The sequence below is a fragment of the Marinomonas spartinae genome (genome assembly GCF_016461715.1).
Classification (GTDB): Bacteria; Pseudomonadota; Gammaproteobacteria; order Pseudomonadales; family Marinomonadaceae; genus Marinomonas; species Marinomonas spartinae_A.
This window is the reverse complement of record NZ_JAEMUI010000003.1, coordinates 1-57,671: the sequence shown is the minus strand read 5'-3', so window position 1 is coordinate 57,671 and position 57,671 is coordinate 1. Positions and strand designations below refer to the sequence as shown.

Annotated in this window: 48 protein-coding genes (1 of these 48 running past the window's edge); 27 read left to right on the top strand and 21 right to left on the bottom strand. The window is 43.7% G+C overall.

What is annotated here, in order from left to right:
- A protein-coding gene (locus tag JHD45_RS03915; protein ID WP_199474960.1) for a hypothetical protein crosses the window boundary here: on the bottom strand, positions 1-240 show its 5' portion. The gene continues 108 nt to the left of window position 1, outside the view; only the first 240 of its 348 coding nucleotides appear in the window; its start codon is at positions 238-240; the stop codon falls past the left edge of the window.
- A gap of 179 nt (positions 241-419) precedes the next feature.
- The gene (locus JHD45_RS03910) at positions 420-2,897 is read right to left on the bottom strand and encodes a molybdopterin oxidoreductase family protein (protein ID WP_199474958.1); all 2,478 of its coding nucleotides are present in this window, start codon (positions 2,895-2,897) and stop codon (positions 420-422) included.
- Between the two features lie 373 nt (positions 2,898-3,270).
- Between JHD45_RS03910 and cobA the strand changes: the two genes are divergently transcribed.
- From cobA to JHD45_RS03870, 8 genes are all read left to right on the top strand, one after another.
- Complete coding sequence (cobA, locus tag JHD45_RS03905) at positions 3,271-4,080, top strand: uroporphyrinogen-III C-methyltransferase (RefSeq protein WP_199474957.1); 810 nt, start codon at positions 3,271-3,273, stop codon at positions 4,078-4,080.
- A 19-nt stretch (positions 4,081-4,099) separates the two neighbouring features.
- Entirely contained in the window at positions 4,100-6,640 is a 2,541-nt protein-coding gene (gene nirB / locus JHD45_RS03900; protein WP_199474955.1) for a nitrite reductase large subunit NirB, read from the top strand.
- Between the two features lie 40 nt (positions 6,641-6,680).
- Positions 6,681-7,007, top strand: coding sequence for a nitrite reductase small subunit NirD (nirD, locus tag JHD45_RS03895; RefSeq protein ID WP_199474953.1), 327 nt, complete (start codon positions 6,681-6,683; stop codon positions 7,005-7,007).
- Positions 7,008-7,073: 66 nt separating this feature from the next.
- A complete protein-coding gene (locus JHD45_RS03890; RefSeq protein WP_199474951.1) occupies positions 7,074-8,540 on the top strand; it encodes a NarK family nitrate/nitrite MFS transporter in 1,467 nt (488 codons plus the stop codon).
- Positions 8,541-8,695: 155 nt separating this feature from the next.
- Complete coding sequence (locus JHD45_RS22485; RefSeq protein ID WP_199474949.1) at positions 8,696-10,444, top strand: bifunctional protein-serine/threonine kinase/phosphatase; 1,749 nt, start codon at positions 8,696-8,698, stop codon at positions 10,442-10,444.
- Between the two features lie 17 nt (positions 10,445-10,461).
- A complete protein-coding gene (locus tag JHD45_RS03880; RefSeq protein WP_233407585.1) occupies positions 10,462-12,243 on the top strand; it encodes a histidine kinase in 1,782 nt (593 codons plus the stop codon).
- A 36-nt stretch (positions 12,244-12,279) separates the two neighbouring features.
- Positions 12,280-12,927 carry a two-component system response regulator NarL gene (gene narL, locus JHD45_RS03875; protein WP_199474945.1) on the top strand — a complete coding sequence of 216 codons (648 nt, stop codon included), beginning with the start codon at positions 12,280-12,282 and terminating at the stop codon, positions 12,925-12,927.
- A gap of 224 nt (positions 12,928-13,151) precedes the next feature.
- A complete protein-coding gene (locus JHD45_RS03870) occupies positions 13,152-13,892 on the top strand; it encodes a hypothetical protein (protein WP_199474943.1) in 741 nt (246 codons plus the stop codon).
- A 97-nt stretch (positions 13,893-13,989) separates the two neighbouring features.
- Here JHD45_RS03870 and JHD45_RS03865 read toward each other — a convergent pair whose 3' ends face one another.
- On the bottom strand, positions 13,990-14,823 hold the full coding sequence (locus tag JHD45_RS03865; protein ID WP_199474941.1) for a helix-turn-helix domain-containing protein: 834 nt from the start codon (positions 14,821-14,823) through the stop codon (positions 13,990-13,992).
- A gap of 171 nt (positions 14,824-14,994) precedes the next feature.
- On the opposite strand from JHD45_RS03865, the gene JHD45_RS03860 reads away from it, so the two are divergent.
- From JHD45_RS03860 to JHD45_RS03835, 6 genes are all read left to right on the top strand, one after another.
- On the top strand, positions 14,995-16,134 hold the full coding sequence (locus JHD45_RS03860; RefSeq protein ID WP_199474939.1) for a tyramine oxidase subunit B: 1,140 nt from the start codon (positions 14,995-14,997) through the stop codon (positions 16,132-16,134).
- A 103-nt stretch (positions 16,135-16,237) separates the two neighbouring features.
- Entirely contained in the window at positions 16,238-16,657 is a 420-nt protein-coding gene (locus tag JHD45_RS03855; RefSeq protein ID WP_199474937.1) for a RidA family protein, read from the top strand.
- A gap of 60 nt (positions 16,658-16,717) precedes the next feature.
- The gene (locus JHD45_RS03850; RefSeq protein WP_199474936.1) at positions 16,718-18,010 is read left to right on the top strand and encodes an NAD(P)/FAD-dependent oxidoreductase; all 1,293 of its coding nucleotides are present in this window, start codon (positions 16,718-16,720) and stop codon (positions 18,008-18,010) included.
- Between the two features lie 38 nt (positions 18,011-18,048).
- On the top strand, positions 18,049-19,440 hold the full coding sequence (locus JHD45_RS03845) for an APC family permease (RefSeq protein ID WP_199474934.1): 1,392 nt from the start codon (positions 18,049-18,051) through the stop codon (positions 19,438-19,440).
- Between the two features lie 95 nt (positions 19,441-19,535).
- Complete coding sequence (locus JHD45_RS03840; RefSeq protein ID WP_199474932.1) at positions 19,536-20,627, top strand: methyl-accepting chemotaxis protein; 1,092 nt, start codon at positions 19,536-19,538, stop codon at positions 20,625-20,627.
- Between the two features lie 248 nt (positions 20,628-20,875).
- Positions 20,876-22,036 (top strand): esterase-like activity of phytase family protein, encoded by a 1,161-nt coding sequence (locus tag JHD45_RS03835; protein ID WP_199474929.1) that lies wholly within the window; start codon positions 20,876-20,878, stop codon positions 22,034-22,036.
- A 169-nt stretch (positions 22,037-22,205) separates the two neighbouring features.
- Here the strand turns inward: JHD45_RS03835 and JHD45_RS03830 are convergent, their stop codons facing one another.
- A complete protein-coding gene (locus tag JHD45_RS03830; protein WP_199474927.1) occupies positions 22,206-23,108 on the bottom strand; it encodes an aspartyl/asparaginyl beta-hydroxylase domain-containing protein in 903 nt (300 codons plus the stop codon).
- A gap of 455 nt (positions 23,109-23,563) precedes the next feature.
- A complete protein-coding gene (locus tag JHD45_RS03825; protein ID WP_199474919.1) occupies positions 23,564-25,585 on the bottom strand; it encodes an NADPH-dependent 2,4-dienoyl-CoA reductase in 2,022 nt (673 codons plus the stop codon).
- Positions 25,586-25,759: 174 nt separating this feature from the next.
- Between JHD45_RS03825 and JHD45_RS03820 the strand changes: the two genes are divergently transcribed.
- Entirely contained in the window at positions 25,760-26,368 is a 609-nt protein-coding gene (locus JHD45_RS03820; protein WP_199474917.1) for a TetR/AcrR family transcriptional regulator, read from the top strand.
- Positions 26,369-26,475: 107 nt separating this feature from the next.
- Here the strand turns inward: JHD45_RS03820 and JHD45_RS03815 are convergent, their stop codons facing one another.
- The 4 genes from JHD45_RS03815 to JHD45_RS03800 form a co-directional block, all read right to left on the bottom strand.
- Complete coding sequence (locus tag JHD45_RS03815) at positions 26,476-26,970, bottom strand: DUF2165 family protein (protein WP_199474915.1); 495 nt, start codon at positions 26,968-26,970, stop codon at positions 26,476-26,478.
- A 114-nt stretch (positions 26,971-27,084) separates the two neighbouring features.
- Positions 27,085-28,377, bottom strand: a complete 1,293-nt coding sequence (locus tag JHD45_RS03810; RefSeq protein ID WP_199474913.1) for an NAD(P)/FAD-dependent oxidoreductase — start codon at positions 28,375-28,377, stop codon at positions 27,085-27,087.
- A gap of 76 nt (positions 28,378-28,453) precedes the next feature.
- Entirely contained in the window at positions 28,454-28,873 is a 420-nt protein-coding gene (locus JHD45_RS03805; protein ID WP_199474910.1) for a RidA family protein, read from the bottom strand.
- A gap of 145 nt (positions 28,874-29,018) precedes the next feature.
- Entirely contained in the window at positions 29,019-30,158 is a 1,140-nt protein-coding gene (locus JHD45_RS03800; protein ID WP_199474908.1) for a tyramine oxidase subunit B, read from the bottom strand.
- A gap of 327 nt (positions 30,159-30,485) precedes the next feature.
- Here JHD45_RS03800 and JHD45_RS03795 point away from each other — a divergent pair, with 327 nt between their 5' ends.
- On the top strand, positions 30,486-31,319 hold the full coding sequence (locus tag JHD45_RS03795) for a helix-turn-helix domain-containing protein (protein ID WP_199474906.1): 834 nt from the start codon (positions 30,486-30,488) through the stop codon (positions 31,317-31,319).
- A 167-nt stretch (positions 31,320-31,486) separates the two neighbouring features.
- Here the strand turns inward: JHD45_RS03795 and JHD45_RS03790 are convergent, their stop codons facing one another.
- The 3 genes from JHD45_RS03790 to JHD45_RS03780 all read right to left on the bottom strand — a co-directional run bounded on the left by JHD45_RS03790 (position 31,487) and on the right by JHD45_RS03780 (position 35,656).
- Positions 31,487-32,977: a carbon starvation protein A gene (locus JHD45_RS03790; RefSeq protein WP_199474904.1), complete on the bottom strand. Its 1,491-nt coding sequence runs from the start codon at positions 32,975-32,977 to the stop codon at positions 31,487-31,489.
- A gap of 214 nt (positions 32,978-33,191) precedes the next feature.
- Positions 33,192-33,926 (bottom strand): two-component system response regulator BtsR, encoded by a 735-nt coding sequence (btsR, locus tag JHD45_RS03785; protein WP_199474902.1) that lies wholly within the window; start codon positions 33,924-33,926, stop codon positions 33,192-33,194.
- 53 nt (positions 33,927-33,979) lie between these two features.
- Complete coding sequence (locus tag JHD45_RS03780; protein ID WP_199474894.1) at positions 33,980-35,656, bottom strand: sensor histidine kinase; 1,677 nt, start codon at positions 35,654-35,656, stop codon at positions 33,980-33,982.
- 152 nt (positions 35,657-35,808) lie between these two features.
- Between JHD45_RS03780 and JHD45_RS03775 the strand changes: the two genes are divergently transcribed.
- The 7 genes from JHD45_RS03775 (at position 35,809) to JHD45_RS03745 (ending at position 41,338) form a co-directional block, all read left to right on the top strand.
- Positions 35,809-36,273: a GNAT family N-acetyltransferase gene (locus tag JHD45_RS03775; protein WP_199474893.1), complete on the top strand. Its 465-nt coding sequence runs from the start codon at positions 35,809-35,811 to the stop codon at positions 36,271-36,273.
- A gap of 166 nt (positions 36,274-36,439) precedes the next feature.
- Positions 36,440-37,663, top strand: a complete 1,224-nt coding sequence (locus JHD45_RS03770; protein WP_199474891.1) for an MFS transporter — start codon at positions 36,440-36,442, stop codon at positions 37,661-37,663.
- A gap of 157 nt (positions 37,664-37,820) precedes the next feature.
- Entirely contained in the window at positions 37,821-38,801 is a 981-nt protein-coding gene (locus JHD45_RS03765; protein ID WP_199474889.1) for a TRAP transporter substrate-binding protein, read from the top strand.
- A complete protein-coding gene (locus JHD45_RS03760; protein ID WP_199474887.1) occupies positions 38,801-39,322 on the top strand; it encodes a TRAP transporter small permease subunit in 522 nt (173 codons plus the stop codon). The genes JHD45_RS03765 and JHD45_RS03760 overlap by 1 nt, the downstream gene beginning before the upstream one ends.
- Before the next feature lie 9 nt (positions 39,323-39,331).
- Entirely contained in the window at positions 39,332-40,639 is a 1,308-nt protein-coding gene (locus tag JHD45_RS03755; protein ID WP_199474885.1) for a TRAP transporter large permease, read from the top strand.
- A gap of 194 nt (positions 40,640-40,833) precedes the next feature.
- Complete coding sequence (locus JHD45_RS03750; protein WP_199474883.1) at positions 40,834-41,055, top strand: TA system antitoxin ParD family protein; 222 nt, start codon at positions 40,834-40,836, stop codon at positions 41,053-41,055.
- Complete coding sequence (locus JHD45_RS03745) at positions 41,048-41,338, top strand: type II toxin-antitoxin system RelE/ParE family toxin (RefSeq protein ID WP_199474881.1); 291 nt, start codon at positions 41,048-41,050, stop codon at positions 41,336-41,338. The genes JHD45_RS03750 and JHD45_RS03745 overlap by 8 nt, the downstream gene beginning before the upstream one ends.
- A gap of 104 nt (positions 41,339-41,442) precedes the next feature.
- Here the strand turns inward: JHD45_RS03745 and JHD45_RS03740 are convergent, their stop codons facing one another.
- The 6 genes from JHD45_RS03740 to JHD45_RS03715 all read right to left on the bottom strand — a co-directional run bounded on the left by JHD45_RS03740 (position 41,443) and on the right by JHD45_RS03715 (position 47,177).
- The gene (locus JHD45_RS03740; RefSeq protein WP_199474879.1) at positions 41,443-42,354 is read right to left on the bottom strand and encodes a hypothetical protein; all 912 of its coding nucleotides are present in this window, start codon (positions 42,352-42,354) and stop codon (positions 41,443-41,445) included.
- Positions 42,355-42,913: 559 nt separating this feature from the next.
- A complete protein-coding gene (locus JHD45_RS03735; protein ID WP_199474877.1) occupies positions 42,914-43,318 on the bottom strand; it encodes a TIR domain-containing protein in 405 nt (134 codons plus the stop codon).
- 2 nt (positions 43,319-43,320) lie between these two features.
- Positions 43,321-44,559 carry a TRAFs-binding domain-containing protein gene (locus JHD45_RS03730; RefSeq protein WP_199474875.1) on the bottom strand — a complete coding sequence of 413 codons (1,239 nt, stop codon included), beginning with the start codon at positions 44,557-44,559 and terminating at the stop codon, positions 43,321-43,323.
- An 88-nt stretch (positions 44,560-44,647) separates the two neighbouring features.
- Positions 44,648-44,872, bottom strand: a complete 225-nt coding sequence (locus JHD45_RS22155) for a T6SS immunity protein Tdi1 domain-containing protein (protein WP_233407562.1) — start codon at positions 44,870-44,872, stop codon at positions 44,648-44,650.
- Between the two features lie 327 nt (positions 44,873-45,199).
- Entirely contained in the window at positions 45,200-45,697 is a 498-nt protein-coding gene (locus tag JHD45_RS03720) for a hypothetical protein (RefSeq protein WP_199474873.1), read from the bottom strand.
- Positions 45,698-46,271: 574 nt separating this feature from the next.
- The gene (locus tag JHD45_RS03715) at positions 46,272-47,177 is read right to left on the bottom strand and encodes a LysR family transcriptional regulator (protein WP_199474871.1); all 906 of its coding nucleotides are present in this window, start codon (positions 47,175-47,177) and stop codon (positions 46,272-46,274) included.
- A gap of 126 nt (positions 47,178-47,303) precedes the next feature.
- On the opposite strand from JHD45_RS03715, the gene JHD45_RS22480 reads away from it, so the two are divergent.
- The 4 genes from JHD45_RS22480 to JHD45_RS03695 all read left to right on the top strand — a co-directional run bounded on the left by JHD45_RS22480 (position 47,304) and on the right by JHD45_RS03695 (position 50,480).
- On the top strand, positions 47,304-48,290 hold the full coding sequence (locus JHD45_RS22480; RefSeq protein WP_199474869.1) for a 2Fe-2S iron-sulfur cluster-binding protein: 987 nt from the start codon (positions 47,304-47,306) through the stop codon (positions 48,288-48,290).
- An 87-nt stretch (positions 48,291-48,377) separates the two neighbouring features.
- Positions 48,378-49,634 (top strand): aromatic ring-hydroxylating dioxygenase subunit alpha, encoded by a 1,257-nt coding sequence (locus JHD45_RS03705; RefSeq protein WP_199474867.1) that lies wholly within the window; start codon positions 48,378-48,380, stop codon positions 49,632-49,634.
- A gap of 2 nt (positions 49,635-49,636) precedes the next feature.
- On the top strand, positions 49,637-50,107 hold the full coding sequence (locus JHD45_RS03700) for an aromatic-ring-hydroxylating dioxygenase subunit beta (protein WP_199474865.1): 471 nt from the start codon (positions 49,637-49,639) through the stop codon (positions 50,105-50,107).
- A gap of 58 nt (positions 50,108-50,165) precedes the next feature.
- Complete coding sequence (locus JHD45_RS03695; protein ID WP_199474863.1) at positions 50,166-50,480, top strand: non-heme iron oxygenase ferredoxin subunit; 315 nt, start codon at positions 50,166-50,168, stop codon at positions 50,478-50,480.
- A gap of 997 nt (positions 50,481-51,477) precedes the next feature.
- Here the strand turns inward: JHD45_RS03695 and JHD45_RS03690 are convergent.
- The 3 genes from JHD45_RS03690 to JHD45_RS03680 all read right to left on the bottom strand — a co-directional run.
- Positions 51,478-55,554, bottom strand: a complete 4,077-nt coding sequence (locus tag JHD45_RS03690) for a Dyp-type peroxidase (RefSeq protein WP_199474861.1) — start codon at positions 55,552-55,554, stop codon at positions 51,478-51,480.
- Between the two features lie 224 nt (positions 55,555-55,778).
- Positions 55,779-56,354, bottom strand: coding sequence for a hypothetical protein (locus JHD45_RS03685; RefSeq protein ID WP_199474859.1), 576 nt, complete (start codon positions 56,352-56,354; stop codon positions 55,779-55,781).
- 576 nt (positions 56,355-56,930) lie between these two features.
- A partial coding sequence (locus JHD45_RS03680; protein ID WP_233407561.1) for an alpha/beta fold hydrolase occupies positions 56,931-57,671 on the bottom strand: 741 nt, incomplete at its 5' end.

The window sequence follows — 57,671 nt, the reverse complement described above, 5'->3', positions numbered from 1 at the left end:
AATGATAACCAAGGATGTGGATATAACATTAACCACCCAGATGGATTTGTATTCTTCAATGCCAACCATAAAACCCAACAGTAACAAGCTCCCAGCAGCGGCCATTAGCAATATCATGGCAAGCATGAAAAGTAATCTGTGTTGACTATTTTCCGTCTGAAACTTATGGGAAACAGCGAGTTCTGAATAAATCACCAACAACTCACCCAAAAAGAGAAAGGCAAATGAAAAAACGGCCATTTTGAATATTCCCTGTATTCATTAAATACACAAAGCACGAATTAGTACGATAGAGAATGAATGACCAAAGGCGCTTCCAAGTGTTTCTGAAACATTAGATCATGACGAATAGTTGAATCAGTAACTGGGTGATTATCATACCAAATGCTCCTTATTTCAAAGGATGATTTGGCTAATTATTAGGCGAATACCGCTTGAATCATGCCCAACGATTCGTTTAACTCGCTGGCTTCAGGTTGTGTATCGAAGAGCGCACACAGTTCATCTATCCTATTCCTAGAAAGCGCTCCTGTCTTAGTCACGAGTAGCTGATTCATTATGCCGTCTTGGTCAAACCCCATCCGAATGTCTCCGCCCTCATGGCTCAAACGGATAGTTTGTCCATCACAAAAACTCAACGCTTTGATAACCTCCTCTAAAGAAGACTCACTCTCAACGTGATAGAGATAGCCCGAAGTGATTTTTTGTCTGGACCAATACCCAGTCAAAGAAAGTGCGACCGCCTGACGAACCATCAAAAGAGCACTGGTCTGAGCCATAAAAGGCGCAATAGTCACAGGGGTGTATTTAAACTCGGGCTGTCCTGAAACAGAGTCTGTATCGCTTGCGATCAACACACAAGGCTTGCTGTTTGCTGCGGTGACATCATTCCAATGGATTGGCATAAAAATCTCATTGTCACCCATTGACTCACTGAGCACCACACGGGCAAAACAGCTCCCATGTTGATTACTGATACAGGCCAACGCATCAGGATGAAGGGAAAAGGCGACGGCAGTCTTGGCATTAATCAAGACATAAGGCTCAGGGGTGTGCTCAGCCAGTCGAGCAGACAACCCCGTGCGTGTCATGGTATGCCATTGATCTCTCGTGCGGCCACTATTAAGTACCAAAGGAAAGGCTTTCGATAGTGGATTTTTAGGCGCACTGTGCTGCACGGCAAGAAAGTTAGCCCGATGGTTGGCCGTAAAAAAACGTTTATCCTCAAAAAATCGCTGGGTTTGAGGAACGCCTTGGTATTCTGTAACAGGCCATTGCTGTGGTTGAAAAGATTGATACTCTTCATCAGACACATTCGCCAATCCGGTTAGATTTAAGTCACGCTGACCAGAATCATTGTTTAGCCCGGTAAGCTGGGCATATTCACGAAAAATATCGCCTTCATGGCGATAGTCAAAAGCCTCTTTAAATCCCATACGCTGGGCAACTTGGGATAAAATCCACCAATCCGGTTTAGCGAGTCCCGGACTGGCCATAAGACGACGCTGCCTTGATATGCGCCGTTCTGAGTTGGTAACAGTGCCCGATTTCTCACTCCACCCTTGCGCGGGCAATACTATATCGGCACAACGTGTGGTCGCGGTATCTGCTATGCAATCAGACACCACAACCAACGGACAATCCAATAATGCTTGTTTGATTTTCGCACTATCAGGCAAGCTGACGACAGGATTTGTCGCCATAATCCAAATCGCTTTAATTTTGCCGGAGGCTAGCGCATCGAACATATCTACCGCCTTTAGACCCGGCTTGGAGGCAAGACGCTGAGTCTGCCAAAATGTTGCCACGGCCTCCCTATCTTTAGGGTCATCAAACTCCATGTGCGCGGCTAACGTATTCGCCAACGCCCCTACTTCTCGTCCCCCCATTGCATTCGGTTGACCTGTCACGGAAAACGGCCCACAACCAGGCAAACCTATTTTGCCCATAGCGAGATGACAGTTAATGATGCTGTTCACTTTATCAGAGCCTTGAGTGGACTGATTCACCCCTTGGGAATAAATCGTTAATACCTTATCCGTCTTCGCAAACCTCTCATAAAAGCCTGTCAATGTCTGCTCATCCAAGCCAGTAATATAAGGGACATCGCCTTCTTTGAGCGCGGCCTCCAGCGCCTCGGAAAAATGGTTTGTATGATCGGCGATAAAGGACGCATCAAGCTGTTGCGTTTTAGCAAGATAGTGTAATAAACCATTAAACAAGGCCACGTCCGCCCCTGGATTTAATGCCAAATGTGAGTCCGCTATTTCACAGCTTTCATTACGACGAGGATCAATCACCACCACAACTAAATTCGGATTAGCTTGTTTGGCGACACGTAATCGCTGGTATAAAACAGGATGGCACCATGCCAAATTAGAACCAACTAAAATAACCAGCTCAGCAAGTTCAATGTCGTCATAGCACACAGGGACGGTGTCCATGCCAAACGCACGCTTATGGCCAACCACAGACGAGGCCATGCAGAGCCTAGAATTACTATCAATATTGCTGGTACCAATAAAGCCCTTAAGTAATTTATTGGCGACGTAATAATCCTCAGTCAACAGCTGGCCCGAGACATAAAAGGCCACAGAATCTGGACCAAACTCCGCCACAGTCTTGGAAAACTGCTGAGCCACATGATCCAACGCCGTCTCCCAATCCGTTTCCTGCCATTGCTTATCGATCTTCATTTTTGGCATTAACAAACGACCATCCTCGATAACGGTATCCCCCAACGCAATGCCTTTCGTGCATAACTTACCGTGGTTGGATGGATGATCTTTATCTCCTCGGATATCGAGTTTTCCAGTTATCATAGGGCGAGCTTCTATACCACAGCCAACCCCACAGTAAGCACATGTTGATTTAATCCAACCTTCATCGTTAATCATAATCGTTCTCTTATCGTTTCATCCTGATCGATTTAGCAATTTATAGACCAACGTTTTAAATCCGCAGCATCCCGCCATTTTCTCTACGGTTTGAGAAAATATCGTCATTGAAATAGCTCTTTTTTCAGCATTTTATCAACTACTCACTTGTGGGTAATTTGCCCTAGAAAAAGGCTGACACGCACATGATTTACACATTTGCCACGCTGAAAATTTTTTCAAAAAATCCCCAAAAAATACAACGAACATGAAAAAACAATATTTTAATGCATTGATATAAAAGGAAAAAATCAAACACCCCATCTAGAAATTAAAACATGGCATCCATATTGCCCTATCAAGCTTAGCAAAGACCAACCATAGAGGCATAAGAATGATGAGCACATATTCGATGAACGGCACCGTTTCTCTCGTCGGTGCCGGACCTGGCGATCCAGAATTACTGACAGTGAAAGCCGTCAAAGCAATACAAAAAGCCGACATTTTAATTTTTGATAATTTGGTAAGCGACGCCATTCAAACCACCTTTCCTGCGACGGCTTTGCCAATTTTTGTGGGCAAATCCAAAGGCTGTCACAGCATGAGTCAGGATGACATCAATACCCTGATGCTAAAGTACGCCACTCAAGGAAAAAGGGTGTGTCGCGTTAAAGGAGGTGACGCTTTCATTTTTGGTCGGGGCAGCGAAGAAATGCTCTTTCTTACGGAACACGGCATCCAAGTCGACGTGGTTCCAGGTATAACGGCGGCGTCTGGCTGCACCACCTATGCCGACATCCCCCTTACCCATCGCGGCCTATCACAAAGCTGCACTTTCATTACGGCTCACGCCGATAAAGAGTTAAGCATCGATTGGCAAGCTCTGGTTCAGCTTAATCAAACCTTGGTTATATATATGGGGTTGTCCAAAGCACGACAGATTCAAACCCAACTGCTGCAACATGGTATGAATAAACGAATGCCTGTTGCCATCATCGAGAAAGGATGTACCAAAGCGCAACGTAATCTGCTCGGAGAGTTACACGAATTAGCCGACTTGGCAGAACGCCAGCACATAGAGTCCCCTGCGCTTATTGTGATCGGCAAAGTCATTACGATTGCCGAACAAATGGCATCACTAAAAGCCAGCCTTGATCAAAAGCAACATGATTACCCTGCATTATACTTACCTTTAACGGCCTAATTTGGAAAAGGAACTTCTTATGAAAAAGCAAAGAATTTTAGTCGTTGGTAACGGTATGGTAGGCAATAAGTTGATTGATAATCTCATTCAAGCGGACCATCACGCAGTCGATATCATGACATTTAGCGGTGAACCAAGATTAGCTTACGATCGAGTTCACCTTACCTCTTATCTAACGGGCAGTAGCGCACAAGATCTTGCGCTAGTCGATGCTGATTACTACCAACAGCATCAGGTACATTTCAGTCTGAATGATAAAGTAACGCAAATCGACCCACTTGCTCAAACCGTCACAACCGAGTCAGGCAGAGTAGAGTCCTATAACAAACTGGTGCTTGCCACAGGTTCTTATCCTTTTGTTCCTCCTATATCAGGTAATGACCAAGAGCACTGCCATGTATACCGTACCCTTGAAGATCTGGACGCCATCGAACGCTCCAGTCAACAAAGTGGTGTTGGCGTGGTGATTGGTGGTGGCCTACTGGGTTTAGAAGCAGCAAACGCCATCCAAAACCTTGGCCTTGAAACCCATGTGGTGGAATTTGCGCCGCGTCTCATGGCAGTACAGCTGGACCAAGAAGGCGGCGATCTACTCCGTCGTAAAATTGAAGCGATGGGAGTGAAGGTTCATACCCAAAAAGCCACCACCGAAATCGTGGCTGGGGAAACCTTACGTTATCGCATGAACTTTAACGATGGCAGCCATCTTGAAACCGACATGATCGTCTTTTCGGCTGGTATCCGCCCACAAGATGAATTGGCGAGAGCGGCGGGAATCACCGTCGGTGAGCGTGGTGGCATTGAAATAAACCAATATTGCCAAACTAACCATGCCAACATCTACGCTATTGGTGAGTGTGCCTTATGGCAACAGCAAATTTTTGGGCTCGTCGCACCTGGTTATCAAATGGCGAAAGTCGCTGCCCAGCACATTCTCTCTCCCGAACAGGCCACATCGTTTAACGGTGCCGATATGAGCACCAAACTGAAATTACTGGGGGTCGATGTGGCCAGTATTGGGGAGGTTCACGGTAAAACCGAAGGTGCCCTCTCCTACACATACAAAGATGATATTACACAAGTTTATAAGCGCTTAATTGTTTCCTCTGACAAAAAGAAAATCGTTGGAGCCGTATTAGTCGGAGATGCCCAAGCCTATTCCAATTTATTGCAAATTCGCCAAAACGATATGCCTCTGCCAGACAATCCCTCGGTACTGATTCTACCAAACCTAGTCAATGATGATTCTGCGGCCATCGGTGTGGAAGCGTTACCAGATAAAGCTATGATTTGTTCGTGTTTTGATGTGTCTAAAGCGGCGATTAAACAGGCCGTGATCAGTGGCTGTGTCAATATGTCGGATCTAAAAGCAAGCACCAATGCTTCAACGGGATGCGGTGGCTGCAGTGCTTTAGCCAAACAAGTGCTCGATAGCGAGTTAGCAAAACTGGGCGTCGAAGTCAACAATCACCTATGCGAACATTTTGCTTATTCCCGCCAAGAACTCAGTGATCTTATTCGTGTACAAAAAATCAAAACATTTGAGGCATTACTGACTCGCTATGGTAAGGGTCATGGTTGCGAAGTGTGCAAACCAACCGTCGGCTCCATCTTAGCGTCGTTTTGGAATGACTATATTTTGCAGCAAGAACATTTGGAGCTTCAAGACACCAATGACCTTTATCTAGGGAACATGCAAAAAGATGGAACCTACTCCGTAGTGCCCCGCATTCCAGCAGGAGAAATCACCCCTGAACGTTTAATTGTCCTCGGCGAAGTCGCCCGCGATTTTAACTTATACAGCAAAATAACGGGAGGTCAGCGTATCGATTTATTTGGCGCCCAATTAAACGATTTACCTGCCATCTGGCAACGTCTGGTAGATGCTGGGTTTGAAACAGGCCACGCCTATGGCAAATCACTGCGTACCGTCAAATCCTGCGTTGGCAGCGCCTGGTGTCGCTATGGCGTTCAAGACAGCATGGGGTGCGCAATCGATTTAGAAAATCGCTACAAAGGATTGAGATCACCACATAAATTGAAGTTTGCGGTCTCCGGTTGCACCCGCGAATGCGCTGAAGCCCAATCAAAAGACATTGGTGTGATCGCCACGGACAAAGGATGGAATTTATTCATCTGTGGAAACGGAGGCATGCGCCCTCGTCATGCGGATCTTTTTGCGACAGACCTCGATACGACGACCTTAATTCGTTATATCGACCGACTATTGATGTTCTACATTCGCACGGCTGACCGATTACAACGCACCTCTGTCTGGCTAGAAAACCTTGATGGCGGCATCGACTACCTAAAAGACGTCATTATTGACGATAAGTTAGGACTAGGGGCGGAGCTCGAACAAGCAATGGTCGACAGTATTTCTAAATATCAATGTGAATGGAAAACCACACTGGAGTCGCCAGAAAAACGCCAACGTTTTCACCACTTTATTAACAGCTCAGAGCGCGATGATGGCGTGCAATTTATCGAGATTAGACATCAAAAATCCCCCGCTCCAAAAGGCAATACGTTAGAGATAGATAAGCCTGTTACGGCCTAATCATTTTGCTACTTAACCCTATATTAAATGAGGAATGGTCATGAATAACTGGCTAACCATTTGCAACATCACAGACATTGCGCCCAATACTGGCGTTTGCGCGAAAGTGGGAGAGAAACAAGTCGCTATTTTTTTCCACAAAAGAACGGATGCCTTATATGCCATATCTAACTATGACCCCATAGGCAAAGCGAACGTTTTATCCCGAGGCATTATTGGCTCGATTGGTGACCAACTATGTGTCGCCTCACCTCTGTATAAACAGCATTTTGATCTGCAAACAGGTACCTGCCTTGAAGATCCTAGTGTGCACATTGACGTGTACAAGGTCCGACAAAACAGCGGCCTGGTTCAAATACATCAATAATGAAACCAAACAATTCATCAGAACATGTCATCACTTATGATCTTTGATAAAAGATAGGAACACAGCATGGAACACTCTAAATTCTCACTGTTCAGTTTTACCGGAAAAATGAAAATTCTCCATTTAAGTTGGATGGCTTTCTTCATCACCTTTGTGGTGTGGTTCAACTTTGCCCCCATGTTAGAGATGGTCAAAAGCACCCTTGGACTGTCCAATCAAGAAATAAAAACACTGCTCATTCTTAACGTTGCGCTCACCATCCCAGCCCGTGTTTTTATTGGCATGCTAACGGATCGGTTTGGGCCTCGTATAGTCTATTCAGCACTCTTAGCGATCTGCTCAATACCTTGTTTTATGTTTGCGTTTGCCGATACCTTTTTACAAGCTGCCATTGCACGCTTTTTATTAGGCTTTATTGGCGCGGGTTTTGTGATTGGCATTCGACTTGTCTCTGAGTGGTTTCCCCATAACCAACTGGGCACAGCAGAGGGTATTTATGGCGGCTGGGGAAACTTTGGTTCCGCCGCTGCGGCGTTCTCTTTACCCACACTGGCGATTGTCTTTGGCGGTGAGAATGGTTGGCGTTATGCGACGGCACTAACAGGTGTGATGAGTTTACTATTCTCCGTTGTGTTTTATCTAAATGTGACAGACACCCCCAAAGGCTCAACCTATTTTCGGCCTAAACATTTATCGGCCATGGAAGTCACTTCCAAAGGCGACTTCTTCTTTCTGTTGATCATGAAAATCCCCATGTACGCGGTACTGGCCTTATTAGCGTGGAAGCTATCACCAAGTGGTATCAACATGATTGGACAAGATGTTGTTTATGCCATTGATGCTGTACTTATTGCCATCTATCTACTGGAAGTGAAGCAGGTTTGGCAGGTTAATAAAAACATTTTCACCACACCTGTTGAGCCAATCCACCAATATAAATTTAAGCAAGTGGCGGTGCTAAATGGCTTGTATTTTGCCACATTTGGCTCTGAACTCGCTGTGGTCTCCATGTTGCCATTGTTCTTCTCCGATACCTTTACCTTAACCCCAGTTATGGCTGGGATGGTAGCCTCTTCCTATGCCTTTATGAATTTAATGTCTCGTCCTGGTGGTGGTATTCTATCGGACAAATTTGGCCGAAAAACGACCCTAATTGTTCTAACCGCTGGCCTAGCATTAGGGTACTTATTAATGGCTCAAGTCAACAGTTCATGGCCTATCGGCCTCGCCGTTGCGGCGGTTATGGCTTGCTCTTTCTTCGTGCAAGCTGGTGAAGGGGCTGTCTTTGCTACCGTACCACTGATCAAACGTCGTATGACAGGGCAAATAGCGGGGATGACAGGGGCTTATGGTAACGTCGGATCCGTCGTATATTTAACAATACTCTCCTTTGTCAGTTATCAAACCTTCTTCTACGTTATTGCTGCAACCGCCGTCATCGGGTTTCTAACATTGTTTTTTATGGAAGAACCGCAGGGAGAAATTGCCGAAATTAATGCGGATGGGACTGTCACAATGATTAACGTCTCTTAACGATGCGATAGCAAGGTGGTGATAACATGCATAATCACCACCTTTTGCTTTACTTGGTGGTTCTCCATCGCGAACAAATAACCACAGTCACTTACCATCGAATGTTATTCGTTATCCAAATTAAGTAAGAACTAGATGTATTAGGATACCTTACCGTGAGCAATGATAAACAACCACAATGCGTTGACTTTGCTGGGTGCTCTTTACAAGGGATTCGTAGTGAGAACCAAGATGCTTTTATTATCAAACAGCCAACTAACCAGGATGAGTTAGTTTATAAAGGCATCGTGGCATGTATTGCCGATGGCGTCAGTTGCAGCCAACAAGGACAACAAGCCAGCCACACAGCCACGTCACAATTTATTATGGATTATTACGCCACCCCAATCAGCTGGAGCGTGCAAAGTTCGGTGCACAGTTTGTTAAAAAGCCTGAATGCTTGGCTTTTCTCACAGGGCAAAGACCAACTACAACACAACGGCATGATCACAACATTGAGTGCCGTCGTTATTAAATCCAACACGGCCCACCTCTTTCATATTGGCGACAGTCGTATCTACCTTTATCGCGAACAAACATTAACCCAACTGACTCGTGATCATCTACGACATAACCGCTCTCAACACAATTACTTAACTCGTGCTTTGGGCATGGATGAACATATTGAAGTCGATTACCAAACCCTGGATCTAAGACAGGAAGATCTTCTACTCCTAACAACAGATGGTAGTCATGGTTTCCTCAGTGCTAACGAAATAAAAAAAGCCCTGAATGAAAAAACCTCATTGGAAACCATCAGTCGTACTTTATGCCAAACAGCACTGAAAAATGGCAGTCAAGACAATGCTAGCTGTGTCGTGTTACGTATTCTCAACTTGCCTAATAAAAGTCTATTAGAACACCAGCAGCAGCTACTGAACAGACAACCGCTCCCCGTACTCAAAACAGGCCAAACTGTGGATGGCTTTCAGGTTATCAAGACCCTCCATGAGAGTTCACGCAGTCATGTTTATTTGGTCACCGACACCGCTAATGGAGCCCTTCGTACCCTAAAAGCCCCTTCAATGAACCATCTCGACGATCAACAGGCGCTGTTGTATTTTGCAAATGAATATTGGATTGCCAGCCAGCTAAACAGCCCCCGCTTGATGAAAATGTATCCATCCCCTAAAGACACAAAATTTCTCTACCAAATTAGCGAGTTTATTGATGGGATGACGCTACGCCAATGGATGTACGATCACCCAATGCCACCCCTTGATAGTGTCAGAAAAATATTGGATGAACTGGTTCGCGCCCTGCGGGTATTACAGCGTGCCAATATGGTTCATCGTGACCTTAAACCCGAAAACATCATGCTGACCAAACACCACGAAGTAAAAATTATCGACTTTGGTACAGTGGATGCCCAAGGGTTACGTGAAGCTCAGCCATTCCAAACAAGCGATGTACCACTCGGCTCTATAAACTACACCGCGCCTGAATACATCAATACGGGACAGAGCACGATTCTCTCAGATCTATTCTCCATTGGTGTCATAGGTTATGAGATGTTGTGCGGCGCACTCCCCTATAAAACACCTACATCACAGAACATTCAGAGTGCACGCCGTGCTAAATGGCAATACCGTTCTATCCAAAATGACCGATCAGACATCCCACTCTGGGTGGATTTAGCCCTACAAAAAGCTACCGCCCCGAATCCCAAACAGCGCCACCAAGCGCTTGGCGATTTCATCACAGACATCACCATCCCCAATGAGCGGCTGATCAATAATCCAAGAAATACCCCGCTATTAAGACGCAACCCGATTTTAGTTTGGAAAATACTCACCTTTGTTAGTGTCTTGATCGCCGTTTTAGAAGGCCTATTATTACTTGCACCATCTCCCTTATACCATTAGTACAGGAACACATCTTGATGCTACAAAAATTCAGCCGCTCCATCGTCCTCAGAATTACGTCCATGATGATCAGCCTGATTTTGATGGTATTTATCAGTACATTTTCATCCATGTATATGTCTCAAATCAGCGAGTTCGATGGCAAAACCATCAACCTGTCTGGTTCTCTGCGGATGATGAGCTATCGCATTTTTACCCAGGTTGCCGTCATGGAACAATCACCAACGCCCCAGAATCACTTAAAAGTACAACAATTGATTCAGCACTTTGACATACTGTTCCATGACCCACTGCTCACCAAAGACTTCATTCGCTTTAAAGAGATCAAGCTACAACAGGATTACAATAACATTGAAACACAATGGCAAACGGTCATAAAACCAACCTTATCCAACGCAACAACGGACTTTAAACTCGAGCAATTTCTACCCAAGGTAGAAGCCTTTGTGGATTCAATCAATGAGTTGGTTTATGGCTATCAGAAACTGCTAGAAAAGCGCTTAATCCTTCTCAAGATCATTCAATCTGCCACTCTATCCATCGCTTTAATCCTAATTTTGCTGTCTTTGTACTCTATTCATAAGCACATTGCCCGTCCGCTACGGGAATTAACTCGTGTTGCCAACGCCTCATCAAAAGGCGATTGGAGTCAACGCTCTCAGGTCGAACGCGAGGACGAATTAGGTCTACTATCCAACACATTAAATAAAGCCAATCAAAGTATGCAAACCATCCATCAGGATCTGGAGCAGAGGATAACCAACAAAACACAAGAGCTAAGTCGCAATAATAAAATACTCACCTTTCTTTATGACGTGGCACAGCAAGTCAACCACTCCCATAACGGCCACTTAAACTTTCACCAAATTCTCGATGAGCTCTGTCACATCAGCATGCTGCAAAAACTTGAACTCAAGCTATTTGCAGATAACAACGCCACCCCCTATCAACATATTGTGTCGACGCCTTCCGATAAAAAAGACGAAAGAGCGATAAGCGTCGATACAAGCTTTCCCATACAACGCAACGATTTTCACTATGGCGAAGTGCTTGCCGCCACTGTAGACAACCAAACATTGCAAGCGTGGCAAAAAGACCTCGTACAATCCTTGGTAGATCAATTAGCCATTGCCTTAAGTTTGTCTTACCAACTGAACCAAGAACGACGCCTTGCTTTACTGGATGAACGAGCCATCATCGCACGAGAACTGCACGATTCGTTGGCACAATCCCTATCTTATTTAAAATTCCAAGTGGCCTGTATTGAGAAAGGCATTCAGAAGGAACCGGTTAGTGAACGGGTTTTAACCCCCGTTTCTGAACTGAAAGAGGGACTGATTTCCGCCTATCGGCAGCTACGAGAATTGCTCACCACCTTCCGATTACAAATTGGCAATGGCGGCTTACAGGTTGCCCTAAGCGATACCATCGACCATCTATCAAAACACAGTGATATTGACATCCATGTTCACTATGACTGTCGACATGTACCTTTCACGCCAAACGAAGAAATCCACTTACTACAGATTGCCAAAGAAGCGGTACAAAACGCGCTGAATCACTCACAAGGCACATTTATTGCTGTCTCTGTGGTTGAGAATGACAATAAATCCGTACAACTATTAATCAAAGACAATGGTATTGGTATCGCCCAGTCTGGGCCTGAACTGAATCACTACGGTATGGAAATCATTCAAGAGCGTTGTCATTCATTAGCGGGGACACTGAATATCGGTCAAATTGAACCCTGTGGTACGCAAATCGATTTAACCTTTATGCCAAGCTATTTAAGTCAATAGCTTTTTAAACCATCGCTTACGAAAAAGAGAGCAACTATGAATAAAACAGTTACCACCATAATGATCGTTGATGATCATCCTCTATTTCGCAAAGGCTTACAAAGACTCATCAGTTTTGAAGACAACTTAGACATTATTAACGAATTTAGCTCAGGTCGAGAGGCAATTGACACCGCTCTAAAAGATAACCCAGATTTGATTATTCTTGATCTTAATATGCAAGGCATAGATGGCATTGAAACCCTACGAATAATGCGAGAGAAAGGAGTCACATCACAAATTATCATCCTCAGCGTATCCGATAATGAAGACGATGTACTGGCCGCTATGCAAAATGGGGCCGATGGTTATTTATTAAAAGACATGGAGCCAGAAGATATCATCCACAGTATCAAGCAGGCAACGCTGGGTAAATTGGCGCTTTCTGACCGGTTAACCACCGTCATCACGGAGTCTTGGAGCAAACCACAAGAACCTCAAAAAGACCTCTTAAAAAAGCTCACTGAACGTGAACATCAAATCTTAGCGTTATTAACAAAAGGCATGAGCAATAAATCCATTGCCAATAAACTCAAGATAAAAGAAACGACGGTTAAGGTACATGTCAAAAATTTATTAAAAAAACTCAACCTTCATTCTCGATTAGAAGCGGCCGTTTTACTGATCGACACGAAACACCATTAGATAGTGATATCCGCTTTTTAATACATTCGTCCTATCACATCTAAATTAACCCTATAACAAACTAAAACGAAATGCCTACACCTCATGGCGGACTGGCTCTTGCCAGTTATAACAGTCTAAATTTGACGATAGTTCTCTCTAATAGTTTCTTATATGATGGGGTATCTATCACAAAAGTAGAGTGCGCTATGGGTACAAAAGTTGTTACTTTGATGTTTTTGGGAATGAGTTCTTATACATTTGCTGCGAGTGCTAGCCACGACGTGAAACTCGGCATTTATGCTTCATCCATTACTTATAAAGAACCTGGAGTCATGACAGAAAAAGGCCTGATGACAGGCTTAAAAGGTCAGCTTTCTCTGCGCAACAATGAACGGGCTATCTTGCTAGACCTAATGTATTCAGAAGGCGATGTGGATTACGACGGTAGTGGAAAGATGAACAACGTACCAGACAGGATATTAGAAGTGCGTGGCATGTTGGGCCGTGACCTATATCTTCAGTCTGGTTACAGAGTCACCCCTTACATTGGTTTGGGCTATCGTAATTTAAACGATAACTCCAAAGACATGATCACAACAACCAATTATATTGGTTATGAACGCGAACAGGTTTACTGGTACAGCCCAATAGGTATTGAGATTCTAAATGGTGTCCTAAGTGGAAATTGGCGTCTTGGCGCTAGATTGGAATACGATTATTTTATCGCTGGTAGAAATCACACCTATTTAAGCTCTATTCCTGGCAATAACGATCTTCACTTCAAACAAAATAGTGGATCTGGCTACAGAATGAGCGTCGATTTTACGAGAGCCCTCTCCAATATAACCGCCGTAACGATCCAACCTTTTTACAAACATTGGGATGTAAAGCAATCAAACACGGGAATAAGCGGTGGAGAAGTATATGTTGAGCCGGATAATAACTCGACTGAATGGGGTGTCGGTTTATTATTGTCTTTTTAAGGTTAGGCCATTATTACGGATTGAGTGGTTTTTTCCCAAAAAACCACTCAATGCACTACAAAAGAGCAAGATTCATCTTAGTAAGCACCATTTTAAATCAAACATATCGAATACGGTCAAGATAACTTTGCTCTTTGACACGGTTTTGGTAAGCCATTGGCGTGGTATTAACCAGCTTTTTGAACTCCCTAAGGAAGTGTGGTTGATCACTAAAGCCAAGATCACAAGCAAGGTCTGAGAAGGTGACTTGGTCATTGTGATTGATATTATACACGGCAGATTGGCAGCGAATAATACGACTAAAGGCCTTTGGTGACATACCCAAATCCGCTTTAAATTGGCGCTGTATCGTGCGTGTCGAGAAGCCCGTTAAATCTTCCAATTCTTCCACTCGAACACTGCCTTTGGTTTCACAAATCGTCTTCACCGCCTGCACCGTCAAAGAAGAGTATTGACGCGTTTTTTGACCATTGTAAAACTGTTTAAAAAGCGCCACTTGATCGGTGAAATTTTCCTGCTTAACAATATTCTCAAATACTTGATTTGATTCAGGAATCACTTCAATAAAATTATAGTGATGCTCTATTAATTCTTCCGCAGATACCTGCAAAAAATCAGGCACAACCCCCGACGCAAAGCGCACACCGAAATAGCGATGATGACTCCTCAATTCGATATCAATCGCCGCCATCGGCGTCCCAAACACTTCCGCTGTAGGATGGCTGCTATCGCAGTCAAATAAGATGTCCACACAGCCGTCGGGAATAGCGAATATCTGTTCGTTAGAGTCATTCACTTCAAAACTATAATAATGGGAAATGGCCGGATTATCCGATCTAGACAGATAGAAGTTTTTCGCTGCACTCATTACCAACCAAGGTTGCTTAGAACGGATTTCCGCAAGACGATTTACCAGCGCATGTTTTGACATAACCCCACCCATTAATGAGAACACTTTGTTGTTATGTAGCAAACCCAATGCCAAAAAATTGCGGTAAAACTATTTTTATCCATGTCGCAAAAATTCAATACGCCAAACAAAGACCTGACTAGGATCAAATAAATCGTTTCAAAAACCACTCTACAAAAAATAGGTGTTGCTATGTCAGAAGATACTAAGATTGATTTTATTTACCTGTCAGAACAAGACATGATTAAAGCTGGTGTCACGGACATGCCAAGTTGTGTCGATACCATGGAAGAGATGTTCACCCTGCTCTACAAAGGCGACTATCGTATGGCGGGCCCCAATAGCGACTCTCATGGTTCTATGATCACTTTCCCTGACGAATCTCCTTTTCCAACGATGCCAAAACCCACTGCGGACCGCCGTTTAATGGCCATGCCCGCTTACCTTGGCGGTAGCTTCCAAACCTGCGGGGTAAAATGGTATGGCTCCAACATTGCCAACCGTGAAAAAGGCCTTCCACGCTCTATCCTAATGTTTATTTTGAATGACATCGATACGGGTGCTCCGATGGCTTATATGTCAGCTAACCTACTATCGGCTTATCGTACAGGCGCAGTTCCAGGTGTTGGCGCTCGCCACCTTGCACGTAAAGACTCTAAAGTCATTGGCTTACTTGGCCCTGGCGTCATGGGCAGAACAGCAGTTGCAGCCTTTATCGCCGCTTGCCCAGGGATCGACACCATTAAAGTAAAAGGTCGCGGTCAAAAAAGCTTGGATGAATTTGTGAAATGGACAAACGAGAATTACCCACAAGTCACGAATATTCAAGTGGTCGATACCCTAGAAGACGTGGTACGTGACTCCGACATCGTCACTTATTGTAATTCAGGCGAAACAGGTGACCCATCTACTTATCCAATCGTCAAACGTGAGTGGGTGAAACCAGGCACCTTTCTTGCGATGCCAGCTTATTGCAGCTTAGACGATGCCATGGAACAAAAAGATGTGCGTAAAGTCTTGGACAACACCGGCTTATACCAAGCTTGGTATCATGAAGTACCAAAACCTGCCCACAACTATATTCCACTCCCTGGCGTTCGCTTCATGGACATGATTGCGGAAGGCAAGCTGACGCTAGAAGAGTTGGAAGACATCGGCAAAATCACCGCTGGAGAAGCTCCCGGCCGCCTAAACGATGAAGAAATCATCATCATGTCAGTGGGCGGTATGCCAGTGGAAGATGTGGCATGGGCTACAGTGGTTTACCGCAATGCTATCGAGAAAAACATTGGTATCAAACTCAATCTTTGGGATACACCAGCACTTCGCTAACAGCAACGACTCGCTAATAGCGGCTAAGCAAGCGCCTATGCCTAAATAGGGGCTTGCTTACAGTGTATCTCGTTACCAACTTACAAGAGATTTGAGAAGAAAAATGACCAGCATTGTAAAAGTAAAAACCGGTTCTAAGTTCGAAGAAATCGCCAGCTACTCCCGTTTAGTCGAAGTGGATAACTGGATTTTTGTCTCCAACACAGCGGGCCGAAACCCTGTCACGCAAGAAATACCAGAAGACGTGATTGAGCAGACAAAACAAGTCTTCGCCAATATCGAGCGTGCATTAGCGACCGTAGATGCATCTCTTGGGGACGTAGTGATGTCCCGTGTATTTATCCAAAACCCAGAAGACACAAACGCCGTCATGGAATTCATCGGCACTCAGTTTAAAGGTGTTAATCCAGCCACAACCGTGACTTGCCCGCCGCTGGGTTCAACTGTCTACAAAGTGGAGCTGGAAGTCACCGCGTATCGTGGTGCAGCCAAAGCAGACGTTCAGGAAATCAAATTGGCTTAACCGGAGTTTTGCATTGTTTATTCTCTGCAAATACTCTCTTTCATCATCTGGAAATGTGCTATGACAAAAACACTCGACGCAATTGAAACACAAGATCAGCTCCCCAAAAGCACCAGTGTGGTGATCATTGGTGGCGGCATTGTGGGGGTCACAGCTGCACTCACCCTTGCTGAACGCAATATCCCAGTGGTGTTGTTGGAGAAAGGTCACATAGCCGGCGAGCAATCTTCCCGTAATCTTGGCTGGGTGCGTAAAACCAATCGCCATTTTGATGATGTGCCTTTGGCCATGCAAGCGGATCGACTATGGGCAGAGATGCCAAACCGCATAGGCCAAGAAGTTGGCTACAAACAAGCGGGCATCATGTTCCTTGCTAAAACCCAAGCGCAGCTTGCAATGCATGAAAGCTGGCTAAAATCCGTTGAGTCATTAGAGCTCGGTTCCAAAATATTAAGCGCTAAAGAAATCAGCCAAAAAGTACCGGGTGGTCAAGGCCACTGGGAAGGCGGAATTTTCACCGCATCAGATGGTCGTGCTGAACCTTCGATAGCGGTGCCTGCCATGGCGAAAGCAGCCCAGAAAAAAGGGGCTATTTTGATTCAGCACTGTGCCGTTCGCACCCTCTCCATGAGCGCAGGCAAAGTCTCTGGTGTCGTCACTGAAAAAGGGGAAATCCGCTGTGATCGCGTACTGCTTGCGGGTGGTGCTTGGTCACGTCGCTTCCTCGGCAATTTGGGTGTGTCGCTGCCGACACTACCGTTGATTTGTTCTGTATTTAGAACCAAACCGATGGAAGGCCCGACTGATATCGCCGTGGGCGGTCCTGATTTCTCTTTTAGAAAACATAAAGACGGTGGTTTTATTATCACCCAGCGCGGCAAGCTTGATGCCCCCATCACGCTGGATCACTTGCTGATTGGTCGCCGTTATATGGATCAACTTCGCACTCAACGCGGCTTTTTGAATATTTCTTTTGGTCGTCACTTTATTAAGGACCTTGCCCTTGCTCGACGCTGGGGAGGCAACAAGGTGTCACCATTCGAAAAGATCCGCACCTTAGATCCAGATTTCAATGCCAACCTTAACCAAGATGCGTTCAACAACCTTTGTAATGCTTGGCCCGCTTTTGAAAAAGCCGAGCCAGAAGAAGCTTGGGCAGGTGTGATTGACGTCACCCCTGACTCAAACCCTGTGATTGATCATGTTCAAAAAATCCCTGGATTAACCGTTGCGACAGGTTTTTCTGGCCACGGTTTTGGAACAGGACCCGCTGCAGGGGAGTTAGCTGCGGACTTAGTATCCAACGCAACACCATTAATCGATCCAAGCCCTTATCGCTTTGATCGTCTCTAAAATCGACCTAAGATTTTAATCATAAGAGGAACGGAACAATGAGTGATACATCAACCATAAATGCAATACCGACAAGTCAAGGCATGTCGTCGAGCAGAAAGATCGGTCTGCTCACCATGATGGCAACTTGTATTGGTGTGGTTATTGTCCAAGGGGCAATGATTTCTGCGATGCAAGGTATTGGTCTAGGTGGCATGGGCTTTATCTTTGCCATGCTGGCGGCGTTGATCATCGCACAATTTAATGCCATGAGCTTTTCTGAGTTGTCCTTGATGTTTCCACAAGAAGGAACACTGGCGACTTACACGCAAAAAGCCATTGGTCATTTTCCTGCCATCGTTTCGGTGTTTGCAGGCTATGTCGTCGTCGCTACCCTGGCCTTGCCCGTCGAATTATTCCTAGTGGATGCCATGGTTGGTCAGCTGCTGCCTGGCATGTTCCCTGAAAAACTGATCCCAATTCTGATCGTAGCAATTTTGGCCATTACCAACATTATCGGTACCGATGTTTTTTCCAAAGTTCAGAACGTTTTGGCTTTTATTATGGTCAGCGCCTTAATTCTTGTTGGTTTAGCGGCCGTTTCAGGCAGCCCAGAACCGCATCCTCTATTAACGGGTACAACAGTCGATTGGGGCTTCTCTGGAGTAACCAACGGCAGTTTTATTGGTTTAATTGCCTTGGCTATGTGGCTGTTCGTGGGCTCTGAATACATCTGTCCTATGATCAATGAAGTGAAGAACCCAGAGAAAAACATTCCTCTAGCCATGCGTCTTTCTTTGTTCGCTATCTTCTGTATCTTCGCCCTGTTTGTTTACGGCGCGAGCTTATACTTAAATACGGACGAGCTGCTGAAATCCCCCATTCCTTATCTAAATTATGCGAATGCCGTATTTGGTAAAGGAGGTTTAATCATTGCCACCGTTATGGCGTTGACAGCGACCTGTAGTACCGTAAATACCATTTTTGCAGCACTCCCACGTATGCTTCACGGTATGGCACACGACAAACAAGCTTTTCCTATTCTAAAAGCGACCAACCGCTTTGGTTCACCTTGGGTGGGCATTGTGATGATGGCCGTTCTAAGCGTCATTCCTTTTTTATTGATGACTATAGACTCTTTGATTGTCTTTGTAATAGCGGCCACCACAAGTTATTTGTTGGCTTACATCATTGCACACATTGATGTCATCGTCTTGCGTCGCCGTATGCCAAATCACAAGCGCCCTTATCGCACACCTTTCTTCCCAATACCACAAATTCTGGGAATTGTGGCCATGGCGTACGTAGCGCTGAATAACTCTCCGTCACCAGATATGACCAAAATGGTGTATAGCATTGCTGGGGGCATGTTGGCGGTGATTTGTGTGATCGCTGCTCTCTGGGTGAAGTTCTATATGAAGCGAGGGCTATTCGAGCCTGATATGGATTAATACTCCCACTTCAAAACGTCAGCTGACTTTTCTAGCCACTGGCGTTTTGCTTTTTCAATATATTGTTATCGCTGTTAAGTTAACGGGACCTGCCTATGCTGTTTAGTAAAAAGAAAAACCTTGAGGCTTTGCAAAACAAGTTAGCGGAAGTAAACACTGAAAAAATCGCTTTAGAACAGGAGATTCATCATCTCAAGGAAGAATTACGCCAGCAGAAAGAGAAACATCAAAACACTTCACCACAACAAACGCTTGATGAGCGTTTACTACTCGCCCAGCAACCTCTTCTTAACCAAGCTCTCAATGCGATCACACAAGTTTCTGAATATCTATTTGAGCCCATGAGTGCATCGGAAGGCAGCAACCAAAAAATTGCTGACAACAAATCCGATATTGCTAAACTCACCCTCTCTTTAACGGAGATTGCCAACAAAACCCAATCCAATCTTGACGATGTTAACAATCTCAAAAACATTACCAATGACATTAAAAGCTTCACCAACATTATCCAAAGCATCTCTGAACAGACCAATTTATTAGCACTCAATGCCGCCATTGAAGCCGCTCGCGCCGGCGAATATGGACGAGGCTTTGCGGTTGTGGCAGACGAAGTTCGAACACTGGCTAACAAAGCTCGAGACTCCAGCGAGCAGATTTCGACCTTGGTGCAAAAAATTGATGGCCATACCAACGCGGTCAGCGGTCAAATCGACATACTGTATCGCTCAGTATCAGATGCCAGTCAGAGTTGCGAACAGCTTGATCAATCCTTCCGCCTCACCGCGCAAGATGCTGAAAATATGATGTCTGCGGGCTACCATTCCATGGTCTTTGCCCATGGCTCTGCCTGTCTGCTAGAACTTAACCAATGGCAACTGTCCTACCTTATCCCCGCCTTAAGCAACCAAACACCAAGCGCCTTTAGAGACATCAAGGAGACGGATTTCGGTACTTGGTATTACCAAGGTACAGACAATGAGTTTAACTTCCGTTCACTCTCCGATTTTCTTAAAATCGACAATGAATTGTCTACTTTAAACGAGATAGCAAAGGAGCTGACACAAACTGCAACCCATAGCTCTGAATACTTAGCGCAACTGCAAGAGAACATGGTGCAACACATCATAAACATCTACCAACATATGCAACAGATCCAGAGTTACCTATTTAAACAAATCCAAGATTGAAGTAACCCTTCTCTTTAGAGACTGACGTCATCTCATAGGCAAGGTCATCTATGATTTTTCCCGATGTGGAATCACCAAGATTTTGGTCGCGGGGTATTCATCCGTCTATCCCGTGACACGATTAAACTTGGTAGAAGCCAGCATGGTTTCCCTCACAAAATGCTAGTCATAAAGTTGACAAGAGAAATGGTTACCCTGTATTAGAGATCTCTTGAGTTCTTTCTTCAGACTGGCATTAGTGAGATTTAATGATGAAAAAGCAATTATTACACACCGTTTTGTTCGGTCTACTGCTTGGCTCCGCTATGACGGCCCAAGCGCTTGAAATAGGCACTAAAATCAGCACTCCTTGCCCTTTTGGAGAATGCCAAAATGCGTTTGAGCTGTCTTACTTTGGTGAAGTGGATGTACCAACTGACACGTTTTTTCAGAATGTAGAGGTCGGTGGGCTCTCCGGGATCGACTATGATCCCCAGACGGGACATTATATTGCCATTTCCGATGATCGGTCAGAAAAGGGACCTACTCGTTTTTACACCCTGAGTCTGGATTTTACCAAAGAGGGTCTTAAAGCGGTGCATATTCTCAAATCCACCACACTCCTTACCAAACAAGGCAAACCATTTGGCAAAATGATGGCAGACTCTGAATCCATCCGAGTATTCAATGGTAAAGTCCTTTGGACAAGTGAAGGCTGGGGTAGCCATGAGATTCCCCCTTTTGTCCGCATCGCCGATATGAATGGCCACTTTATAAGAGAATTTACTCTGCCTAAAGGCTTTGCGCCAACCAAAAACCATAAATCTGGTATTCGAGACAATCTCGCTTTTGAAGGTTCCACCGTCTTGCCAGACGGAGACATTCTGATTGGCATGGAAACCGCTCTCTACCAAGATGGTCCAATCTCCAGTCTATTGCATGGCAGTCTCGCTCGAATTATTCGCTACGATGCCCAAACAGGTAAACCCAAAGCTGAATATGTTTATCCTGTCAGCCCTATTCCTCAAGCAGCGGCAACCTCCAAAGGGGGAAATGATAATGGCGTATCGGAAATTTATGCTCTAGATAACACCCATTACCTAGCACTAGAGCGCGGCTGGGCTGAGGGTGTCGGCAATTATGCCAAGCTGTTTTTGGTGGACATTAGCGGCGCCACTGACGTGTCTAACATTGCCTCTTTAATCCACAGCAAACAACGTATCGTCCCTGTACGCAAAACCCTAGTGCTCAACATTCGTGCTCTAGGAATCAAGCCAGATAATCTAGAAGGCATTACCATCGGCAAAACGAAAGCGGGTCAGGAAGTGCTGATTATTGAAGCGGATAACAACTTTAATAAACATGAAACCAACCAATTTCTAGCCTTTAAAGTACTAAAACGTCCTGGCTTAAATCGGCCAGTAAACTAAGGAAATAGGAGAATCCATCCCATTTCCTTACGACCTCCCTTTGCTAAAGAAGCTAATCAGGGGAGGTCGCCTTTATAGTGAAAACGCTTATGCCTAAAAGCATTTAGTTCGTTTTCCTATTTTTACGATTAAACAACCTTGAAAATCAAAAAAAGACATTAGCTTTATACTATTTAAAAAAGATAATATAAATAAGGTAAACATATAATGCGTATTGTAGAAAGTAATATAAAGGTTTATTAAAGGCTTTAATTTTTTTACCAACTATCCTTATTTTATATACGTAGGCAAAAATTTTATTTAGAAGCCCAACCTTGTCTCCTTTTACATTCTTTGTTGCCGAGGCAGACAACAATGTGTAAGACAAAAACTCATTAAACCAATCCACTAAAAATAAATTAACTGGTCGTTTAATATCTAGAAATAGCACAATTCTATTTTGCTCTGTTTTATTTTCGGCATAATGAATAAAAGTTTCATCAAACATAACAGACTCACCATCCCGCCAAGAATACTGTATACCGTCAACGACAATATGACAGTCATCAGAATTGGGGGTTACCAACCCTAAGTGGTAGCGTAACGATCCAGCATAAGGATCTCTATGCTTCACCAAACGAGCCCCTGGTGGCAACATGGCAAACATGGCCCCTTTCACACCAGGCACAGTGGATAGCAGCGCCACTGTATTGGGACATAACCGCTTAGCGGACTTTAAATCGGCACCGTACCACTTTAAGTAAAAGCGCTTCCAGCCAGTACGAAAGAACGAATTAAAGCCGAGATCGTCCAAATCATCAGACGCCTTAATTTGTGCTGAATTATTCAAGACAAGCGCTTCATCACGAATCATTTCCCAGTTATCTTCTATAACCTTCAGCTCAGGGAATTCTTTAACATCAATAAAAGGGCTCTTTTTAACGCGAGAGAACAGATAAAATAGGCAATTAATTGGGCCTAAGAAATTGGAATGATCGGTAATTCGACGAGATAACTTACTATGCTTAACCACACCACGGTTTTGAACATAAAAAGCACACATCACGAACAATAGAAAAACAGCAACCCCCATACATACATCCCCCAAGGTATTGAAAACACCTCAATCATGAGGTTAATCCGGGCTATGCTATTTTAACCACCTTCCAAACACAAATTGACTTTACTCATTATTGAAATAACAAAAAGGAATAACTTAAGAAAATCTCAAGAAAAAACACTATTTTTAAAAAAATGGAAAAATAAGAAAACAATTAGAAAAAACATTAAACATTCAATAGGACATACTTCTAAAATAAGAATAAAAATAAAGCATTTGACATATCGAAATAACACTCAATTTTCAAGTAAATCAGGTTAACAAAGGCATTCAGAAAAATTTACCCAGCAAGCAATGCTATAGCCATAAAAGAAATGATCTATTACGGCTATAGCAGATTAGCTCTGAGCTGGGGAATAAGACTTACGAAAACAATTCCATTCCTCAAAAAATAAACATGAGTAAAGCCCCTGTTATACTCTAGGTGTTTACAACTCACACGCCAATAACGTGCCCTGTTTTATCGCACGTTTCGCGTCAAGCTCTGATGCAACATCCGCTCCGCCAATAAAGTGCACAGGTCTATTTATGCTCTCACCTAAGATTTTATTGGGTAATTGACCCGCACAAATCACAACGTTGTCGACCGCTAAGCATTGCGGCTCCCCAGCCACGGTGAGGTGCAACCCTTGATCATCGATTTTTTGGTACTCACAATTGGCAAGCATGGTCACGCCTTTTTTCAACAGCTCAGTTCGATGAATCCAGCCTGTGGTTTTTCCTAAATTCGCACCGACCTTGGAGGCTTTTCGCTGTAGCAAGAAGACTTCCCTAACGGCTGGTTGAAAGTTTGGCTTCATTCCTTCCACACCACCTCGGGTTTGAAAGGTCATATCCACCCCCCACTGATTCATAAACTCACCAATGGTTTTGGCTCCATGGGATAGGTCATGGATCAGATATTCGCTGATATCAAACCCAATACCACCCGCACCGATCACCGCCACACGCTTACCAACAGCATGACCATTCATAACATCCAAATAACTCAACACTTTTGGATGATCGATCCCCTCAATCTCCGGTTCCCTTGGTAAGATGCCCGTTGCCATGACCACATCGTCAAAATCGTATTGATTCAATAGAGATTCATCAACGCATGTATTGAGTTTTAACGTGACACCCGTCAGTGCGATTTGACGCTTAAAATAGCGCAGTGTTTCATAAAACTCTTCTTTACCAGGAATACGCTTAGCAATATTAAATTGCCCGCCAATCTCACTGGCCATATCAAATAAAGTGACCTTATGTCCTCGTTTCGCCGCCGTTGTCGCAAACGCTAAACCAGCTGGGCCAGCCCCTATAACGCCAATACGCTTTGGCGTTTCAGCGGGCGCAATAATAAGCTTCGTCTCATGGCAGGCTCTTGGGTTAACCAAGCAAGATGTGACCTTCTGATAAAAAACATGATCCAAACAAGCTTGGTTACACCCTATACAGGTGTTGATTTCATCCGCTCGATTTTGCCGCGCTTTCACCACAAACTCAGGGTCGGCAAGAAACGGCCGAGCCATAGACACCAAATCCGCATCACCCCGAGCCAGTACTTCCTCAGCGACCTCCGGCATATTGATCCGGTTAGAGGTGACCAAAGGGAGAGTTAACGACTCTTTAAGCTTCGCTGTCACCCAAGTAAAAGCCGCTCTTGGAACTTTAGTAGCAATCGTCGGCACTCTGGCCTCATGCCAGCCAATGCCCGTATTAATAATCGTTGCGCCTGCTTTTTCGATCGCTAAACCAAGGGAAATGACTTCGTCTAATGTACTTCCCTGCTCCACCAAATCCAGCATGGACAAACGGTAGATAATGATAAAATGTTCACCCACCGCATCACGAATGCGGCGCACTACCTCTATCGGAAGACGCATCCGATTCTCGTATTCTCCGCCCCAATCATCCTCGCGGTGATTCGTACGAGCAGCGATAAACTGATTGAGTAAATAGCCTTCGGAGCCCATCACTTCCACTCCGTCGTACCCGGCTTTTTGCGCTAATAAAGCAGCATTCACAAAGTCATCAATTTGCTTAGCAATTTCATCCTGGGTTAATTCATGGGGAGGGAAAGGGTTAATCGGAGCCTGCAAGGCGGAAGGAGCAACCAACTTTGGGGTAAAAGCATAACGGCCTGAATGCAAAATCTGCATACAAATCTTTCCGCCTTCGGCATGGACCGCAGACGTCACTTGACGATGGTTGTCTACATCCTTTTCGCTTGCCATCAAGGCCGCACCAGCGTAAACCCCTCCCTCCTCATTTGGACCGATACCACCTGTTACAATCAAAGCCACGCCGCCCCTAGCTCGCTCTGCGTAAAACGCAGCCATACGAGGAAAGCCATCTTTGGCTTCTTCTAATCCCAAATGCATGGATCCCATAATAATGCGGTTTTTTAGTTGCATAAAACCGAGATCTAATGGTTGAAAGAGATGCGGATAAGCTGACTGACTCATAATGATGCCCTTTTAAGGATGTTATTGTTATACAAACCACGACACGACTGCTGTGCTCGATACCTCGTACTGGGTTCGCTTATAGAGGTCTCTTAACAAGCCGAAAACAATCTAGACACTGTCAAGATAGAATTTAATTTTGACACTGTCAAGATAAACAGCTTTAATCCGAGCATGACCACAACGAAAAAAACCTATCATCATGGTGATTTGAAAATCACCTTAATCCAAGCCGCTAGCGACCTGCTTCATAAAGAAGGGGCCAATGCCTTATCGATGCGTAAGTTAGCAGACATCGTTGGCGTGTCTCGCACCGCCCCCTATCACCATTTCAAAGATAAAAATGCTTTACTCTGTGCCATTGCAGCCAATGGTTTTGAGCAGCAAACAAAACAGCTTAGACAGCTGATTGAACAGCAAGACCATAGCGAAGAAACCTTTAAAAAGTATGTCTTTTTATACATTCACTTTGCCCAACAACAAAGTGAACTCTATGACCTTATGTATGGCCGCACCTTGTGGCAAACAGGCACACCTAATGACGACTTAAAGCTAGCATCACGCCAGGCTTTTAAATGCTGGATAGACTGGGTGGAAGCCCTACAAAAAAATGGTGTTTTGACCAGCAGTAATACACCGCTTAGGGTAGGACAAGCCACCTGGGCGAGCCTACACGGCCTTGCCAGATTCTTAATTGATGGTATCTATGTTGATGAAGAAAACGTCACCGAAATGGCAGAACAAATGCTTGAGATGATGGTAATCAAACACCCTCTTGCCTGAATAGAATAAGAAGATAAAAGAAATACAGAGGATTGAGCACACAAATATAAACATCGTGTACTCAATATAAAACGCGAGAAAAACGAAGTAGAACGAATAAAGCGCTTCTAATACGTTTTTTCCTCTTGATTAATAAAGATCAAGACGAGAAAGAGTACCACGATAAAACGAAATGCCGAGGATTGCCCGTTCCAAATTTTAGACTGCCACATTAAAAACCACTCTGCGCCAATGGTCATAAATCCAGTAAACCAAAGTAACACCCCAAGCGCTAAGCCAATATTGGCCCATTTTTTGGCTCGATTAAAGGTCCTGTTGTCTGCCAGTCGGCTGTGCCACATTTGCCACACACCCAGCGCACACAATATTCCTACCATGGCTTCGGTAAAGATAATCAGCCAATAAAAAGCGTGGTGTAGAAAAGGTGCCTGAATAGAACGATAGATCAGCGGATTATTATTGAAAATAGAATCCATGGTTAATACATGCTGCACAAACGCATAATTGGATCCATAATCCACGATATTATTAAAAGCAACCAATCCTGCAAACAAGGCAACACAAGCCACTAAAATAACTTTGATAACTCTTAAATGATTCATACTCACGGTCCATATGATAATAATTGATATCCAAGTTTCTCCTTATACACTGGAATCTAGCGAAAAAAAATACCGACACACAAAATGTGTCGGTATTTTTTGAGAGACAAGCCCTTAGAAGCGATCAAATCGATAAGGAGCAGGATTAACAATCGGCTCGTGGTTGGAGACAAGATCCGCCGCTAATTGCCCCGCTGCAGGTCCCGTTCCAAAACCATGGCCGGAGAAGCCCGTCGCAACGGTTAAACCTGGGATGCTTTTCACATGATCAATCACCGGACTTGAGTCAGGTGTAATATCGATCACCCCAGCCCAGGCCTCTTCTAACTCAGCCGCTTCGAACATCGGCCAAGCCTTTCTCAAGTTGGTTATGGCCTCATTGTTCAAAGCTGGATTGGCTTGTGGGTCCATAGTGCGGATTTTTTCAAAAGGCGTCACTTGCTTACCGTTCCAGCGCCGTGCCAAGGCTAAATCTTTAAAAAACTCACGGCCCATCGACACACGCAAAAAACCACCTTGAGTGCGTAGTTGGGATAGGTAGCGTCGGCCAATCAATAAATGATCTAAAGTGAGTTTGGCATCTAACGCCCCACGCTGGGTGACAATAAAACCACCGCCTTGATGTTTCCTAAAAGAGAAATCTGGACCGCCAACGGCAATATCAGTCGGCCCTTCCATTGGCTTGGTTCGCATCACTGAACATATTAATGGCAAGGTATATAAAGACACCCCCAAGTTGCCTAAGAAGCGTCTTGACCACGCGCCCCCCGCCAGCAACACTCGTTCACAACGAATTTCTCCTTGTTCTGTCACCACACCTGAGACCTTGCCCCCAGACATGGATAAAGTGCGAACGGCACAGTTTTGTACCATTATTGCCCCCAGCTCAATGGCTTTTTTCGCCATGGCTGCGGTTGCGACAGCAGGCTCTGCGCGACCGTCAGAGGGTGTATAGATTCCTCCCACCCAATCGCCCTTTCCACCTGGCACTTTTTGATCAATTTCTTGTTTGCTCAACAAATGTGAGTCCAAATCCAGAGCTTGAACAGACTTCAACCAGCCTTCACTTGCTGCCAGTTGCTCTTCTGTTTTTGCTAAAAACATAATGCCAGCTTGTTTATAGCCTGCATCATGACCAATTCTCTCGGGCATTTGTGCCCAGAGTCGATCGGCTGCGGCCGCCAGAGGCACATCCTCTGAGTGACGGTTGGTTTTCCGAATCCAACCCAAGTTTCGTGAAGATTGCTCTCCTCCGATATGGCCTTTTTCTAACAAAACAACAGGAATATTGCGCTCAGCTAAGGTTAGTGCAGCTGTCACGCCAACAATACCACCACCAATCACCACAACAGTCGTTGACTCTGGTAACTGATCTTGCGTTTGTACCGCATCGAGTGTTTTTGTCATAACAAATTCCCTAGGAATGAAAGGGTGTTTTCACAATAATGAAAACTCCCTCTTAGAATTTTAAAAAACCGAATAATTAAGCAATCGTGATTTCTTGCACTTTGACTTTCGAAGCCCCACGATAAGCCGTGACTTCTAATTCCACTTTATAAACAGTGGACCCTAAAGGAGGACAGGTAACCGTCGTCGCTGGGTTAACCCCTTTAAACTTAGTACCAATAAATTCCATCACCGCTGGTGTGTCTGCTGGGTCTTGGATGAACACACGTGACACCATAACATCTTCTAAACAAGAATCGACTGCCTTAAGAGCTTTCTCAATATTACTGAAGACTTGTTTAGCTTGTTCAATCACATCGTCTGGGATTTCTTTTGTCTCTGGGTTACGGCCTGCCGTATTAGAAACATAAATCCAGTTATCGACAGAAACAACACGAGAATAGCTGCCTTTCTCTTCAAAAATGGAACCCGTTTTTGCCTTGATAATGGTAGTCATGATATTCACCCTATAAAATAATAATGTTTAAAAGCTGTATCGTTAATGATTCAATGAGAGCGAGACTGATCGAAGTTTGTCATCAGTCTCACTCTGTGATTGTTGTTATTTCAGTATTTATGCTGCTACTTCAGTATTTATGCTGTTATTTCAGTACTGGGGTTTCCCAAAGGTTCAATTTGACACCAATACCTTTCTCTATTGCATTGCGGTAAATCACGGTTGCCCAAGCAATGTCTTCTACTGGCATACCACCAACAGACATAATGATGATCTCTTCGTCGTTTTGGCGACCTGGCGCTTCATTTGCTACGATTTTGCCAATGTCTTCCAGCTCCGCTTTATCAAGTTGGCCGTCGGCGATCATATCCATAAAACGCACACCCACTAGCGGAACACAGTTATGGGCAGGTTTCGGTAATTCTTCAAACCATGCCTCGTATAAGCGGGTATTATCCAACACCTTACGCACACCAGGACCTTCCATTCCCTCATCTAAAGAACAGCTTGCTGGCATGGCTAAAAATGCCCCTGGTTTCACCCATTCACGTTTGACGATAGGGTAAGTCGTTGGATCCCCTGTCTCTCCAGAGTTACAATAAGTGACAAGATCTGATCCTCGTACCACATCTTCAATACTATCGACCACTTGGATATTGGTAATTTGTGGAAAGGTTTCCTTCACCCACCCAATGAAATCATCCAAACTCTTTTGACCACGGCCTTTAATCTTAATGGTATCAATGTGATGACAGGCCGCCATAAAGGCAGAAACGGTGGTTTTCCCCATCACACCTGGGCCAAGCAGACCAATCACTTTTGCATCTTTACGAGCTAAATGACGCGCCCCCACGCCAGGGATCGCTCCCGTGCGGTAAGCAGACAATAAATTGGCCGACATATAAGCCAAAGGTGCGGCGGTCTCAATATCGCTTAGCGTTAACATCAATATAGAGCGAGGTAGCCCCTTCTCACGGTTGGCGATGTTAGAGCCATACCACTTCACGCCACAGGTCTGAAAATCCCCACCTAAATAAGCAGGCATGGCCATTAAGCGTCGATCTGCTGTGGGTTTCGGCATGGTTGGAAAAGGAGACTCTTCAGGAAACGTAATCAAAGCACCATGGGAATCACTATTAGAACCTGCCATGCGATAATCGCCTTTATGCAAAAGCACAAACATTTCTTCCATGGTGTCGACACATTTGGGCATATCGGTAACACCGGCACGAATCATGTCCTGCTCTGATAGATAAATAAAATCGATAGTTGTGTTCTCAGACATAGCAATACCTAATAATAAAAATGAATAGTTTTTGTTTTTACGCTCCTAAACCGGACAAAATAAACCCCTTTATCTTGCTTCAACACCAGTGGCTAAGTAGCTCTTGATGCAAATGGCTTAGCAACGATTGCCTTTGATCCTAGTCCTGTCGAATGGCTGCGTATTGGAATTTTCCGACATGAATCATGTTCACCCAACGAACCAAAAGTAACGGTATAATTTTTGCATGATTATTCCGGTACTTTGTACTTTGAGTACCTAATGAGAAAGTAAAAGCAGCTTATGGGCTGACTTTTGATTCATCCTTCATTCAAGCAGAGCCATGCTATGTCAATATCATCCAGAGTTATGCCGATGTTCGATATTCGCTCAGAACAGCCTTGGTTTGTTCTTAATTCTGCTCAGCAATTCTCTCTTTACCCTTCGTCAAACCCTGCCATATCCCACTATTACAGTTTTGAACTGAAACAGGAATGCAAACTTAACTTTGCCATTCCTGATGGTTGTGTTGATGTGGTATTTGACTGTGATGAATATAAGCCACGGGGCATGATTTGCGGTACGCCACTGGAAGCTCGTAACACCCAACTTATCAGTCAACATCGTTATTTCGGAGTGCGGTTTGCAAGAGGCGTCATACCGGATTTTGTTAATGTCGCCACAGGGGATTTAATCGATCAAGAGTTTGACTTTTTAGAGACGATCCCCAACAGTTACGAGGCTTTCGAGAAAATTGTTAGCCAACCTAGCTTTGCCAAACAGGTCGCCATTTTTAACGAATTTTTATTGGGCAAGCAGATAAGACAGCCTTCCTCACTCACCCTTCAAGTGGTTCAGGACATCTATAAGAAAAAAGGCAATATTCGGATTCAAGACTTGGAAACCCTAACAGGTTACACAACGCGAACCATACAAAGACAGTTTCGCGACGATCTCGGAGTGTCTCCCAAAACATTCAGCCGTATCATTCGTTGCCAATCGGCAGTGTGTGATATCCATAACAACAATGAATTGGTTTTCTCTGATTTGGCCTGCGACTTAGGGTTTTATGATCAATCGCACTTTCTTAGCGAGTTTAAAAAGCTTGTCAGCACCACACCATTGGATTATTTGAATCGTATATCACGCGGCACCTATCAACAACGAATTCGTTATTACTGAACCATTCCCGTGCAATGATATTCCTTCTGCCTAAAAAAGCCCCAAGATGGCGCATTTTTAGTGTTTTCAGCTCGCCAAAGATTCCTATAAAAAAAGCCGATTGAGGTCTTTATCAATCGGCTTTTTTATCAAGGTGGAGCGAAATGCTTGTCCGTTTTACTCACTACTCACACAGTTTTCGGCACCGTGTTTAGTTTGTCTTCTTCAACCTGATCAAGAGCTGGATCCCCTTTCCCTTTGGAGATTTTGATCACATAACCAGTCACAAATAAGGTCACAGCAATACCAATCGCAGTGGATACAGACATAGATAAGCCAAAGCCTAATGTACTGTTATTGAGTATAAAGGTGGTACAAACCGCCGTCATAAACATCGCTGGAATCGTAGAGATCCAGTGTAGCTTATTGAAACGAAGCAAGTAGGCAGAGGCGGTCCATAACATCATTACCGCCGTCATTTGGTTGGCAAAGCCGAAGTAGCGCCAAATCACAGCAAAATCCACCTGTGTCAGAATGCCACCAATAATAAACAGCGGCACAGACATAAATAAGCGGTTTTTCAGTGTTTTTTGCTCCATGCTAAAGTATTCCGCCAAAATCAGACGGCTAGAGCGAAATGCCGTATCGCCAGAGGTAATCGGCAAAATAACCACACCCAAAAAGGCAAGGATGCCGCCGAACGTACCAAGCAAGCCGAAGGACGCAGTATAAACCACATTACCCGGTCCACCATGGGCAACGGCGGCTCCTAATGATCCCATTGAACCAAAGAAGGACAACGCAATCGCACACCAGATCAAAGCGATCACCCCTTCACCTATCATGGCGCCGAAGAAGACAAATCGACCATTCTTCTCATTTTCCAAACACCGTGCCATCAAAGGTGATTGCGTGGCATGAAAGCCCGATACCGCCCCACAAGCAATGGTGATAAATAGAGCGGGCCATAGAGGTAAATGATTTGGGTTCATATTGGTGAACATATCGCTAAACGAGTAGTTCGCTAACAGCGCATGATGGGACGAAAACGCAATCGCACCGATCAGTCCAACCGACATAAAAATCAGTAGCGCCCCAAACAATGGATACAAGCGCCCAATGATTTTATCGATAGGAACAATAGTCGCCAAAATATAGTAAGCAAAAATGACGGCTACCATGGTTCCCATGGACAATGTTGCGCTGGTTTGATGGTTCACCAAATTGGTGATCATACTGGCAGGGGCGGATACAAACACCACACCAACCAATAATAACAACACCACAGCGAACACATTCATAAAGTGTTTGGCGCCTTTGCCAAGATAGCGCCCCGTGATAGAAGGAACCGATGCCCCACCATTACGAATAGACAGCATCCCCGAAAAGTAATCGTGAACAGCACCAGCGAAAATACACCCAAAGACAATCCAGAGCATGGCAGCAGGACCATATAGCGCCCCCATAATGGGACCGAAAATAGGGCCAACACCAGCAATGTTTAATAACTGTACGAGGTACACTTTCTTGTTCGACATGGGAACGTAATCCACACCATCACGCTTAGAAAACGCAGGTGTCGTACGATTCTCTTTGATACCGAAGACTTTTTCGACAAAAGCCCCGTAAATGAAGTAACCCGCGATTAGCGCAGCTACACAAAATAGAAACATCATCATTTTATTATCTTCCTATTGCATAATTGTTTTTATAGTTGCAACGGCAAAGATAAATCGGCTTTTATAAAGAATCACCAGAGCTTTTGCCCAGTGGCAAGATACTAAGCTAAGCGGTCATAGGAAAAATTGAGCGGAGTGGGACAAACTTAAAAAGTCAGTAAAATGCCATGAAGATGACGAGGGGTACACATTCCTTCCAAAGGTGTCACCATCGTTAAATAATCCCCAACATATGCTTCAAAGTCTTTAAGTAACGACGACTCACCGGCACCAGTTTCCCACTGAGTGTCACCACTTCCGCCAAGCCATTATCCAGTAACTGAATCTCTTTAATGCTCTTCGTATTAATAAGATATTGGCGATGACAGCGCAGTAAATCCGTTTTTTCTTCCAAGGTCTTTAACGTGAGTTGGCTACTTGCCGTCTGATGAGCGGTTTGCACATGAACCCCCGATAGATCACTGTAAACCATTTCAATCTCCTGAAGTGGAATGATCATAATACGATTGTGTCCAAGACAAGGCACTTGCTGAAGTATTTTTGGCGTGAGCGCATCAATTTGCGCCTGTGTATGGGGCGCCTCTTGATTATGCTTCACTTTTAACAGGCGCTGTAGAGTCTTATCCAAACGTTTCGGGTCTACTGGTTTCAGCAAGTAATCAAGGGCGTTGTCTTCAAATGCGCGAACGGCATACTGATCAAAGGCCGTGACAAACACCACACAAGGCATCGTCTCAGGATCCAACATACCAATCAGCTCAATGCCACTGAGTTGTGGCATTTGAATGTCCAAAAAAACAGCATCGGGCTTTAACGTATTAATCAACTTGAGCCCTTCTATGGCATTATTGGCCTGCGCGACGACGTTCACTTTTGCGGACTCTTGAAGCAACTCTGTCAGCTCTTCACGGGCCAAGAACTCATCATCTATTACTATTGCCGTTAGCATAACCACTTTTCTCGACGATTATTGTTATTGGATTGCGCAGCCACCCCCACACTTTAAGAAGAAACCTGATCAGGGACGAGAAAACGCATTCGTGTTGATTTGCCTGCTTCACACTCCGTTTGCAACGCGGCTTTATCACCAAAAAAATGCACAAGACGCTTTGCGACAATCTCCATCCCTAGACCTTGCTTGTCACCCAATGCCGGCACAAACTGCCCCGCATTGTCTTCCACGACAATATTATACCCCACCCCATTGCGTTCACTATAGATGCGCACCCGCCCACCTTCTAACATTGTACTGATACCATGCTTGATGGCGTTCTCAACCAATGGCTGTAGGGTAAAACTGGGCAATAACCTCTCCTGCAATGCTTCATGAATATCAATCTCCACGGTTAGACGATCAGTAAAACGCGCCTTTTCAATCGTCAAATAAGCATTCACATGGGCAAGCTCATCTTTAAACGCCACCGTTTCAATATTCTGCTTAAGATTACTCCTAAAAAAATGCGAAAGATGCTGAATAAGCTCTCGTGCTTTATTCGGATCCCGACGAATCACCGCACTGATGGTATTGAGCGCATTAAATAAAAAGTGAGGGTTCACTTGCGCGTGCAACAGCTTAATTTCTGCTTGAGTTAACAGCGTTTGCTGCTGTTGGAAATCGCCATATAAAATTTGGCTCGACAATAACTGCCCGATCCCCTCTCCCATGGAACGATTGATATTCGACAAAAGTTTCCGTTTGGGCTCATAAAGCTTAATGGTACCCACCACTTTTTTGCCCGCTCGCAACGGAATAACCAATACCGTCCCGAGCTTACAATTATCTGAAATAGAGCAATGATAAGGTGATTCACGGGCGCCTAAATAAATGATGCGGTTTTGCTCCATAGCTTGTCGCGTATACTTGGAGGAAATCGGCGTATTGGGCTTATGGTGATCTTCACCAATACCAATAAAGGCCAACGTATTTTCTGTATCCGTAATGGCCACCGCCCCCACATTGGTCTCTTCGTAGATAATCCGAGCGACTTTTTCCGCACTGCTCCCATCAAACCCCGTACTCCAAATGCCCACACTTCGCTCGGCGATGGTCAGTGCTCGTCTTGAAAACACCGCAGAGTATCGCTCAAAAATGGTTTTCTTATCTTGCAGAATACTGACAAATAACGCGGCCCCCACACAATTGGCAATGATCATCGGCGCCGCAATCTCAGACACCAAGGTATAGGCACGATCAAAGGGTTTGGCAACCGCGAGAATAATCAGCATTTGACTGACTTCCGCCACGAAAGTGATCGCCAATACAATCAAAGGATTAAATAACAGGTAGGACTTATCCTTTCTGACTAAATACAAGTGCAATAAACCACCGATCAAGCCCTCCATGGTCGTGGAAATCGCGCAGGCCACATCGGTGAAACCGCCCAAAGTATAGCGATGAATCCCTCCCGTTAACCCCACTGCAAAACCAACAACCGGCCCCCCTAGTAAGCCACCGATGACCGCCCCAATCGCACGGGTATTGGCAATCGCATCGTTAATATTCAGACCAAAATACGTTCCCAAAATACAAAACAAAGAGAAAAGCACATAACAACTAAATTTGTGGGAACGCTGAGAGGAAATATTCAACAAAGGCAGAAATATTGGCGTCTTACTCAGCATATAAGCCAATACAAGATACACACACATCTGCTGCAACAAAGACGGAACTAAATGCATAAATCAATACTTATTGTTAAATGGAAAGCGGCAAACGAACACCCTATAGATTCAATTTACTCCCCTAAACCAAGGTGGACAAGGTTTAGGTTGTGTGAGTAAAAAAGTTCGGGCAATATCAAAGTAATACATTTATAAGACGATCAAAAAACATGGAAGAAGCATTACACATTAAACAAGAGTCCCCCAACCAGCCCGATATCATGGCACTAATTAGTGATCTCGATGCCTATCAAGCCTCTTTGTACCCGCCAGAAGCCCGCTACGCATTAGACTTAGCCTCTCTGTCTCAGCCTAATGTGCTTTTTGCTGTCGCTCGAGACCAACAGAACAAAGCCCTCGGTTGCGGGGCTATCGTTTTGAATGATTCATACGGTGAGGTAAAACGTCTATTTGTCAGCCCTGAAGCCAGAGGCCAAGGTGTGGCCCAACAATTGATTGCCACTTTGGAAACCAGTGCTTATCAATCAGGTTGTCGAACACTTATGCTAGAGACTGGCCCCTATCAGCCAGACGCCATCGCCTTCTATCGTAAACAAGGCTATGGGACTTGCGGCCCATTTGGCGACTATCCTGACCATCCTCTTAGCGTGTTTATGAGTAAATATCTCGATTAGCTATTATTCATCACGGGTATGTTGCTCAAGTAGTACAACGATTCAACCTAAGGCCAAGAAAATGTCTAGGATATAAACAACCTGAAATCATATTTAATAAGTTAACTAAGGCTGTCTAGGAGAGTGTTGCATTTGATAGCTGAATGCGCGGATAAGGTGGATATCAATGACATTAAACGCAACAGTGACAAAACGTAATCCGGTTGTTTCGTTTTTCCTTTTTTCCTCGTTTCTCCTCACTATCGCCCGAGGTGCAGTCATCCCGTTTTTGGCGGTATATATAACCGCTGCCTTCGATGAAAGCATTACGTCTGCTGGTTTGGCACTATCGTTGAGCTCTATTGCTGGTATTGTTTTAAGCCTTTACGCTGGCAGGCTTGCCCGCGCTAAAAATGCCTGGATGACAATATTTTTCCTGCTGCTTTTGTTTTTTTTATCAATGTTTTTAGGAGCTTTGTCAGGAGGGTTTGCTACGCTTACATTTTTACTTATCGTGATGAACTTCGCTTATTCCTGTATCGAGATACTACTTCGAACTTATATCTCCAGTCAGAAAGGCATCATCGATAAAAAGAAAATTTTCTCAGCCAATTATTTTGCAGTGAATATGGGATGGGCTCTTGGACCGTTACTTGGCGCTCTGGTCCAGAGCTGGCAACTAAATGCAATTTTTTACGCTGGTGCAGTTGCGTCACTTTTTCCGCTTGTCTGGCTAATTATACGAACTGATGTTCTTAGAGAGTTCAGTATCCAGCAAGTAAAAAATAATAATCGCTTATCAACTGATAGCAAAACGACACTCCGCCAAGAGGATCTTTCATCAGGAAAGTTGTTTCTGCTAACCTTGGCGTCATTTTTTGGAGCATTTGTATACGGCAATCCGGTTGCTTATCTTTCACAACATTTAATACAACACTATAGTGTACAGACGACATCCAGCATAGTCGCACTGATGATGTTCACTAATGCTGCCGTCGTGTTGCTATTTCAGCATTATATTATCAGTAAGATAACGCAGGGTAATATGCTTAAGTTTCTGATGACTGCAACAGGTTGCTTTGTAGTTGGTCTCGTTATTTTTTATCATGCTGGCGAGAATCGTCCGGCCTGGATCGCAGGCATGTTCCTTTTTGCACTGGGCGAAGTTACTTTTGTTCCTGCATTATTTCTAATAACCGATTTGATCGCACCAGAGCACGCTCGTGGACGCTATTTTTCGGTACAAAACCTTGGAGCAACAGGTGCGGCCTTAAGCCCATTCGTTATGGGTTATATTCTCAGTACTGCAGACTCGGTTATTACATTTGGTTTTCTGGGCATCATTATCTTTTTCAGTTTTTTATTAATTTATGGCATGAGAATCAATCAGACTAAACTCAACGGAAGCTAATCCTTATTGAAGGATGGCGGTGATAAAGCTTGTTATATACCTTCCTAAACAACCACTTTGTCGTGATGAGTAAACTACTCGTCGTGATACGACTCATCTAAAAATACATAGCCGCTTACAGTAAAACTTCACTTCTTACTGGTAGGACAGAATCATTATGCGCTATTCCGGCTTGTTATTACTTTCCGCTACTCTGTGCCAAGCTCCTATGGTATTTGCCGCAACGAAATTTGATTTTACCAATGAATACAATGCCACTTCGATCCATGCTCAAGGCGATCAGTATTTTATCGATCAAGTATCCAAATTAACGAAAGGTGATGTGCAAATCACCCTGCATACGGGTGGTTCGTTGGGGTTTAAATCCGCCGATAATTTTTATGCGGTTTCCGATGATGCCGTGCAAATAGCCGATACCCTCGCGGGCAGTATGGCGGGAATCGATCCTATTTTTTTAGTCTCCTCTTTGCCCTTTTTAGTAAAAAACGAAAAACAAGCCGAAGATCTTTATAAAATAGCAAAACCTTATTACCAAAAAATCTTTGCTAAAAATGGGCAAATATTGCTTTACGCCTCCCCTTGGCCAGCGAGCGGTATTTGGTCAAAAAAACCCGTTACCAACAAACAAGAGCTAGCGAATTTAAAAATCCGCACCTATGACAAAAATGGCACGTTAACACTACGTGACGCTGGCGCTGAGCCCATTAAATTATCTTGGGCGGATGTGGTGCCTCAACTGTCGACAGGAGGCATTCAAGCCGTGCTCACCTCTGCGGATGCGGGCGCCAGTGGCAAGTTTTGGGAGCATCTCGACAACTACAGCGCCATTCAATACGCCATTCCACTCAACATGGTGCATATGAATAAAGATGAGTTTGATGATCTGCCTAAAAAGGATCAGCAAGCCATTTTAAAAGCCGCCGCTCTCACGGACAAACACAATTGGCAAGCCGTAAAAACGCGAGTAGCAGAAAATTATAAAGAATTGGTGGCACACAAGGTCACTATTCACAAAGATCTGCCAAAGCCCTTTATCCATTGGTTACAAGAGTCCGCTAAACCATCCCTTAAAGAATGGTTAAAAGATACCGGACAACCGGGCCAAACCATCATTGCTGAATTTGAGAAAAGCAAATAATGCTGATTCGATTCTTAGCCACGCTATCAAGACAACTTAACCGGTTATCTGGTGCTTTAGCCATGCTATTAATCGTCTATGTGCTGTGCCATATCCTGCTGGAAATTGTACTGCGGTTATTTGGAACATCCACCTATGTTCTGGATGAATTTGTCGGCTACGCGGTGGCGGCCATTACCTTTCTAGGCTTAGGTTACAGCCTAGAAAGAAATAGCCTGATTAGAGTGAATATTCTCATGGATCGCTTACCAGAACGTTTTCACTGGCTGCTAGATCTGCTTGTTTCAGCTATGTCCTTCGCTATTTTCACGTGGATTTCCTACTACTGGTATATCAATACCCTGAGAAGCTTTCAGCGCGGCACAACCAGCTCGTCGATTGCCGAAACCCCGCTGTGGATACCCGAAGGCATGGTACTAATCGGCTTAGTATTACTCTGTTTTACACTGCTGGTGAGAATGTTGATATTGATATCAACACGACACGTTCCCCATATCGAGTTAGCCCAATCCCATGAATAGGATGTAAACATGGACATTGTATTAACCGCTGTTGCCGTGATGACACTTATTTTTGTGGTGCTTGGTTTAGGTGTCTGGGTGTTTTCAGGCTTGGCCATTGTTGCCCTTTTGTCTTTGGTGATGATTGGCGACGTTAGTTTCCACCGGGCTGGCGCCATTCTCAGTCGTATTATTTTCAGTGCGGGAAATTCTTGGGAGTTATCCGCCATTCCACTGTTTATCTTAATGGGGGAGCTGATTTTCCGTTCCGATATTTCAGATCGATTATTTAAGGGCCTAGAACCTTGGACCAAAAAACTACCAGGGGGAATACTGCACACCAATGTGTTCGGATGCGCCTTATTCGCTGCCGTTAGCGGTTCTAGTGCCGCCACCACGGCGACCGTTGGCAAGATCACCACGACGGAATTAAAAAAACGTGGCTATAATCGTAGCTTGTCCATTGGCTCCTTAGCAGGAGCTGGCAGCTTAGGGTTACTCATTCCGCCCTCTTTAGTCATGATCGTCTATGGCATTCAATCTGAAGTCTCCATCAGCAAACTTTTTATGGCGGGGATTTTGCCTGGTATTTTGATCGCCTTGCTATACTCTGGCTATCTTATCATTCGCGCTTTAATAAACCCGTCCTTGTGTCCACCAGAAAACGTTAGCCAGATCAGTAAACTCAAAAGCATTGTGCTGCTTCTCCCTGTGATCTCATTGATTGTGATCGTCATGGGTGCCATCTATACAGGCATTGCCACCCCCTCTGAAGCGGCAGCAGTGGGTGTTTTTGCTACTTTGTTAATCTTACTAAAAGAAAGACAACTTTCTTTTGCAATGATCCAAGAAGCCTTGATCGCCACACTCCTCAGCTCCACTATGGTCTGCAGCATCCTCATCACCGCCGCGCTATTATCAACCGCCATGGGATTTTTGCACTTGCCATCGGAGTTAGCTCGCTATATTGCCAACCTGCACCTGTCACCAGCGTGGCTCTTATTCGCCTTAGCTATTTTTTATATTGTATTAGGTCTTTTTTTAGATGGCATTTCCATCACCGTCATGAGCCTCCCCATTACCTTGCCCATCGTCGTGCAAGCAGGGTTCGACCCGCTTTGGTTTGGCGTATTTCTAGTGATACTGATAGAACTCGGGCAAATCACCCCACCCGTTGGTTTTAACCTCTTCGTCCTACAGGGATTAACGGGGGAAAAAATAGGCCAAGTGGCAAAAGCCGCCTTCCCTTTCTTTATCCTCATGTGCACCGCGGCCCTTATTTTATGCCTAGTGCCCGATATCGCTTTATGGTTGCCAAACCTCCTATCGCCAAACTAGCATAAGTACACCCAGTGAGGGCTAGAAAACTCACACTTAATTCGTAATAACTCACGTTAGCAACCGCTCTATTCTATTTTTAAGCAAACTTTTATCGGTCTTTTGTGGCTAATGCAGAGCCTTTTTTATGATTCATATTGCCACCAATGTAGCAGAACGCTACACTTCTTACAGCGCATTAAGGAGATTGTATTATGTCTACTACAAGTATTCGTCTCGACCAAGAGCTAGTTGATAAAGCCGCTATTATGGCTAAAGCTCTAAACCGTACAACACCAAAACAAATTGAACACTGGGCTAAAATTGGTGAAATCATGGAAGATAACCCTGATTTACCTTACGAGTTCGTTAAACAAGCGATCATTGCCAAAGCAGAAAAAGAAGCCGGAAAACTTGAGGAATATCATTTTGGCTAAAATCACTCAGGTTCTTCAAACTCCTACCTTTAAAAAAGCAGTCAAGAAGCTACATAAAAACCAAAAGGCGGATCTAGATAAGGCAATCAGAGAATTGATTGAAGATCCGCTTCTAGGGCAACAGAAGAAAGGTGATTTATACTTCCTTCGCGTATACAAATTTAAGATGCTAAAACAACTTACATTACTTGGTTATACCTACGAAGATGGTACCGTTACTCTCGAACTTATGGCTCTAGGTTCTCATGAAAATTTTTATCGTGATGTGAAAAATATCGTCTGAGTTGATATGAATTGTAGTGCTGCGTTAAGCGGACTAAAATTGTGTTCCAAACTTGTTGAGGAACGAAACATGGCACACTGTTTTAGTTCCATTTAAGTGCCTTGTTATAAGCACTTCCCACTAATGTATTGTTTGCTATTATTAGTTAATTTCTTGTTTTTTTTGACTAAGTTCAATCTAACATTATCCCAATCAAGTAGAAGCGGAACTTTGGTTGTAACATCACCTAACGGGTCACCCGAATCAACACTATAAGCATAAACGCCTAAAGTATCGTTGTTATTTACCGCCTTATATTCAGAAATTACCTTCTCAATACAATTACGAGACTCAGATAAATTCCCTTCTATTAAGGTTCTAATTTCATCATGGATTAAGCTTAATTTCTCAACATATTTTCTAATAGATTTAACCAGATTTATTTTATCGGTACACTCAGTAAAAACAGGTCTTTTAGAGAACTTTGGGTCTTGCCCTAATTCTTCACGAGTCGAGTAAATTTTTATACCATTTCTCATTGTTCGAGAATCACCGTCTCCCTCCCACTGACTTGGTAATGAGAATGAATGTATCGCTAAACCACAATGTTGAACGTAATTCCTTAAGTTGTCCATAAATCTATATTCAAAGTTATCGTCATACTCACGACTAAAGTAACTTAAAACGGTATTTGAAAAACCTTCATTATTAAAATCACATAATCGTACTTGCCTTTGCATTTGGTCATAATAAAGCTTTGTAGAAGTTAATAAGTTAACAATTCTACGATTTAGAATGGTTCTTATTTTATAAAACTCATCATATGAATCTTTATTAAGCACGACTTGTTCTGTGATTTGAAGCAAAAGTTCTTTTTCAAATTCCATATAATTTGAAATCATTAGATCATACTTTTCTTCGATTGCTTTTGCCGCAACCATTGAGCGCTGTGACTGTTGCAATTGAGTAAAGTATGAAGCTTCAATCGGTAATATTGATGTTTTACCAAGAATAAATTGTTTCACAAAATATTTCATTTAGCTCCAAACCTTTTTATTGATTATAACGCTAAGCGAAAAGACACCTTGTTAAACATTTGCCTGCATTTCATAAGCTGTTTCCGTTTCAAAATATGTTTTAAAGCCTAAATTTTTCATAAAGATTTTTTGCTGGATTTACTTTAAAAACACGGAGTTTAACAGAGGAATTCTGGGAAAATACCTCTTTCAAAACACCATTAATTATAGGTTTACCAAGCCCCAAACCTCTATAGGAAGAATTAAGCTAGATTTTCACTAAACCCCAAACCGGGCCATCTTTTACCACCTTGAGCAGACCAATTTCTATTGAATTACAAATTATAATTTTTACATGTTCGAAACAATATTTTATTCGTTCCAAGTGATTCGCTTCTGTTGGAATTAAGCCAGCATTGATAAAGTGCGAACTCATCGATTCGGAACGAAGTGCCAAAAGGAACGGCCAATTGCTTTCTTCAGCCCTTCTAAATTTTAGATTCACTTCCATTTTCACCTGCTTAACGCTAAGCTAAGCAGCGCAGCTTGCTGCGTCCATGCTTAAGCGCCTTGTTTTAATTTATTTTGCATGCGCCCTAATTTCTGACACTATACTTTCTGTATTCCATTTTATGTCTACAACTGACCGGGATGAAACAATTGTAGATATTCTATCCTGACCTCTTGGTATTACGCCTATAATAGGAATATCTAGCTCAATGGCTTTATCTAACTCCCATTGCATCCAAGAGCTATGACTTGCATATATACCAGCCAACGCTAAGATAACATCTGAATTACCAATTTTTTGAGAGAGCCGCCTTTTTACATAGCTTTCATCATCAGAATTTATAGGTTTATCTCTTGTAGACTCTTCATATGTTGCACTGAAATACCCTCTAGCATTTATTAAATTTCTTAATGCTTCTAATGTATCAGAGTACTGCCAAGAGTGACTTATAAATATTTTGTATTCCTTAGCCATAGTTATTTATCCTTTAATAAAGTTATTAACATTTTTTTACACTCAAAATAGGTTTCTTTTTCCCAGTCTACAGAAACAAGCCCCAAGAAAATTTTTTCATATTTAAGCCCATTCTCATTATCGCTCAAGCCAAAATAACAGTTGGCAAGTGTTGCATAAGGCCACTTATTTACCGATAGAGATTTTTCTTCTTCAACAAATAAATAATCCAGCAATTCTATAATTTCCTGTCTAGACTTTTTTGCTGATATTTTATAAAACGTTTTTTCTTCTACATCACTCTCTATGCTGGCTGCAATATTTAAACAAAGAGCATAGTTTTCACCATTATAATAATCTCGACGAATTTTAAAGCCTTTGCCATAGTAATCTATAGCTCGTTTCAAATACTCAGGATCTTCAGTTACATGCCACATTCGTTTGTAGATCGCTCCAGTAAGTCCTAGCGTTTCTGGATCATTTGTTTCATCATCTGGATCAAGTTTTTCAATTATTTGGAGAGCATCGGTTAAAGATGATATTTCTGTCGGCTCTTTAGACTTATACTTGGCTAATGCACGTTGTTGAGTGAAATAGGTTTCATTTGGAACAATATTCTCCGCCTTCTCCCATAATTTACAAGCTTCAAAAAAGTTAGATTCTTCCATAAAATGTGTTGCGCGTTCAGATATAGAAAAAATGCTTTCTTCTCTATCAGATAAATCACCAATAATTCTTTTATATTCTTTTTGCGTTAACTTTGGAGGCTCAATGTCTTGTATATAGTCATAAAGAGGGCTATCAATTATTTTATTTCTTAAAATTGACTCAATCATCTCAACGAGAGCACCCTTGCATCGCTCAGCTTCATCAACTCCAATATCATCCCCTAAGTGAGCGTAATGGAAAATACGATTATGATTTAGATCGAAGGGGATTACTCCATCTTGTTCTTTTATAATAATTGTAGAGTAAGGTCTAACCGCATGACGCACCCCTAATTCATATATAGCATTTGGGTTATAAGTAGAGATATCTGCAACAACTAGATCTGCATGCATTAGCAATGCGTACATACTTTTATCTATTAGGCCTGAATCTTGAATTTCATCAGCTCTCACACATTGTAAACCTGCTTTTTCTGCTGCTGGTTTAATTATATTTTTATAAGTTTTATCAAGATCTAGAGTTTTTCCTGTTGATAAGTCTGTTTTTTTACCAAACCCCATGATAACGAAACATAACTTTTGCTTTCTTGACATTTATACACCTACTTCCTTGATAAATTATAACGCCAAGCTAAGCAGCGCAGCTTTGTTCTGCATCCTTGCTTGAGCGCCTTGTATGACTTTACTCGGTGACACTAAAATTAACTTTAGTACCATCGGGAAGGTCTTTGATTTGCAAGTTCATTTGGCCCAACATAGCAAAATGCACTTCAATGTCTGTTAACTCAAAGTTATCAGGTTCGTACTCTCCGCCCAAAACGGGCAGCTGCTTGAAACCATATAATTTGCCTTGCTCAAGTATAACGCCCTGTACTTTGAGTGCGCTACAAGAGGAACTAAAAACCATTCATGGAGTAGCTCATTGTCTTGGAGCTTATCTTGGAAGTCCTCGTATGAATCCGCGACCTCTTCAAGCACCACGCTGCCAGAAATAAGCCAGAATATCTCACTCGATTCGCTCTGTAGTAATGCATCGACAACGGAGGTAATAAGAATGGGAAGCGCCGACCCAACGAGCCATTGCCAGTCTTCAATTAATTTGGCTCGATCAAGATGAGCAAAGCTGATGTAAGATCATTCCAAGTTAAAGGCACTAAACTCTCCTTGAGGCATAACACCCTACATAAACGGCACGAGCGTCCGGCAACCGTAGGGAACGAATTTGATGAGATTGTTATATGCCATGTGGCAATTTCTCCAAACACTTTTTCAGTAGATTTGCAGAGTGCGTGAAATTGTCCAATTGATCCTGGATCCCATATGCCCACTTTAGCCCATGAAAGAAATTGTTTCTGAAGCGGTAAACTATTGCCAAGCACGCTATCAGCTGGGCCTTAATGTCTATGTTCTCTCCAAGCAAAACCGATCTTACGTGTTCAGGATTATCATTATCTCGCAGGTGCAGATGTTCGAAATGGTAATTAGTATTTCCGTCTTCGATATATCGCTTTTGGAAATAAACCAATTGCTCTTGAAACCAATCAATCTCGAAAGTTTGAGGCTCAAGCAGTTCTACTACCTCAGCGATCTTTCTTACAGAGGCGTTATTCTCTAGCACTTGAGCTTCGAACAATGTCCACAGTAGCGTAAACCGATTCAGCGCCTCATGCTCCGCCAGTGAAAGATTAGCTATCCCAGGTGCGATCATTTCTATATCAGCTAACTGAACCACGGAAGCTCCTCTGGCATAACAATTAAGGGTTATACAGCGGCGCAGCAGCGGCTATAACCCACTGTTGAACGGCTGCGTACTTTATATAGGGAATTTGCTTTTTCATGGCGTGACCTCCCTGTTATATTCTGTCGCTAAAAACCAAGCTTAATCTGAGCATCTTTTGCCAGATGGACTGAGTTCGCCGCTATGTTGATCCCAACTTATTACTTTTTTAGCGCGATTCGACTCTTAAGGCAAGAATATTCCCTCAGACTAGATAATCCAATTGCTTTTCGGGGGATCTTACTTCCTTGTTATCGCTGTTCTTATAACTACTGTTATGATTGGTTGGCTAAGCGAATTATTCGTTGGGGCTAAAAGCCCTACTAAACAACCCCATCCTAGCCTTCCCCTTAAAAAAGAGGAAGGGACTTAGTGATTAGTCGCCCTCGCCTTCTGCGTTTGACCGTCGGTGATCAGGTCGAAAAGGTGTTCGACCCAATGGATCCCAAGCCTGCGCAAGGATGACGATAATCAAGCCGCCAATAGTAGGACAAAATCTCAGATAGCAAAAAACGCTATTATCGTTTCTCTATTCCGAGAATAAATCAAAGATGACGTTTCGCATCCAAACATTGCCAGAGTCTTGATGGTAACGGCGGTGCCAAAACATATTGATCTGCAATGAAGGCATATCGGCCGGATGAGGCTTTACGATTAAATCAAAACGTTCTGCGGTTTGAAGCGCGAGCTTTTCAATCACGGTAGCCACCAAATCTGTCTCAGCCACAATATAAGGCGCAGAGGTAAAATGCGCCAACCTAAGCTTACAAAGCTTCGTCATACCGTTTCTAGCCAGCTCCTTTTCAACATTACAATGACCGGTTCCTTGCGCCTCAATAATGACATGTTCAAAGTGTTCGAAGTCTGCAAGTTCCAGCTTTTTCACTGCCAATGGGTGATTTTTGCGCATCAAACACACATAGTCTTGGTCAAATAACCGACGCTGATAAAAGCCCGCTTCCAATTGCGGCAAAAGCCCAATCGCCAAGTCGGCCATGCCCACTTCTAAGTTTTCTTTTAACGTATGATCTTGATCTCGCACCGTGGTAATCGAAAGGTTCGGTGCGTGTTTCGCAAGATACGCCATCAATTTTGGCAGGATATAAATCTCCCCCAAGTCCGTCATACCGATGCAAAAGGTTCGGTCGCTGGTTACGGGATCAAATCGCTCTTGGTAATTCAAACCGTCGTGCAAGGTGGTAAGTGCATAACCTACAGACTCAGCAATGCTATCGGCAAACGGCGTAGGTCGCATACCGCGCGCAGTTCGTTCAAATAATTCATCGTGTAACGCTAATCGCAGGCGGGCTAAGGCGTTACTCACCGCCGGTTGGGTTAAGCCAAGCTGCTCAGCCACTACGCCCGTCTTGCGTTCACGGTACATTAGCTGAAAAACAACCAGTAAATTGAGGTCGATATCTTTAAGTCGAATCATGGCAGAGATCTCACCAGTGTGAATATCTATTATTAGAGATATTTTATATCTGAATAGCTCACACCATTCTATAGTGATTTTCATGCAAAGCATCGCACATAAATCTAAGAATAAGTGAGAGCAACCGTGGAAATTTTAATCAAACCAACTAACCAAACTATTTTGGCTTCAGCAGGCAGCACCTTATTGGATGCCTTCTTGGAGAATCAGATTCCCATCTCTTACAGCTGTTTGTCAGGTCGTTGTGGCACCTGCCGCTGCAAGGTTATTGAAGGCTCGGTGAGCGGCCCATCTGCCGCAGAAGGCCGACTCGCACAACACGGCCAATACGTTTTAGCTTGCCAAAGTAAAGTCGATTCGGACAGTGTGATCGAAATCCCAGAGGTGGATGAAATCATCACTCACCCAACCAAAACGCTCAAAGCTGAAATCGTTGGTTATGATGAATTAGCCCATGATGTACGTCGCTTACGCTTAAAAACGACCAAAACCTACGACTATTCTCCAGGTCAATTTTCCAACTTAACCTTCTGGCGCGAAGATGGCACTCGCTCTTACTCCATGGCGGGCGTGGTTGAAGATGACATTTTGGAATTCCATATTCGCATCGTGCCGAATGGTCGCGTGACCTCGAAATTGGACAGCGAAATCAAAGTGGGCAACGCCATCAAGCTAAACGGTCCCCTTGGCGCATCTTATCTTCGTCGCAAAAACAGCGACCCTATGCTTTGCGTTGCCACAGGAACAGGCTTAGCGCCGATCCTTTCCATTATTCGAGGTGCCTTAGAGTCTGGGATGTCAAATGACATTCATTTGATTTACGGAGCGCGCACAGAAATTGACTTGTACGGTATCGATGTTTTGGACGCCCTTGCTAACAAGTACGACAACTTCAGATACACCATCACCTTGGATCACGCACCAAAAGCTTCTGCTTACTTTCAAGGTTTGGTGACAGAAGCCATCGCCGAGTACTTCCCCGATCTGAAAAACTGGCGCATCTATCTCGCTGGCGCCCCCGCTATGGTCGAAGCCGCATCGCTCGCCTGCACCAAGCGTGGAGCTGACATTGAGCAAATTTACGCCGACGCATTTTACCCCAGCGGTGTTTAGCCGCCGCTAAAAACGCGCTTTTCGTGAGCCAGCTTCGCGGAAAGAACCAGATAAAAACCACAATAAATACAAAAAAAGGTGAATAAAATGAATCAGGAAAATCGTATTCCTTTGACGCCCACTTGGGATCATGAAGACACCAGCCGCATTCCCTATTGGGCTTACACCAATCAAGATGTTTACCAACAAGAATTAGAAAAATTCTTCTACACCAAGCACTGGTGCTACGTTGGCCTTGAAGCTGAAATCCCAGAACCAGGCGATTTCAAACGCACGGCCATCGGTGAGCGCTCGGTCATTATGGTACGCGACGAAGACCGTAGTATTTACGTCGTCGAAAACCGCTGTGCCCATCGTGGCATGCAATTTTGCCGCGAAAAACACGGTAAAACGAAAAGCTTCACTTGTCCCTATCACCAATGGAATTACGACTTAGAAGGCAATCTTCAAGGTGTACCCTTCCGCCGTGGTGTCAAACAAGACGGCCAAGTCAAAGGCGGTATGCCGAAAGATTTTAAACCCGCTGACCATGGTCTTAACAAGCTACGCGTTGCTGAACGTAACGGCGTGGTGTTCGCCAGCTTTGACCATGACGTTGAATCTCTTGAAGACTTCTTAGGTCCCACAATTTTGCAATACTTCGACCGCATGTTTAACGGCCGAAAATTAACCATTCTCGGTTACAACAAACAGCGCATTCCGGGCAACTGGAAATTGATGCAAGAAAACATCAAAGACCCTTATCACGCAGGCCTTCTTCACACTTGGTTTGTGACCTTTGGTCTATGGCGTGCTGATAATCGCTCTGAACTGAAAATGGACAAACATTTCCGCCATGCTGCCATGGTCTCTACTCGTGGCGATGGCGGTAAAAATGATCAAACGACCAACTTCTCAAGCTTCAAAGAGTCTATGCAACTGCATGACCCAAGTTTCTTGGATATCGAAGACGAAGCTTGGTGGGGCGGCCCAACGGCGGTCATGATGACGCTATTTCCAAGCGTGGTATTTCAGCAGAACGTCAACAGTGTAACCACTCGTCATATTCAACCTAATGGAATCGATTCCTTCGACTTTGTCTGGACGCATTTTGGCTATGAAGATGACACACCAGAAATGACACAGCGCCGCTTACGCCAAGCCAACCTTTTTGGCCCAGCAGGATTCGTCTCGGCTGATGACGGTGAAGTCATCGAATTTTCACAACAAGGTATTGAGCAAAACGCAGCGAAAAAAGCCGTCGCGGAATTAGGCGGTCGTAATGTGGAAGAAGCCGATCATATGGTTTCTGAAGCTTGCATCCGAGGTATGTACGATTACTGGCGTAAGACAATGGGAGTGTAATCATGAAAGCAGATAACTATTTAACGCTAACTCAATTTTACCAAAATTACGCAGCCATTGTGGATCGAGGTGATTGGGATGCCTGGATCGACTTATTCACCGAAGACTGTCAGTACAAGGTGCAAACACGAGAGAACTACGATCGCAATTTACCCATGGCGGTCATCTCGCTAAGCAGCAAAGGCATGCTAAAAGACCGTGTTTATGGCGTGACAGAAACCATTTATCACGATCCTTACCACCAGCTTCATATGGTGTCCTCGCCCTTAATTATTGACGAGTCCGACACTCTCATCGTCGCTCAGGCAAATTACACGGTGTTTCGTACCAAGAGTAATGGCATCGCGGAAGTGTACAACGTCGGTCGATATCAAGACCGTATTCGCATCACGGATCAAGGACTAAAAATTGAATCAAGACACTGTATTTTCGACAACGATATGGTGCTCAACTCTATGATTTACCCCATTTAAGCAAACACGATAAATCGGCATTTTCTGCGATTAATAAAAAAAGAAAGTGAGACACATTATGAACAACAACTGGATTGAGATCATTAATATCGATGATATCCCAGAGGAGGATGTTATTGGCGTGAACGTCAGCGGCCACAATATTGCTCTGTATAAGGTAGAAGGCGAAGTGTTTGCCACAGACAATATTTGTACCCACGGTCACGCATTATTGAGCGATGGTTTCTTGGAAGATGGTGAAATCGAGTGCCCTCTTCATCAAGGTCGTTTCTGTATTAAGAGTGGTAAAGCCATGAGCGAACCACTTACTGAAGACATCAAAACCTACGCAACGAAAACGGAAGGAAACCAAGTGTTCGTGGCGATGAGTTAATGAGGTAAAGCCGACTATTTTCCGAGCCCAAATAACCCCATCCTAGCCTTCCCCTTAAAAAAGGGGAAGGGACTTGGTAATCAGTCACCCTCGCCTTCTGTCGGAGTTAAAGCCTATACGAGGATGAAAGCAATTAGACTGAAAGAGCCGCTTCGACGCAACGAAGTTGCGCGACTTTATGGTGTTTCAAAGTCAGTTAAAAATACCTTGTCTCCTATCTTCAAAACCAATCTATGCCTTACAGCCTAAAGCGTACCGAGAAAGTAAGTTGTATAAAACGTCGATCACACGCTTCTCGTTAAAAAGCGAATTTTTGGTTACTTTTTGGGCGCTTGCAAAAAGTTACCCGCTCAGCAGAGCGGAATAAAGCTCATAAATACAAAGCGATTGAGAGACAATAAACAGAACAACCCCATCCTAGCCTTCCCCTTAAAAAAGGGGAAGGGACTTGGTGATTAGTTACCCTCACCTTCTGGCGGAGTTAAAGCCCATAGACCCCACGTCTGCGCGGGGATGACGGTAGCTCAAATCCTATACGGGGATGAAAGTAATTAGACGGAAAGAGCCGCTTCGACGCAACGAAGTTGCGCGACTTTATGGGGTTTCAAAGTCAGTTAAAAATACCTTGTCTCCTATCCTCAAAACCAATCTATGCCTTGATGGGGCTCTGCATTGACAACATCATATCTCTATGAGGAAACGAGGCGCTGCCCTTAAAAGCGAATTTTTGGTTACTTTTTGGGCGCTTGCAAAAAGTTACCCGCTCAGCAGAGCGGAATAAAGCTCATAAATACAAAGCGATTGAGAGACAACAAACAGAACAACCCCATCCTAGCCTTCCCTTTAAAGAGGGGAAGGCACTTGGTGATTAGCCGCCCTGGCTCCTATCCACAAAACCAATCTATGCCTTGATGGGGCTCTGCATTGACAACATCATATTTCTATAATGAAACGCAACAAGGCTTTAACGTGCTGCGCTCATAATCTACGACTTTTGTTAATTATCTTTCCTGCGCTCCACTGAAAGCGGCCGACGACGGTGCTGCTCTTGCACGATTGGCGGCATAACAGTGAAGAACTCTGTCCATCCACCAGTGCGATTACGCAGAAGGTCGTACTTCTCTGGCTGGGACATCGCTTGAGTTAAGCTATTCGGATCGCCTGCTGTAATAGTGAGTACATTTGAACCTTCTCCACTGGCAAAAGCAGCCATTACGTCCACCAGCTCTTCTGCACTAAAACACTCACGAATATTCATGTCGGTCGGTGCCCCATTAGCATAATAAGCGGCGCCTTTTTGCTCCCTACTTTGGCCTGTAAGTTGCTCAACCACATCAAATAACGGGGCTTCTTGATGTTGAACAGGTTGGTCCGCTGGACTGGACTCTGCACTTAAATCAGAAGCAACGGTTTGGCCTAGCCTTCTGCCATCGGCACTAGCACCATTCCAAGACCCCATTGCAACATGATTTTCAAAGGTACCCACACCCGGCTGAATTTGAATACCAAAGGGAAGTTTATCGCCCTGCTCGTCAGTATGACTCCCGTATTTACCAGCCAACTCTTCTAGCTGATTTTTGATTCTATCCACAGGCTCAAGGAAGGTGTTTCGCGAAGCTTCTGCCAAGCGGCTCAAGAATAAGTCACCAAATACATCAATATTATTGGTTGAAGCCAGCGTCGCATTTGCTTCTTCCGGTAGTCCTTTGCCTTGCGCACGACCATATCGCGGTTGAGCAAGGGCGATATCACGTAAGCGCTTGTATCTTTCACCTTCCGCAGTAGCTCGCAATTCTCCCGCCATCGCACTGACAAACGGCTCCACCATTTTATGGCCCCAATCACAACTCAGTGCTCGCGTCAGCTCCGCCAAATTAGTTACTGCAGAGTTTTTATCGAACACCATTTTCTTAATAGCAAAAAGAGAGTTAATAGTGGAGGCTATCGCAATATAACAAGGTCCAAAAATATGATATTTGGCTCCGCCTTGATATAAATCCAGTGCTTTTTCAACGCAATCATCAATGAACACATTCAACAAAGGAGAAGGACAATAGGTCGACACCGAATCAAACAAGGCTAGGCGGCCCGACTGATTTTTCATATCAATATATTGGAAGTGTTCGAAGTACAAATCTAACAATTCGTCAAATGACTCAATTTGAGCGGCGGGTTTTGACCCGAAGGATACCACCGAACCATAGAAGTATCCCGCCCCAGCGCTAGACCATGTTTTACCCTGATTCATAGCGCATTCTAACGGTTGTAACGCCGAGAATCCGCCCAAGGTGAACCAGTTTTCGCCCGGAAACTGCGGTTCATAACAGCCGTCACAAGCGTAGTTTCGCGCACTCTTCAGACTTACTTTGGAATCAAAGAACTCATTCTTGAGTTCATTTCCGCCGACACCATTGCCACTTTGATGCAAACTCGGAATGAGTTTCTCATCGTTAAGCAAAATAGGGTGAGCCCCCCCTGAAAGTATGGCTTTACCCGCTTCTTCCAAGATATATTTAGGCATATCCTTTCTTGTACGTAGCGATAAACAAGGTGCATTTAAGGGTAAACGAGCACTCGCTCGAATGAACATGCGCGTCATTTGATTGTATGCGGGGTTATCAATTGCCGGATCATCGTTGGCTTCTGTGCCTCCCACTGTCACTTGCTGCACCCATTGGTTCACCGAGGTATGCTGAGGATAAGGCCCACTTGCACCTGCCATAGCAAGATTTCCTAATGGTTGGTGATCTTCAATATTAAGGCGATTTGACTGCACTTTTTCGCTAAGCTTAATATAGAACGCATCAATGATTTCTTGTTCATCACGATCAGGCTCTACTTCACCTGATTGGATTTGCTCCGGCGAAAGCGATTGCTTCATGAAGGGGACTAATAACTGATCCAAACGACCAAGCGCGGTTGGCTCACCAGTTAAATGTAAGCAGCTATGTACGGTGAAAATAAGCTGTACCGCTTCAACCAACGTATCGGGCTTTTCCGTTGAAAGCTTATTCATGCGCTTTGCGATAGCTTCAAGATTTTGTTTCTCACGGAATTGATCCCCATTCAATTGCGAAGCCTGCTTTGTAGCCAGCGCGGCAAAACGCTCACACACTTCACTCACACCTTGTAGTGATAATATGCTCGCCGTATAGAAATCTTTTGCACTGTATTTCGCAGCACCAAATACTTTGTCGCTAGCAGCATCGCGTTTAGCTTCTAACATGGAAATGAGACCGCCTAAGCCTTTATCCAACACCTTATCTAACCCCGGCACGTTATGACCCACACCCGAAGCCTCGCTCAGGCTATCCAAAAAGCCGTTTTTATATTCTTGTTCCGTTAGGTACTTAATGTAGTATCGCCCCTGACCTAAAGACAAATTTGGCATTGCACCAACAATGATTTCCCCAGGGGAAATTCGAAACGTATCGGCCCCATTTACAATGTCTTTTTTATCGGCTTGAATGTGTTCGCAAAAAGGTACTAGGTGATTGTTGTAACGCACTTTACGACCTCGGAAACCATATTCTTCGGAAGTCACTTGGTGAAGTTGCAAACGCGTCGCCCACCCTTTTCTGATCATCACACTTTCTTTCATGATGTCCGCAGGCGCATCGATATTGCCTTGTTTATTGTAATGGTCGATGTAATCTCGGATATCCCCATACCCTTGTTCAACCTTCCCGGTTAGGCTGCCATTGATGTAGCCCTTCATTTCAAGCTGAGCACGATCTATGTACCAGTTGTCCTGCCACAGCGAGAACATGTTCTCCATTAAGCTAAGAATTCGCGCTGTTGGCGCGTCGAATGCACAAACGGCTTCTCTTTGCTTATCGGACATGGTTGCCATGCGATACAAGTAGTTTTTATGGTTGTAGTACATCAAACCGTTATCGGAAGCTTTTTCGAAGTGACGGTCGAGTCGCTCCCAATCCACACCAGGAAATTTATCCCAACGCTTTTGTTTTAACAGGCGGTCGAAGTTATTGCTGTTATCACGTTTGTGAAGGCCAAGATCAATGCGACTAGGAATATAGTAAAAATCACCAAGGTCGGATTTTATGTGATTGAGTAACCTGTCATTCATAAATCCAGATTGACTGCCAATTTGCTGGCTCATGATATTTTCTAAGATCTGAACATTTTTAGCAAAGCCAGCAAAGTAAATCCCCTGCTCTTCCGATAACACCGAACCTCGACCTTTATTAGCATTGGTTGATTGACCAAACGGCAAACCCAAACGTAAAACAGGTGTGGTATTGCCGTTAGAATCTTGCATTCGTGCCGACTTAATGTGTGATCGCTGATCGCGATTAGGAATAATTGCGTCGTTCGTGCGACGACCAATGATATCTTCAATGGCCTCTTCACTCATTGAATGAAGATGCTCCCAATTAATATTGAATCGTTGTGCCAGAGCCACCGACGCGCCAATATGCTCCAGATCCTCGGTACCACAAACCGAGTGCTTAGAAAGAGAAATGGGGCTCGATGGGTTATTCAAGTTTTCAGAGAAACGACATCCTAGTACCTTGCCTTTTTTGCCATCTTCACGCTCTGTTCGAGAAGACGCAGGCTGTTCAATATGCTTATCAGCAATGCTTTCCAATTTATTTTTAATAAATTCAAAAATAGCACTACAATCGGCAACTTTATCGGACTTAATATGAAACCATAAACTGCCTTTAGAATGCTGAAAAACGCCATCGGATTTAGCAAAAACCTCAGACGTATTTTTATCGTCACTTTCTGGAAAGTGCAGCTCAATACTTTTAGGCACACTGAGTCCGTCATCCTGACAAAACTTGCGCCAAAGCGAGAAACTAGTCCCCACCACCGCCGTTGAGTTATGTGAGCGAAGGCTTTCCGTACAATGAATATAATTTCTGACTTCTAGCATCAACTGAGCTAACTGATTTCGTCTATAAGTTGATTCGTCACGAAGCCAAAACGTTGCAAAAATGGCATGGGGTGCGGGGTAAACCAACCCTCGTTGGGTAAAAGCCCAAATGTATTTTAATTGCTCGTCGTCATTTAGTTCAAGGTACTGCTGAGGAGTGATATTGGTCATGTTTAAGTCCTTTTTATTCAAGTCCAGCTTTACATTATTCTCTTTAGGATGCCCTATTCTCACTGGGAGAGAAGGAGCCCTTAACTTACTGAGTAATATATTTTTTTAGCCCCAAACCTATTTCCACCGAGTCATATCATCGCGGGGGTTGAGGCTGGCAACACGAATCCCCCAGTTTCACACCGGTTTGTATTATCAGAATGATGCTCCGACACAGGCAAAAACTATTCTGCGACAGTGACGCCCCATTTTTTCACGAATTTTGCGCTGACATTCACCGCAAAATGTACTTCCTGCTCTTCTTCAGTAGGCATGACTCCGAGTATAAAACTGTAGTTTTCCGGCGATACCACATCCGTGGCCTGATCCATATCAATGTACAAATCTAATTCACCACCACTTTTCGCCACCAGTCCGTTGAGGTCGGTTTCGTTGGTATGAAAGTTAGGATAGAATTTTTTCTCTTTCGGGTCATAGTCGTAAATCACATAAGAGAACTCGACGCTGGTGTTGCTCAAGTCTTTATGTTGTAATGTAAGACCCGCCTGCTTATTGTCGGTAGACACTCGGCAATCAAACATGATTGGATCGGAATGACCACCTTCCCAATAGATATTGGAAATTACCCCAACAACCTTAACTTTGTCGCCAGTGATATTGGTCGGCACGGTAACCGCCAAGTCTTTTTTAAATTCTTTATCACCGATTTTTAGTGACGTGATATGCCCAATCAAGCATTGGGCGTCTTTTTGAAAATTAAATCCCTGTGATACATCACAGGCAAAACTGCTAGAAGCCATAATAAGTTGTTCTTTTTTGTTGGGTTAATAATAAGTTGCTTTAAACAAGCCGCTAGAGAATTACAGTTGCGTCTATAGTCTTAGCGCGACGACAGCCATGCCAACATCGCCTAACAAAGACTAAGAAAACGGTAACATGAAAAAAAATAGATAGGTATTACACTCTGTTACACTAAAATTGACTCTTCATTGTTAACCGCTGACATGTTGCAGAGTGCTCGTAAGACGGATTTAGCAAAGGCTACCAACAAATTTAAATAAGCCTCATTATTGAAATAATTTCGCTTTCAAATGCAAGCCCTAAATCTGTGACATCAACACACTTTTACCAACAGAGAATTCAACAACAGAGGGGATCTGGGGTAAGAGAGATTTGAAATCGGTTTATTATGTGGTAATGATGGTTGAATTCCTAACTCACTTTCAATTCCTTCAAAATCTATGCAAGATTCCGAGAATATTCTTAGTGTTGCGGAATAATTAAAGCAAAGCTCTTCTATTAGCTGAAACTCAATATTGTGACCAACGCCGTATTAAACGGTGAACAACGCCAACCACCAAACCTAAAGTATTTTCTCAGTTAAATGTTTTATTTATTGCTAAACAAATTCTATCTAATTTATCTTCTAAGATAAAAGGAAAATGACCAGAATCCTCCAACTCCAATTCAATTATATCTCGATTAAATTTTTTAAAAGATCTTGGAATCTCAACTGGAAAACGATAATCTTTTTCTCCAAAAATATTCAAAATAGGAAAAGTAATTTCTGATAAATCATCGATTAGATCAAAGTTTGATAAAAAGTGTTTGAATATTGATTTAAATGTATCATCAGATAATGTTCTAGACATATTTTCAAAAAAAGTTAATCCTGTTAACTTTTCTTTTTCGGTCATAAAAACATCTTCAGGTTCAGCATCTTCTAAATTAAACAATTTAAGCGTTTCTCTATATTTTAACCATTGTTCAGTATTCAACCCTGTATTCATCAGGATCAATCCACAAATTTTATTTTTAAATAAAGATATATATTTTAATGCGAGAACGCCACCCCATGAGTGCCCTAATATTATTGGCTTATGTTCGCACCTATTCACTAGAATATCTATTTCTTCTATTAATTCATCAATAGTTATATTAGGCCCTTTTTTTTGACTATAAAAGATACAATTGAATGTGTCATTTAAGATTGAAAAATATGGCTTTAGATAATCATCGAAGCCAGGCCCACCATGTAGAAAAATAATAGTTTTTTTAGTCATAATAATATTATTTGTAATTTTAATTAATTTAAAAACACATACTTTTACAATTAT

Bases quoted from the DNA above. Each gene is read 5' to 3' on its own strand.
- JHD45_RS03910 (WP_199474958.1), bottom strand. From the start codon at position 2,897: ATGATTAACGATGAAGGTTGGATTAAATCAACATGTGCTTACTGTGGG.
- cobA (WP_199474957.1), top strand. From the start codon at position 3,271: ATGATGAGCACATATTCGATGAACGGCACCGTTTCTCTCGTCGGTGCC.
- nirB (WP_199474955.1), top strand. From the start codon at position 4,100: ATGAAAAAGCAAAGAATTTTAGTCGTTGGTAACGGTATGGTAGGCAAT.
- nirD (WP_199474953.1), top strand. From the start codon at position 6,681: ATGAATAACTGGCTAACCATTTGCAACATCACAGACATTGCGCCCAAT.
- JHD45_RS03890 (WP_199474951.1), top strand. From the start codon at position 7,074: ATGGAACACTCTAAATTCTCACTGTTCAGTTTTACCGGAAAAATGAAA.
- JHD45_RS03880 (WP_233407585.1), top strand. From the start codon at position 10,462: ATGCTACAAAAATTCAGCCGCTCCATCGTCCTCAGAATTACGTCCATG.
- narL (WP_199474945.1), top strand. From the start codon at position 12,280: ATGAATAAAACAGTTACCACCATAATGATCGTTGATGATCATCCTCTA.
- JHD45_RS03870 (WP_199474943.1), top strand. From the start codon at position 13,152: ATGAGTTCTTATACATTTGCTGCGAGTGCTAGCCACGACGTGAAACTC.
- JHD45_RS03865 (WP_199474941.1), bottom strand. From the start codon at position 14,823: ATGTCAAAACATGCGCTGGTAAATCGTCTTGCGGAAATCCGTTCTAAG.
- JHD45_RS03860 (WP_199474939.1), top strand. From the start codon at position 14,995: ATGTCAGAAGATACTAAGATTGATTTTATTTACCTGTCAGAACAAGAC.
- JHD45_RS03855 (WP_199474937.1), top strand. From the start codon at position 16,238: ATGACCAGCATTGTAAAAGTAAAAACCGGTTCTAAGTTCGAAGAAATC.
- JHD45_RS03850 (WP_199474936.1), top strand. From the start codon at position 16,718: ATGACAAAAACACTCGACGCAATTGAAACACAAGATCAGCTCCCCAAA.
- JHD45_RS03845 (WP_199474934.1), top strand. From the start codon at position 18,049: ATGAGTGATACATCAACCATAAATGCAATACCGACAAGTCAAGGCATG.
- JHD45_RS03840 (WP_199474932.1), top strand. From the start codon at position 19,536: ATGCTGTTTAGTAAAAAGAAAAACCTTGAGGCTTTGCAAAACAAGTTA.
- JHD45_RS03835 (WP_199474929.1), top strand. From the start codon at position 20,876: ATGATGAAAAAGCAATTATTACACACCGTTTTGTTCGGTCTACTGCTT.
- JHD45_RS03830 (WP_199474927.1), bottom strand. From the start codon at position 23,108: ATGGGGGTTGCTGTTTTTCTATTGTTCGTGATGTGTGCTTTTTATGTT.
- JHD45_RS03825 (WP_199474919.1), bottom strand. From the start codon at position 25,585: ATGAGTCAGTCAGCTTATCCGCATCTCTTTCAACCATTAGATCTCGGT.
- JHD45_RS03820 (WP_199474917.1), top strand. From the start codon at position 25,760: ATGACCACAACGAAAAAAACCTATCATCATGGTGATTTGAAAATCACC.
- JHD45_RS03815 (WP_199474915.1), bottom strand. From the start codon at position 26,970: ATGAATCATTTAAGAGTTATCAAAGTTATTTTAGTGGCTTGTGTTGCC.
- JHD45_RS03810 (WP_199474913.1), bottom strand. From the start codon at position 28,377: ATGACAAAAACACTCGATGCGGTACAAACGCAAGATCAGTTACCAGAG.
- JHD45_RS03805 (WP_199474910.1), bottom strand. From the start codon at position 28,873: ATGACTACCATTATCAAGGCAAAAACGGGTTCCATTTTTGAAGAGAAA.
- JHD45_RS03800 (WP_199474908.1), bottom strand. From the start codon at position 30,158: ATGTCTGAGAACACAACTATCGATTTTATTTATCTATCAGAGCAGGAC.
- JHD45_RS03795 (WP_199474906.1), top strand. From the start codon at position 30,486: ATGTCAATATCATCCAGAGTTATGCCGATGTTCGATATTCGCTCAGAA.
- JHD45_RS03790 (WP_199474904.1), bottom strand. From the start codon at position 32,977: ATGATGATGTTTCTATTTTGTGTAGCTGCGCTAATCGCGGGTTACTTC.
- btsR (WP_199474902.1), bottom strand. From the start codon at position 33,926: ATGCTAACGGCAATAGTAATAGATGATGAGTTCTTGGCCCGTGAAGAG.
- JHD45_RS03780 (WP_199474894.1), bottom strand. From the start codon at position 35,656: ATGCATTTAGTTCCGTCTTTGTTGCAGCAGATGTGTGTGTATCTTGTA.
- JHD45_RS03775 (WP_199474893.1), top strand. From the start codon at position 35,809: ATGGAAGAAGCATTACACATTAAACAAGAGTCCCCCAACCAGCCCGAT.
- JHD45_RS03770 (WP_199474891.1), top strand. From the start codon at position 36,440: ATGACATTAAACGCAACAGTGACAAAACGTAATCCGGTTGTTTCGTTT.
- JHD45_RS03765 (WP_199474889.1), top strand. From the start codon at position 37,821: ATGCGCTATTCCGGCTTGTTATTACTTTCCGCTACTCTGTGCCAAGCT.
- JHD45_RS03760 (WP_199474887.1), top strand. From the start codon at position 38,801: ATGCTGATTCGATTCTTAGCCACGCTATCAAGACAACTTAACCGGTTA.
- JHD45_RS03755 (WP_199474885.1), top strand. From the start codon at position 39,332: ATGGACATTGTATTAACCGCTGTTGCCGTGATGACACTTATTTTTGTG.
- JHD45_RS03750 (WP_199474883.1), top strand. From the start codon at position 40,834: ATGTCTACTACAAGTATTCGTCTCGACCAAGAGCTAGTTGATAAAGCC.
- JHD45_RS03740 (WP_199474879.1), bottom strand. From the start codon at position 42,354: ATGAAATATTTTGTGAAACAATTTATTCTTGGTAAAACATCAATATTA.
- JHD45_RS03735 (WP_199474877.1), bottom strand. From the start codon at position 43,318: ATGGCTAAGGAATACAAAATATTTATAAGTCACTCTTGGCAGTACTCT.
- JHD45_RS03730 (WP_199474875.1), bottom strand. From the start codon at position 44,559: ATGTCAAGAAAGCAAAAGTTATGTTTCGTTATCATGGGGTTTGGTAAA.
- JHD45_RS22155 (WP_233407562.1), bottom strand. From the start codon at position 44,872: ATGGTTTTTAGTTCCTCTTGTAGCGCACTCAAAGTACAGGGCGTTATA.
- JHD45_RS03715 (WP_199474871.1), bottom strand. From the start codon at position 47,177: ATGATTCGACTTAAAGATATCGACCTCAATTTACTGGTTGTTTTTCAG.
- JHD45_RS03705 (WP_199474867.1), top strand. From the start codon at position 48,378: ATGAATCAGGAAAATCGTATTCCTTTGACGCCCACTTGGGATCATGAA.
- JHD45_RS03700 (WP_199474865.1), top strand. From the start codon at position 49,637: ATGAAAGCAGATAACTATTTAACGCTAACTCAATTTTACCAAAATTAC.
- JHD45_RS03695 (WP_199474863.1), top strand. From the start codon at position 50,166: ATGAACAACAACTGGATTGAGATCATTAATATCGATGATATCCCAGAG.
- JHD45_RS03690 (WP_199474861.1), bottom strand. From the start codon at position 55,554: ATGACCAATATCACTCCTCAGCAGTACCTTGAACTAAATGACGACGAG.
- JHD45_RS03685 (WP_199474859.1), bottom strand. From the start codon at position 56,354: ATGGCTTCTAGCAGTTTTGCCTGTGATGTATCACAGGGATTTAATTTT.